This window comes from Balneola sp., assembly GCA_003712055.1.
Taxonomy (GTDB): domain Bacteria; phylum Bacteroidota; class Rhodothermia; order Balneolales; family Balneolaceae; genus RHLJ01.
Window position 1 is genome coordinate 346028 of sequence record RHLJ01000002.1, and the last position, 57671, is coordinate 403698.

At 40.2% G+C, this 57671-nt stretch carries 52 protein-coding genes and 1 tRNA gene (2 of these 53 running past the window's edge); 31 read left to right on the top strand and 22 right to left on the bottom strand.

What is annotated here, in order from left to right; translation table 11 throughout:
• The 10 genes from tsaD to ED557_06480 form a co-directional block, all read left to right on the top strand.
• Positions 1-958, top strand: partial view of a tRNA (adenosine(37)-N6)-threonylcarbamoyltransferase complex transferase subunit TsaD gene (gene tsaD / locus ED557_06435; GenBank protein RNC84612.1) — the 3' portion only. 26 nt of this gene lie to the left of the window's left edge; the window shows 958 of its 984 coding nt (coding positions 27-984); the start codon falls outside the window, past its left edge; its stop codon occupies positions 956-958.
• Positions 959-988: 30 nt separating this feature from the next.
• Positions 989-1915, top strand: coding sequence for a bile acid:sodium symporter family protein (locus ED557_06440; protein ID RNC84613.1), 927 nt, complete (start codon positions 989-991; stop codon positions 1913-1915).
• A complete protein-coding gene (locus ED557_06445; GenBank protein RNC84614.1) occupies positions 1908-3194 on the top strand; it encodes a hypothetical protein in 1287 nt (428 codons plus the stop codon). Before ED557_06440 ends, ED557_06445 begins: the two co-directional genes overlap by 8 nt.
• Before the next feature lie 9 nt (positions 3195-3203).
• Positions 3204-3734, top strand: coding sequence for a superoxide dismutase family protein (locus ED557_06450; GenBank protein RNC84615.1), 531 nt, complete (start codon positions 3204-3206; stop codon positions 3732-3734).
• 71 nt (positions 3735-3805) lie between these two features.
• Positions 3806-5338, top strand: a complete 1533-nt coding sequence (locus ED557_06455) for a hypothetical protein (protein ID RNC84616.1) — start codon at positions 3806-3808, stop codon at positions 5336-5338.
• A 12-nt stretch (positions 5339-5350) separates the two neighbouring features.
• Positions 5351-5737 (top strand): DUF2721 domain-containing protein, encoded by a 387-nt coding sequence (locus ED557_06460; GenBank protein RNC84617.1) that lies wholly within the window; start codon positions 5351-5353, stop codon positions 5735-5737.
• Positions 5738-5797: 60 nt separating this feature from the next.
• Positions 5798-6058 (top strand): ArsR family transcriptional regulator, encoded by a 261-nt coding sequence (locus ED557_06465; protein RNC84618.1) that lies wholly within the window; start codon positions 5798-5800, stop codon positions 6056-6058.
• 1 nt (position 6059) lies between these two features.
• Entirely contained in the window at positions 6060-6719 is a 660-nt protein-coding gene (locus ED557_06470; protein RNC84619.1) for a DUF1648 domain-containing protein, read from the top strand.
• 10 nt (positions 6720-6729) lie between these two features.
• On the top strand, positions 6730-7791 hold the full coding sequence (locus ED557_06475) for an alpha/beta hydrolase (GenBank protein RNC84620.1): 1062 nt from the start codon (positions 6730-6732) through the stop codon (positions 7789-7791).
• A 108-nt stretch (positions 7792-7899) separates the two neighbouring features.
• Positions 7900-8619, top strand: coding sequence for an SDR family oxidoreductase (locus ED557_06480; protein RNC84621.1), 720 nt, complete (start codon positions 7900-7902; stop codon positions 8617-8619).
• Here ED557_06480 and ED557_06485 read toward each other — a convergent pair whose 3' ends face one another.
• On the bottom strand, positions 8620-9969 hold the full coding sequence (locus ED557_06485) for an L-lysine 6-transaminase (protein ID RNC84622.1): 1350 nt from the start codon (positions 9967-9969) through the stop codon (positions 8620-8622).
• A gap of 197 nt (positions 9970-10166) precedes the next feature.
• Between ED557_06485 and ED557_06490 the strand changes: the two genes are divergently transcribed.
• On the top strand, positions 10167-11417 hold the full coding sequence (locus tag ED557_06490) for a hypothetical protein (GenBank protein RNC84623.1): 1251 nt from the start codon (positions 10167-10169) through the stop codon (positions 11415-11417).
• Here ED557_06490 and rocD read toward each other — a convergent pair.
• Positions 11403-12665 carry an ornithine--oxo-acid transaminase gene (gene rocD / locus ED557_06495; protein RNC84624.1) on the bottom strand — a complete coding sequence of 421 codons (1263 nt, stop codon included), beginning with the start codon at positions 12663-12665 and terminating at the stop codon, positions 11403-11405. The two genes, ED557_06490 and rocD, sit on opposite strands and share 15 nt — an antisense overlap.
• Positions 12666-12763: 98 nt before the next feature.
• Between rocD and ED557_06500 the strand changes: the two genes are divergently transcribed.
• From ED557_06500 to ED557_06520, 5 genes are all read left to right on the top strand, one after another.
• Positions 12764-12839 (top strand) — tRNA-Met (locus ED557_06500).
• A gap of 242 nt (positions 12840-13081) precedes the next feature.
• Complete coding sequence (locus ED557_06505) at positions 13082-16168, top strand: TonB-dependent receptor (protein ID RNC84625.1); 3087 nt, start codon at positions 13082-13084, stop codon at positions 16166-16168.
• A gap of 28 nt (positions 16169-16196) precedes the next feature.
• Positions 16197-17663 (top strand): RagB/SusD family nutrient uptake outer membrane protein, encoded by a 1467-nt coding sequence (locus tag ED557_06510; protein ID RNC84626.1) that lies wholly within the window; start codon positions 16197-16199, stop codon positions 17661-17663.
• Positions 17664-17694: 31 nt separating this feature from the next.
• The gene (locus ED557_06515) at positions 17695-18414 is read left to right on the top strand and encodes a hypothetical protein (GenBank protein RNC84627.1); all 720 of its coding nucleotides are present in this window, start codon (positions 17695-17697) and stop codon (positions 18412-18414) included.
• Positions 18415-18603: 189 nt separating this feature from the next.
• Positions 18604-19185 carry a hypothetical protein gene (locus tag ED557_06520; protein RNC84628.1) on the top strand — a complete coding sequence of 194 codons (582 nt, stop codon included), beginning with the start codon at positions 18604-18606 and terminating at the stop codon, positions 19183-19185.
• Here the strand turns inward: ED557_06520 and ED557_06525 are convergent.
• Positions 19182-20603 carry a GWxTD domain-containing protein gene (locus tag ED557_06525; protein ID RNC84629.1) on the bottom strand — a complete coding sequence of 474 codons (1422 nt, stop codon included), beginning with the start codon at positions 20601-20603 and terminating at the stop codon, positions 19182-19184. The genes ED557_06520 and ED557_06525 overlap by 4 nt on opposite strands.
• A gap of 146 nt (positions 20604-20749) precedes the next feature.
• Between ED557_06525 and pyk the strand changes: the two genes are divergently transcribed.
• Positions 20750-22183: a pyruvate kinase gene (gene pyk, locus ED557_06530; GenBank protein ID RNC84630.1), complete on the top strand. Its 1434-nt coding sequence runs from the start codon at positions 20750-20752 to the stop codon at positions 22181-22183.
• Positions 22184-22221: 38 nt separating this feature from the next.
• Positions 22222-24951, top strand: a complete 2730-nt coding sequence (locus ED557_06535) for a hypothetical protein (GenBank protein RNC84631.1) — start codon at positions 22222-22224, stop codon at positions 24949-24951.
• Positions 24952-24954: 3 nt separating this feature from the next.
• Here the strand turns inward: ED557_06535 and ED557_06540 are convergent, their stop codons facing one another.
• Positions 24955-25986, bottom strand: a complete 1032-nt coding sequence (locus ED557_06540; protein ID RNC84632.1) for a quinone-dependent dihydroorotate dehydrogenase — start codon at positions 25984-25986, stop codon at positions 24955-24957.
• A gap of 73 nt (positions 25987-26059) precedes the next feature.
• On the opposite strand from ED557_06540, the gene ED557_06545 reads away from it, so the two are divergent.
• The 4 genes from ED557_06545 to ED557_06560 all read left to right on the top strand — a co-directional run bounded on the left by ED557_06545 (position 26060) and on the right by ED557_06560 (position 29829).
• Positions 26060-27295 (top strand): anthranilate synthase component I family protein, encoded by a 1236-nt coding sequence (locus ED557_06545; protein RNC84633.1) that lies wholly within the window; start codon positions 26060-26062, stop codon positions 27293-27295.
• Positions 27296-27340: 45 nt separating this feature from the next.
• Positions 27341-28846, top strand: coding sequence for a magnesium chelatase (locus ED557_06550; protein ID RNC84634.1), 1506 nt, complete (start codon positions 27341-27343; stop codon positions 28844-28846).
• 74 nt (positions 28847-28920) lie between these two features.
• Positions 28921-29133 (top strand): 50S ribosomal protein L31, encoded by a 213-nt coding sequence (gene rpmE, locus ED557_06555; protein RNC84635.1) that lies wholly within the window; start codon positions 28921-28923, stop codon positions 29131-29133.
• Positions 29134-29193: 60 nt separating this feature from the next.
• Complete coding sequence (locus ED557_06560) at positions 29194-29829, top strand: MBL fold metallo-hydrolase (GenBank protein ID RNC84636.1); 636 nt, start codon at positions 29194-29196, stop codon at positions 29827-29829.
• Here the strand turns inward: ED557_06560 and ED557_06565 are convergent.
• The 4 genes from ED557_06565 to ED557_06580 form a co-directional block, all read right to left on the bottom strand.
• Positions 29826-30434, bottom strand: coding sequence for a tetratricopeptide repeat-containing protein (locus ED557_06565; protein ID RNC84637.1), 609 nt, complete (start codon positions 30432-30434; stop codon positions 29826-29828). The genes ED557_06560 and ED557_06565 overlap by 4 nt on opposite strands.
• Before the next feature lie 44 nt (positions 30435-30478).
• The gene (locus ED557_06570) at positions 30479-31000 is read right to left on the bottom strand and encodes a hypothetical protein (GenBank protein RNC84638.1); all 522 of its coding nucleotides are present in this window, start codon (positions 30998-31000) and stop codon (positions 30479-30481) included.
• Entirely contained in the window at positions 30987-32282 is a 1296-nt protein-coding gene (locus tag ED557_06575) for a sigma-54-dependent Fis family transcriptional regulator (protein ID RNC84639.1), read from the bottom strand. The genes ED557_06570 and ED557_06575 overlap by 14 nt, the downstream gene beginning before the upstream one ends.
• Positions 32283-32357: 75 nt before the next feature.
• The gene (locus tag ED557_06580; protein RNC84640.1) at positions 32358-32840 is read right to left on the bottom strand and encodes an Lrp/AsnC family transcriptional regulator; all 483 of its coding nucleotides are present in this window, start codon (positions 32838-32840) and stop codon (positions 32358-32360) included.
• Between the two features lie 189 nt (positions 32841-33029).
• On the opposite strand from ED557_06580, the gene ED557_06585 reads away from it, so the two are divergent.
• Positions 33030-34298: a serine--tRNA ligase gene (locus tag ED557_06585; GenBank protein RNC84641.1), complete on the top strand. Its 1269-nt coding sequence runs from the start codon at positions 33030-33032 to the stop codon at positions 34296-34298.
• A 106-nt stretch (positions 34299-34404) separates the two neighbouring features.
• Here ED557_06585 and ED557_06590 read toward each other — a convergent pair whose 3' ends face one another.
• Both ED557_06590 and dusB read right to left on the bottom strand, forming a co-directional pair.
• On the bottom strand, positions 34405-34605 hold the full coding sequence (locus tag ED557_06590) for a hypothetical protein (protein RNC84642.1): 201 nt from the start codon (positions 34603-34605) through the stop codon (positions 34405-34407).
• 71 nt (positions 34606-34676) lie between these two features.
• The gene (gene dusB, locus ED557_06595; protein RNC84643.1) at positions 34677-35666 is read right to left on the bottom strand and encodes a tRNA dihydrouridine synthase DusB; all 990 of its coding nucleotides are present in this window, start codon (positions 35664-35666) and stop codon (positions 34677-34679) included.
• Between the two features lie 142 nt (positions 35667-35808).
• Between dusB and ED557_06600 the strand changes: the two genes are divergently transcribed.
• From ED557_06600 to radA, 3 genes are all read left to right on the top strand, one after another.
• Entirely contained in the window at positions 35809-36885 is a 1077-nt protein-coding gene (locus ED557_06600) for a class I fructose-bisphosphate aldolase (protein RNC84644.1), read from the top strand.
• A gap of 164 nt (positions 36886-37049) precedes the next feature.
• On the top strand, positions 37050-38003 hold the full coding sequence (locus tag ED557_06605; protein RNC84807.1) for a UPF0104 family protein: 954 nt from the start codon (positions 37050-37052) through the stop codon (positions 38001-38003).
• A gap of 2 nt (positions 38004-38005) precedes the next feature.
• Complete coding sequence (gene radA / locus ED557_06610) at positions 38006-39343, top strand: DNA repair protein RadA (GenBank protein RNC84645.1); 1338 nt, start codon at positions 38006-38008, stop codon at positions 39341-39343.
• 9 nt (positions 39344-39352) lie between these two features.
• Here radA and ED557_06615 read toward each other — a convergent pair whose 3' ends face one another.
• Both ED557_06615 and rpsU read right to left on the bottom strand, forming a co-directional pair.
• Positions 39353-40378 (bottom strand): alpha/beta fold hydrolase, encoded by a 1026-nt coding sequence (locus ED557_06615; protein RNC84646.1) that lies wholly within the window; start codon positions 40376-40378, stop codon positions 39353-39355.
• Positions 40379-40533: 155 nt separating this feature from the next.
• The gene (gene rpsU, locus ED557_06620; GenBank protein ID RNC84647.1) at positions 40534-40728 is read right to left on the bottom strand and encodes a 30S ribosomal protein S21; all 195 of its coding nucleotides are present in this window, start codon (positions 40726-40728) and stop codon (positions 40534-40536) included.
• Positions 40729-40835: 107 nt separating this feature from the next.
• Here rpsU and ED557_06625 point away from each other — a divergent pair, with 107 nt between their 5' ends.
• The gene (locus ED557_06625) at positions 40836-41603 is read left to right on the top strand and encodes a DUF3667 domain-containing protein (GenBank protein ID RNC84648.1); all 768 of its coding nucleotides are present in this window, start codon (positions 40836-40838) and stop codon (positions 41601-41603) included.
• Here ED557_06625 and ED557_06630 read toward each other — a convergent pair.
• Positions 41600-42379 (bottom strand): TIGR02757 family protein, encoded by a 780-nt coding sequence (locus ED557_06630; GenBank protein RNC84649.1) that lies wholly within the window; start codon positions 42377-42379, stop codon positions 41600-41602. The genes ED557_06625 and ED557_06630 overlap by 4 nt on opposite strands.
• 111 nt (positions 42380-42490) lie before the next feature.
• On the opposite strand from ED557_06630, the gene ED557_06635 reads away from it, so the two are divergent.
• Genes ED557_06635 through ED557_06645 form a run of 3 tightly spaced genes read left to right on the top strand, consistent with a single transcriptional unit; the run spans position 42491 to position 46389 of the window.
• On the top strand, positions 42491-43852 hold the full coding sequence (locus ED557_06635; GenBank protein ID RNC84650.1) for a DUF1080 domain-containing protein: 1362 nt from the start codon (positions 42491-42493) through the stop codon (positions 43850-43852).
• Positions 43853-43872: 20 nt separating this feature from the next.
• Positions 43873-45195 carry a gfo/Idh/MocA family oxidoreductase gene (locus tag ED557_06640; GenBank protein RNC84808.1) on the top strand — a complete coding sequence of 441 codons (1323 nt, stop codon included), beginning with the start codon at positions 43873-43875 and terminating at the stop codon, positions 45193-45195.
• 3 nt (positions 45196-45198) lie between these two features.
• Positions 45199-46389: a twin-arginine translocation signal domain-containing protein gene (locus ED557_06645; protein RNC84651.1), complete on the top strand. Its 1191-nt coding sequence runs from the start codon at positions 45199-45201 to the stop codon at positions 46387-46389.
• A 115-nt stretch (positions 46390-46504) separates the two neighbouring features.
• On the opposite strand, the gene ED557_06650 is transcribed toward ED557_06645, so the two are convergent.
• The 9 genes from ED557_06650 to ED557_06690 all read right to left on the bottom strand — a co-directional run bounded on the left by ED557_06650 (position 46505) and on the right by ED557_06690 (position 55343).
• Positions 46505-47212, bottom strand: a complete 708-nt coding sequence (locus ED557_06650) for a sulfite exporter TauE/SafE family protein (GenBank protein ID RNC84652.1) — start codon at positions 47210-47212, stop codon at positions 46505-46507.
• A 1-nt stretch (position 47213) separates the two neighbouring features.
• Positions 47214-47663 carry a hypothetical protein gene (locus ED557_06655; protein RNC84653.1) on the bottom strand — a complete coding sequence of 150 codons (450 nt, stop codon included), beginning with the start codon at positions 47661-47663 and terminating at the stop codon, positions 47214-47216.
• Between the two features lie 8 nt (positions 47664-47671).
• A complete protein-coding gene (gene ccoG / locus ED557_06660; protein RNC84654.1) occupies positions 47672-49126 on the bottom strand; it encodes a cytochrome c oxidase accessory protein CcoG in 1455 nt (484 codons plus the stop codon).
• 154 nt (positions 49127-49280) lie between these two features.
• Positions 49281-49886 carry a hypothetical protein gene (locus ED557_06665; protein ID RNC84655.1) on the bottom strand — a complete coding sequence of 202 codons (606 nt, stop codon included), beginning with the start codon at positions 49884-49886 and terminating at the stop codon, positions 49281-49283.
• A gap of 2 nt (positions 49887-49888) precedes the next feature.
• Positions 49889-50074: a CcoQ/FixQ family Cbb3-type cytochrome c oxidase assembly chaperone gene (locus tag ED557_06670; protein ID RNC84656.1), complete on the bottom strand. Its 186-nt coding sequence runs from the start codon at positions 50072-50074 to the stop codon at positions 49889-49891.
• Between the two features lie 2 nt (positions 50075-50076).
• Positions 50077-52257 carry a cytochrome-c oxidase, cbb3-type subunit I gene (gene ccoN, locus ED557_06675; protein ID RNC84657.1) on the bottom strand — a complete coding sequence of 727 codons (2181 nt, stop codon included), beginning with the start codon at positions 52255-52257 and terminating at the stop codon, positions 50077-50079.
• Positions 52258-52266: 9 nt separating this feature from the next.
• Entirely contained in the window at positions 52267-52449 is a 183-nt protein-coding gene (ccoS, locus tag ED557_06680) for a cbb3-type cytochrome oxidase assembly protein CcoS (GenBank protein RNC84658.1), read from the bottom strand.
• Positions 52440-54887 (bottom strand): HAD family hydrolase, encoded by a 2448-nt coding sequence (locus ED557_06685; protein RNC84659.1) that lies wholly within the window; start codon positions 54885-54887, stop codon positions 52440-52442. The genes ccoS and ED557_06685 overlap by 10 nt, the downstream gene beginning before the upstream one ends.
• A 3-nt stretch (positions 54888-54890) precedes the next feature.
• The gene (locus ED557_06690) at positions 54891-55343 is read right to left on the bottom strand and encodes an Rrf2 family transcriptional regulator (protein RNC84660.1); all 453 of its coding nucleotides are present in this window, start codon (positions 55341-55343) and stop codon (positions 54891-54893) included.
• Between the two features lie 299 nt (positions 55344-55642).
• Here ED557_06690 and purL point away from each other — a divergent pair, with 299 nt between their 5' ends.
• Positions 55643-57671 carry the 5' portion of a phosphoribosylformylglycinamidine synthase subunit PurL gene (gene purL, locus ED557_06695; GenBank protein ID RNC84661.1) on the top strand. It continues 209 nt past the right edge of the window, so only the first 2029 of its 2238 coding nucleotides appear in the window; it begins with the start codon at positions 55643-55645; its stop codon lies off the right edge, out of view.

Here is a 57671-nt window from a genome sequence, read left to right on the forward strand (position 1 = left end):
TTGTGATGATACTTCGGCGGCGGTTTTAGATGGGATAAACGTTCTGTCCAATGTGATTGCCTCACAATCAATTCATATTAAATTTGGAGGAGTAGTACCAGAATTGGCCTCAAGAGCTCATCAAACTACAATTTCATTCACGGTCAAGCAGGCTTTAGAAGAAGCGGACACTTCTTTATCGAATATAGATGCTATTGCTGTGACTCAAGGCCCGGGGTTGATGGGCTCGTTATTAGTAGGGCTATGTTTTGCAAAGGGACTCGCACTTTCGAGAGGAATCCCGCTTATAGGAATCAACCATATGGACGCTCATATTTATGCCAATTTTATTGATGGCACACCTTCCTTTCCTTTCATTTGTCTCACGGTATCGGGAGGTCATACCCAATTGGTCCATGTTAAGGCTCCATTCGATCACGAGATTTTGGGGCAAACCAGAGATGATGCAGCGGGGGAGGCTTTTGACAAAATTGGAAAGATTTTTGGGTTACCCTATCCGGCAGGCCCAGTGATGGACAAGCTGGCTCAATCCGGAAATGTAGCTTTCCATAAATTTCCCCAGGCTCTGGTAAATGAAGGTTTGGACTTTAGTTTTTCGGGTTTGAAAACCAGCGCACTTTATTTCATTCAGAACAAAGAAGAGGGGTGGGTGAAAGAAAATATCAATGATTTAAGTGCCAGTGTTTCAGAAGCGATCACAGAAGTGCTAATCAAAAAGCTTAAAAGAGCAGTTCAGGAAACTGGAGTAAAGACTGTAGCATTGGCAGGTGGAGTATCAGCAAATTCTATGCTGCGGTCGAAGGCGCAGAAATTAGCGTCTGATCTGGATCTGGACCTTCATATTCCAAAGCTTAGTTACTGCACCGATAATGCTGCAATGATTGCAATCACTGGAAAGATGAAAGCAGAGTTGGGGCTTTTTGATGATGTAGGGATTAAGCCTTTTGCTTCTGTGTAATCCTACTTCAAATTCCCTACTTTCACAGCCATGAGTGAATCTATAGACGCGTTGCAGCTTAATTTGGGGGGTGGGGGATTATTGATAATGAATATCTCCCTCTGCTTTATCATGTTTGGGGTGGCATTAGAGCTTACTATTCAGGACTTCAAGGATTTGGCTAAGAATCCGAGGTCAACACTCGGAGGAGTATTCTCACAGTTTCTTTTCTTACCCGCCATTACTTTTTTGGTTGTTTATTTGCTTGAACCCGCACCAAGTTTGGCTTTGGGGATGATGATGGTAGCTGCGTGCCCAGGAGGGAATATTTCGAATTTCTTCTCACAATTAGCAGGTGGCAATACAGCACTTTCTGTAAGTATGACCGCCATAGCTACGTTACTTGCCATTATTGCTACTCCGCTAAATTTTACTTTGTGGGCAAGCTTGTATGCACCAACTAACGCTATTCTTCAGGAAGTCAGTTTAGATATCTATGAGGTATTCAAAATTGTAGTACTGATCCTGGGACTTCCCTTAATTGCCGGGATGATTGTAAGACATAAGAAACCCGAATTAGCTGCTAGGCTTACAAAGGGAATTAAAATATTTGGCATTGTTTTCTTTGGGGCATTTGTTGTGATCACCTTCGCATTAAACTTTGAGAATTTCCTCAACTACGTACAGTATGTAATCGGGTATGTATTTTTACATAACCTGATGGCTCTTTCCGGAGGATATTTCATAGGCTTTATGCTTAAGCTTTCAAAAGAAGACAAAAAATCCATTTCTATTGAGACGGGGATACAAAACTCAGGACTGGGCTTATTACTAATATTCAACTTCTTTGACGGGTTGGGAGGAATGGCACTTATAGCAGCCTGGTGGGGTATTTGGCATATAATTATGGGCTTTACCATTGGCTGGTATTGGTCGGTTGGGAAAAAGAAGCTCCAAAAAATGTTTAACTATGCGTAAGAATTGGTTGTGGTACCAAACGTTCAGGTACCCTATCGTAAAATTTGGCTTACATCTCTTCTATAAACGTATCATTATTGAGGGAAAGGAAAGGCTCCCTAAAAAAGCACCCATTCTTTTTGTTCCCAATCATCAGAACTCCTTTATGGATGCTCTGCTGGTAGTAACCCATGTAAACCCTTTTATCTACTTTCTTACAAGAGCACAGGCCTTTAACCCTCCTTTGATGGGTAAATTTCTCAGGAGCCTGAATATGCTTCCTGTATACCGTGTCAGAGATGGATTGAGTTCAGTAACAAAAAATAATGCCATTTTTGACCAGTGCATTGAATACATGAAGCGCGATGATGCCATACTGGTTTTCCCGGAAGCAAATCACGATTTAAGAAGAAGAGTCCGGCCGTTGAGTAAAGGTTTTACCCGGATTGCTTTCGATGCAGAAGTGAGGGAAGGCTGGAACATGAACTTACATGTAATTCCGGTTGGACTGAATTATGAGGAACATCGGAGATCCAGAAACTCGGTAAGGGTAGTATTCGGAGAGCCAATTCTGATGAAGAAATACAAAGAGCTTTTTGAGAAAGATGAACGGGAAGCAACGGCTAAGCTGAAAGAAGAAGTAAGCGAGGGCATAAAGAAAACAATCATGCATGTCCCTAACCTGGATCATTACCCGGCGCATAAAATTCTACTCGACGATCTGGAGAAAGAATCAGAAGCGGTTATAAATCCCAAAATAGTAAACAAGAGAGTAGAGGAATTAGAGTCCCATTTAAACCCTGAAATCGTGGAAACAGCAACAACTGTATATGAAATCGCTGAAAAGAACGATTTTAGTATCAAGTCGATAGCCGGAAGAAAAAAACCTGTGTTATCCATGGTATTATTTTTTCCATTCTACCTGTTTAGCTGGTTTAATAATTTAATTCCCTATCAACCTGTGCGCAGAATAACTACGAAACTAATTAAGGATCATGCTTTTGATGCATCCATAAAGTTTATATTAGGGATGATTCTTTTCCCGGTGTTTTGGCTACTCATTAGCTTGATACTGTGGATTGCTGGTGTTCCGGATGGGTATATCCAGGTTTACATTGGCTTAAGCCTTATGACATCCATTCTTTTTAAAGATGCTAACCTTATGGTCAGAGAGGCTAAAGAGAGGAAGAGGGTTAAGGAGTTTGCCCAATCTCACCCTGAAAAGCATAAACAATTTGAAGAAGGCCTAAAAAAGCTGAACGAATTTAGATCAAAAGTGTTTGCTTACACTGAAATCTAATTATTGTTTATGAAACGACTTTCTATTGTTCTTCTGGGGTTATTCATTTTTGCAGCCTGCGAATCAGAAGAAAAAGAGCCCTATGAATCTAAAACGTCCGATATCTCAAAACTGGTCGCGGTAATACATCCTTTAGGCGATAGTGGTGTCATGGGTATAGTAGAATTCACCCAAATCGAATCTGGAGTACAGGTTTCTGCAATAATAACAGGTTTGAATAGTGATAAGCACGGTTTTCATATACATCAATTTGGGAATTGTACAGCTTCAGATGGTACCTCTGCTGGGGGTCATTTTGATCCTTTCTCTATTGGAATTCATGGTCAAAATAGAATGAAGAAACGACATATGGGTGATATGGGTAACCTAGAGGCTCTAAATGGAAAAGCAGAACAAATCTACACTGATCCCACTATCCTGATGGAAGAAATTATTGGAAGGGGTATAATTATTCATGCTGGTGAAGACGATTTAACCTCCCAACCATCCGGTGCATCAGGACCTCGGGTTGCTTGTGGAGTAATTGGGGTAGCTGAGTAAACCTATTTAGTCTTTTGATGCTAATCGACTTAACTTTGGTTGCTTAAAACAATCCACAGTTTTCATTTCGGTTGAATTCATCATCTACTTTTAATCACCTTTTAGCGAACCTGGAAAAAGCGCCTATTCTATCTGTTTTCCTCACCGCTTTGGCACTAAGATGGTTGCTTTTACTAATCGGCTTTGAGGATTTTTGGGGTGATGCTCATCATAATCTGATTATGAGCAAACTCACACTAGACAATGGCTTTGTCTACTCTGATTTCAAAGACCGGCATTTGGCCTGGCTTCCTTTGTACAGATACTGGGGTAGCTTTATCATGCTGATTACTGGTTCGTACTCATTGCTTGCTATGAACATAGTGAACTCGGTATTGGGGGCTTTTACAGCCTCACTTTCAGCTTGGCTTGGGATAAAGTTATTAGATAGGAAAAGTGCAGTACTTATTGGATTAGCCGTGGCTCTGATGCCCTATCTGATTGTGTTTAGTGTTGCAAATATGGCCGAGATGATGGGGGGACTCTTGCTGCTCGCATGGTTCGCATCAATCTACAGAGAAAAGTATGTGCTTGTTGTTCTCTTTAGCGGGCTGGCTGTTCTAACAAGGGAAGAACTAACCGTTTTAATAGGCCTTTCTGTATTACCTCTGTTTTATTTTAAAAACTACAAGGGTGTAATTTATTCTATATCGGGAATAATGATTGGGCTTGGGATTTGGAGCTGGATGGCATATATCAATTCAGGGAATCCATTAAACTGGCTGTTGGAACGCTTTGAGAGTACAACAAGAAGTACCAGCTATTATGCAGATGAAGGAAATTTTTGGGTTGATAATATTCTGGTCCCGATAACTACCTTAGTACAAGCTTTTCCTCTTGTGATCTTTTTTGTCTGGCTAAAAAAACCAGCGAAATCAGAAACTCTTTCAGAGAGGAAATGGCATCTGCTTTTAGGATATATCACCATAAGTTTTTGGCTATTCTTTTTTATTGCTCAGTTTAAAGTTATAGCCAATCCCGACCCTCGCTTCTTTGTACTTACTCTGCCCATCAGTATAGTTTGGTTTATCTCTTTATGGAAAAGAGGATATTTCAAAGCCTTTGTTTCTGAACGTTTAGTATTCGGCTTTTTGGCTCTTACACTGCTTCAATTAATAGTTCCATACTATCGCCAATACAACCTTGAACCAAGGAAAGCTGCGGGAGAGTGGCTTCAGGTACATACCTCTGAGGAAGTAATTTGGAGTGATATGGCAGTTTCCATTGTAGAAAGTAAAAGAGATCCCGGTGACTTTCTTTCCACAGATAAATTATTAATTGCCGAATATGGAAGTTTTGATGTGGAAGCTAGCCTGATAAAGTCTGCAATCGTTGAACATGATATCGAGTATATCACTTCATATAAAGCACCATTTAATCATACCCATATGATTTGGCCTCAACTAGAATCTATGCAGCCTTTTGAATGGGAAGGAATCACATTTATCCCGGTATTTGAATACACTCCTTTCCGAATGGAAACATTCAGTATTAATGGTTTTTTACGGCAGCAGTTTGAAGCGCCTTTATATTCATCAAGTGTTTGGAAAATCTATTCCAACTAAATCCCATTAACTATGGAAATCACACTCACTACTCCAGGACTTTTATTCTCGGCAATCTCACTATTGTTGCTTGCATATACTAACCGGTTTTTGGCATTGGCCAACCTGATCAGAACACTCCATGGTCAATACGAACAGACCGGCGATAAAAGAAAGAGAGCCCAAATTCATACCCTGCAAAAACGTGTTTCTCTTGTCAAAAATATGCAGCTATTAGGTATTGGTTCTTTATTTATTTCTGTGTTTTGTATGGTAGCTCTATTTGCGGGATTGATCATTATTGGGAAAATCCTGTTCGGGATAAGCCTGATTATGCTACTCATTTCTTTAGGCCTTTCAATCATAGAAATTATAATTAGTGTAGATGCACTAAACATTCAGTTACACGATCTAGAGTAAAACGTATTCTTTTTTGTTAGTGATTTTATATTATATTTAGACAGTTGTCTAAATATCTAAATGAATAATCTATTTAAAGCTCTTAACGATTCTACTCGAAGAGATATCCTAAATCTTCTAAAAGAGAAGGATATGACTGCAGGTGAGATCGCTGAAGCTTTTGAGATTTCAAAACCAAGTATATCTCATCATTTAGATTTGTTGAAACAAGCGGGATTGGTATCAACCGAAAGGAATGGTCAATTCATTACTTATTCGCTAGATACAACCGCGTTAGAGGAGGCAACACAATGGCTTTTTAATCTTTTAAAATCAGAATAAGATGAGTGTTACAGAAACAATAAAGAAAGAGTGGTTTGTATGGCTAATTCTTTTAGCGCCATTTGTCACCTCCATATACTTATGGGATCAACTGCCGGATGAAGTGCCAACTCACTTTAATGCACGTGGGGAAGCAGATGACTGGGGCCCTAAATGGATGAATGCATTTATGCTTCCGGGGATCTCGGTTGCAGTATATATACTCCTTTTGGTTCTTCCATTAATCGATCCAAAAAAGAAAATTTCAAATACCCAAAAACCAATAGCGGCAATACGAATATTCACGGCCATTTTCTTTGTTGGTATCTATGCCTTTGTAATGGCGGCATCGCTTGGTAATGAAACGAATTTTACTCCTTATATATACCTGGCAGTTGGCGCTCTTTTTCTGATACTTGGAAACTATATGAATTCAATAAAGCCCAATTACTTCATTGGCATTAGAACTCCCTGGACGTTGGAGAGTCCGGAGGTTTGGAAAAAGACCCATAGACTAGCCAGTAAAATTTGGATCGTAGGGGGATTAGTTATGATGGCCATACCATTCATTACTCCTTTGAGCTGGATGGCAGTTTCCACTACGATAATGGTATCAATACTAGCCGGAATCCCATTGTTTTACTCCTTCATCATTTTTAAAAAATTAGAATCAGATTCTTAACCCTATTACCATGATAAAGCACACACTTTTATTTCTACTGTTACTACTTGTATCGACTAATTCTGTAGCCCAAGATCAGGAAGTAATTATTGATAACTGCGAGATAGATATAGCAGGATCCTATTTAGCAGGTGACCACGAAAACGGATATCCGCTTGTCATAATGATTTCCGGAAGCGGAGCACAAGACCGGGATGAGACGGTGGTAGGGTTCAAGCCCTTTAAAGATATAGCAGATCATTTAGCTTCTCAGGGCATATCAAGCTTTAGATTTGATGACAGGCAGGTTGGAAAATCAACGGGAGTCTTTAACGATGCTACACTGGAAACCCTGGTATCTGACGTGGCCGCAATTATTCGGTTTTTCCAAAATGATGCTGATACTAAATATGATGAGTTTATTCTGCTTGGGCATAGTCAGGGAGGTATGGTAGGAGCCCGAACGGCTGCTCAAATGGAAGAGGTTAAGGGACTCATTTTAATGGCCGCTCCAACGGTACCTTTAAAGGATGTGATTGATGATCAGATTACAATTATCCAAACAATGATGGGTAAAACAGAAGCCGATATTGCTCCTACACTTAAGTTTCAAAAAATAGCTTATGAGGCATCCCGAACGAATGAAGGTTGGGAAGAAGTGAAGGAAGCGTTCAGGGAATTATTGAGAACAGAAATTGATAAACTTCCAGAAGCACAACGGGCTTTTATCACTGATTTTGATGCCTTTGCTGACGCCCAGTATGCCCAGCAGATCGGAGCCATACAAACTCCCCAAATGCGAACCTTACTTCATTATGATGCAGGTGAGGACATAGCCAAGCTTGATATTCCAATTTTTGGAATATTTGGGGAATTAGATACTCAGGTAACTCCAAGTCTAAATGCTACTACCTTGGAATCTATTTGTGAAGGCAATGATCTAAATTGCACAATGGAAACAATTTCAGAAGCAAATCATCTATTCCAAAAGGCGAAAAACGGGATGGTTCAGGAATATGCATATCTGGAGAAAAAATTTATCGATGGGTTTTTGGAAAGCCTAAGTAATTGGGTGGGGGAGCATTACCAATAAACTGATACATCAAAAACATATTGAGCTATCCTTAAAGTAATTTTCCCGGAACGAAAATAGTTCTACTTGTCATTTCAGTGTGTGACTATTCATAAAGAAAGACGCATAGTGAAAGGAAAGAATGTACTTATTGTTGGCGGAACAGGTGGCATTGGTTCAGCTGTCGCTCGTGAATTCGCAGGATCAGGTGCTAAGGTAGTAATAGCAGGTCGAAATAAATCAACTGCAGAGGAAATAGCTAAGTCAATCAATGAAAAAGGGGGAGATGCCTACGCGATTGATGTAGATGTAACTAATGAATCTTCCGTTACCCGAATGGTAGAGGAAGTTATAAGTGGACTTGGTGTAATTGATGTGTTAGTAAATGCATTCGGGCGGGGTTTAATACTTCCTTTTAGAGAGATTAATTCATCGGATGCTAAAGAGCTTATCGACGTTAATGTTTTTGGTACTTTCTTAGTAACTCAAACCGTACTTAAACATTCGTCTAAAGACAGTCCCACGAATGTGATCATGTTTCCTGGAAGTATGGGGAAATATGTGATGAAAAATGCTTCTGTATATTGTGCTTCTAAATTCGCAATCCAGGGATTTACCAAAGCACTTATTGAAGAGTTAAGAAGAGACAACGTAAAATTTACACTCTTCTATTTAGGAGGAGTCGATACGCCATTCTGGGACGATGACCGGGTAAGCATGAGGGTTAAAAAGGAGATGATGCTCAATCCTAAAGATGTAGCTCGGTCGGTGCTATCCGCGGTAATGGCTCCCGGCGCATCAGTAGTTAATGAACTAGTGATTCAACCCGAGAGCCATCAATTAGTTTAGCTAACCGGTAACCGGGCATTTTTCCAGAGCGTTTTTGTAAGCTGCTTCCAGAATAGCCAGTCCTTCATCAATTTGTTCAGTAGTAATTGTTAACGGTGGACGGAAGCGAACTGTGTTGGTACCGCATGAAAGGATCATTAATCCATTCTTAATACATTCACTAATTACTGAATCTCTTGAATGAGTATCAGGTAAATCTATCGCACAGAAAAGGCCTAAACCACGGGGGTTGCTCATGTATTCATATTGATCAGCAAAAGCCTCGAGTCGGGTCTGAAGGTAATTCCCAACTTTGGCAGCATGTGTCACAAGATTCTCTTCTTCAATTACTTCCAGAATTCTTCCAAACCGAACCATGTCTACAAGATTACCTCCCCAGGTAGAGTTAATTCGTGATGACACCTTAAAGCAATTGGTTTCCACCTCATCAATTCTGGGTCCTGCTAATATCCCGCATACCTGGGCCTTCTTCCCAAACGAAATAATATCAGGCTCAACAAAATGCTCATGTGCCCAAAATTTGCCAGTCATACCTACTCCTGTTTGTACTTCATCATAGATTAGGAGTGCTTCATGTTTATCGGCTAATTGCCGAAGAGCTTCATGGAATTGAGGTCTGAAATGTCTGTCACCACCTTCTCCCTGGATAGGTTCAATCAGGATACAAGCGATATCATCTTTATGAGTTTTAAAGAAGCGTTCGGCTTGAGCAATGGACAGGTGTTCCTGTTTCTTTACCTCCGAGATATTATCAGGAGAGGTTGGATAACTCATGGCCGGGCTAATTACTCGAGGCCAATTGAATTTTGGGAAGTACTTTACTTTATCAGGTATAGTATTGGTCACAGATAGGGTATACCCGGAACGTCCATGAAACGCTTTTTCAAAGTGAAGCACCATATGTCCTTTTTCTTCCCGGTATCCTTTTTGAAAGTTTTTCTGAACTTTCCAGTCAAAGGCAACTTTCATGGCATTTTCAACTGCTAACGCACCTCCGGATATAAAAAAAGAATGGGGCAGATGGTTAGGTACAGCTACTCTGCTAAATACCTCCATAAACTCAGCCATTTCTTCGGTATATATATCAGAGTTTGATGGTTTATTAATAGCAACTCTGCCAAGTTTTGCAACAAACTCATCATCTCCGGCTATTTTGGGATGATTCATTCCCAATGGATTTGAGGCAAAAAAAGTAAAGAAATCCAGATATCTTCGTTCGTGCTTCGAATCGTATAAGTAAGCGCCCTCGCTTTTTTCAAGATCCAGTACAATATCATATCCATCAGTGAGTAAATGTCTCCCAAGAATAGCTCGTACATTTTCAGGAGATACCGCCTTGGTTTGTTGCATACAGTTTAGTTTTTTCAGTTACCAATTTGCTAAAAATTTAAGCTACCAAATACCTGAAGTTGCCTCAATACCCTTTAAACTTTATAGGGCATGATTGTACATATTTAATTCTCTTTATTGTGCGGGAAAGGGGGATAAAAATATTTATGGAAGGGCTTTTTTAAACGTTATAATTCTTTTTTGGAGACATTCACATTATGAACCAATACAGATTTAAATTCCTGGTTATAGTCTTTCTTTTTTCTGGTACTGCAGTTGCTCAAACTGTAAGTGAATTATACCAGTCGAGTATCCAGGCTTATGAAGAAAAAAGATTTGAGGATTTTTTAGAGTACGCTCTGAAAGCCGATTCGCTCCGACCTAATCACAGGATACTATTATATAATGTAGTTGCCGGTTATGCCCTTACTGGAAATTCTGAGAAAGCATATGAAGTGTTAAAGTCCAGAGCACAATTTTACGCAGTAAATGATTTCGAAGAAGATGAAGACTTTGCATCCTTGTCGGAAGAGTATTTTGAGGAATTGCGGAGTACTGTGAACCTATTAAATGAACCAATAGAAACCAGCGAGTTTGTATTTGAAATAAAAGCTGATGAATTTCACGCGGAAGACATTGTTTATCATGAAAAACTTGAACGATTCTTCTTGTCAGATGTCAGGAATGGCTATATATATAGTGTAGGAAGGGAGGGGGAGGATTTAAGGAAAGAGTTTGATCTCAAAGCGATGGGGTATTGGTCGGCATTAGGTATAGCCTTCGATCCAAATGAAGAAAATACCCTGTGGGTAAGCAGTTCAATGATGAATGTGTTTTCAGGTTACATAGACTCTCTGGATGGAAAGTCTGTTGTGATGAGTTTGGATATAAGAAAGAATAAGGTCCTTGAAGTATTTGAATTACCGGGAAGGCATGTTTTAGGAGAAATAATATTTTCAGACTCAGGAGACCTTTATATATCCGATAGTATTGAGCCCTATATATATGGTATAAAAAATGGAGGGGATGAGATTGAATCTCTTTATACAAATCCAGGATGGATGAATCTCCAGGGTTTGGCGATTGACGAAGCACAAAATCGAATATTCGTTTCAGACTATATCACCGGAACATTTATTGTAGATATTGAAAGCGGATTGATTAGCAGGTTAGATATTGAAGGTGGTTTAATTTCCGGTACAGATGGGTTAACCATTTATAAGGACAAATTGATCTACCTCCAAAATGGGACTACCCCAAAGCGAATAGCAATTAGTAAGCTAGATGGGAGTAGATTTGAGTTTCTTGATAGGGCCCTTCCATTTTTAAATGAACCAACAATGGGAGTAATAGTAGGTGATGAGTTTTATTTTATTGCCAACAGTCCGTGGCCATATTATAGCAGAGAATCAGAACCTCTTTTGGAAGAGTGGAGTCCTATACAAATCCGAAAATTAGTTACCGAATGAGATTAGGGTTTCTCGAATGATATCAACACACTCCAATAGTTGTTCTTCAGTTATTATCAAAGGGGGAGCAAAACGAATGATGTTCCCATGAGTAGGTTTGGCGAGTAGTCCGTTATTCTTGAGTTCTACACAAAATCTCCAGGCCGTATCACTTTCTTCTTTATCATTAATAACTACGGCATTTAACAGCCCTTTTCCTCGAACCTTAACAAAGAGATTAAACTTGGTAACCAGGTCATTCATTTTTTCCCTGAATAGCATGCCAAGTCTACGGGCATTTTGTGCAAGCTTCTCATCATTCACTACCTCCAAAGCAGCGATAGCTACTTTGCATGCCAAAGGGTTTCCTCCATAGGTAGATCCATGTTGTCCTGGTTTAATAACATCCATGACTTCACTATCTGCAAGAACCGCAGATACCGGATAAGACCCACCTGAAAGAGCTTTACCAAGAATTAAGATGTCAGGCTTAGTATAAGATGGCTGTTGTTCACAGTGACCAGAACATGTGCAGTTACCGCAAACGGCTAACAACGATCCCGTTCGTGCAATACCAGTTTGAATTTCGTCAGCAATAAACAGGGCGTTTTTTTCTTTTGCGAGTCTGGCTATTTCAGGAATAAAATTTTCATCGGGGACCATAACCCCTGCTTCACCTTGAATAGGTTCAACCAGAATGCCGGCAATGTTTGGTTGATCAAGGGCTTTTGATAAAGCATCAATATTATTGTAAGGCACCTTTAAGAACCCTGGGGTATAAGGTCCGAAGTTATTCCTGGCATCGGGATCATTTGAAAAAGAAATAACTGTAGTGGTTCTGCCGTGGAAATTATTTTCGAACACTATGATTTGAGCCTTGTCTTCAGGAATCCCTTTTTTTTCATAGGCCCATTTGCGGCAAATTTTGATCGCCGTTTCTACTCCTTCAGCTCCCGTATTCATAGGTAGAATTTTCTCAAAACCGAAATACTGAGAAAGAAATTTTTCATACTCACCCAATACATTATTATAGAACGCCCGTGATGTAAGTGTGAGGGTCTTAGCCTGTTCGATGAGTACATCGGTAATCTTAGGATTACAGTGCCCTTGATTAACTGCAGAGTAGGCAGATAAAAAATCGAAATATCTTTTTCCTTCAGGATCCCAAACATATACTCCATCACCTTTTGAAAGAACTACTGGTAAAGGATGATAATTATGTGCCCCGAATTTATTCTCTAACTCGATTGCTTGTTTGGATGATGTCATAATTATTAAGCAACAATATTAATTGACGAGAGTGATTTTCTGGCAAAAAAGGTATTGAAGTTAATAGACTAAAACTCATATATTTGTCGTCCTGAAATCGCGGGGTGGAGCAGCTGGTAGCTCGTCGGGCTCATAACCCGAAGGTCGCAGGTTCGAATCCTGTCCCCGCCACTAAAAGCCTTGATTGCATCAAGGCTTTTTTTATTTGCCCAATCTGCATGCGTTTATATATATAGTATAAGCTGACTGTTTTAAGTAGGTATAGCTTCCATCAGAAAAAGATATTTTATGCTTCAACAATCATTTGCTTTATAATTTTTTATTGTTCAATTTACGAATCGTTAAATTTTAGGTTGTTCAACCTAGGGTTTAAGGTCACTTTTGTGAACATCATTTATTAATTAAACAAAAAGCATATGAGGTCATCTATGTTAAAGAAGTTACTAACTTTGTTAGTTTGTGCTTTTTCGCTGTCTGCAGGTATCTATGCTCAGGGTTCCATTTACGGTACCGTGACTGATACTGATGGTGAAATAGTAGCAGGTGCAAACGTTGTAATCGTTGATCTAAATCGTGGTAATGCAACTGATCCTGATGGGAATTATCGAATCGATAATGTTCCTGCTGGTTCATATACCATTTCCGCTACTTTTATCGGCTATACAACCTTTACACAATTAGTTCAGGTTCAATCAGGTCAAGATCTTGAGCTAAATATCGTTTTAGAATTTGGAGCTGTAGGCTTAGATGAACTTGTTGTCTCTGGGTATGCCGTAACACCCAAAAGAGAGCTAACAGGTTCAATTTCAAGTATCGCTGCTGCAGATATTGAAAACGTATCTCTGCAAAACGCACAATCAATTCTTCAAGGACGTGCCGCTGGTGTAACTATTTCCACTACTTCAGGAAACCCAGGTGGTGCATTTAATGTACAGATTAGAGGTGTGAATTCTATTAACGCGAATTCTCAACCACTTTATATCATCGATGGTGTACAGATTGAATTATCTAATACTTCTGGTGTAACCAGTACAACTCCATTGAATGCTCTTAACCCAAGCGACATCGAGTCTATCGAGGTTCTTAAAGATGCTGCTGCTTCCGCTATTTACGGAGCTCAGGCTGCTGCTGGTGTAGTTATCATTACTACTAAGCGTGGTAAGAAAGGAACTTCTCAGATCAACGCTAGTTACGAGCGTGGAGTAAGAAGTTTAGCAAGAAACGTAGACTATGTTTCTTCTGACGATTATCTACAATATATGGGAGAAGCTCTTGCACTTAATAGCGGTGTTTCTTTGGATCAAGACATTTCTTCCTTCGTTCAAACCTATTATGATTTCTTCGAGGGGTACTACTTTACTTCTGAGGCACCAGGTTTTGATGCTGATAATCCAGCACTAGTTAACACTGACTGGCAAGATTTCATCTTCTCTGACGGTGTTACTGAAAAGTATAATATGTCTGTTTCTGGTGGTACAGAGTCTACTAGCTATTACCTTTCTGGTGGATTTGAAAGTACTGAAGGTACTGCGTTTGATTCTGATTTTACTCGTTTAAACTTAAGAACAAACATCGACCACAGAATTAATAGCAAACTTTCTACCTCTGTAACTGCAAATATCTCTCGTAGCACTCAATTTGGTGTTTGTCAGGATGGTAACTTTGTAAATTGCCCTGTTTCTCAGGCAATGTTTACCCCTCCAATGTCATTCCCGTTCTTTGCTGATGGTAGCTACAACCCAGCTGGTGGTCTTTTCAGACGTATTGACTGGAACCCTGCTGTAATTCGTGATGAAGTAGACCGTAACGCTACTTTCAATCAAATTATCGCTGATGCAAGCTTAACTTATCTTGTAACTGACTGGTTAAATGTTAGAGGTTCTCTATCTGTTGACTATAGAAATACTCAAGATGAGCAAATTAGAACTGCTGTATCAGCTCCTGTTCAAGGCGGTTGGATTTCTTACGATAATAGAAATGTTGAAAACGTTCAGGCTCGTTTAGTTGCAAACGGACGATACACTTTTGACCGTGTACACAATGTTTCTGGTTTAGTTGGAACTGAGTACAAGAATGTATATTCAGAAACCTACGCTACTCGTGGTGATGGTATCTCTAGTTCTTTCTTCAATGTACTAAACGCAACTTCTACTCCTGTAGAAGCTTCAGGTTCTAACACTGAGTATGTTGTGAGCAGTTATTTCACAAATTTGAAGTACAACTTTGATGAAAAGTATTTCATTTCTTTCACTGGTCGTTATGATGGACACTCCCGATTTGGTGAAGATGTACGTTGGGCATTTTTCCCATCTGTTTCTGGTGCTTGGAATATTGCAGAAGAAGATTTCTTTACAGTTGACGTAATCGATGATCTTAAATTAAGAGTTGGTTATGGACAAACTGGTAACTCTGCGATTGGAAACTTCGAATCTCAAGCTCTTTATAGCTTAGCTGGTACTTACAGCGGTAGTACAGGTATCAGTCCAAGTCAGTTAGCAAACGCTAACCTAACTTGGGAAGAGGCAAACGAAATCAACGTAGGTCTTGATTATGCACTTCTAGATAACAGAATTTCTGGTTCTATTGACGTGTACAGAAAAGATAACGAAGGTCTTCTTTTCAACCGTCCGCTTTCTGGAGATAGTGGATTCACTGGAATTAGAGAAAACATCGGAGCTCTTCGAAATGAAGGTATCGAGTTTGAAATTAACTCTGTAAATGTTGACAACAACGATTTCGTTTGGTCTTCAAGATTCAACATCGCATTCCAGAGTAATGAAATTCTAGAACTTCCTGATGACACCGATATCAGCCCGGATGATATCTTTGCTTCCAGAATCATTGGTGAGACTCTTGGTCTAATTCAGGTAGTAAGATGGGCAGGTGTTAACCCAGCTGATGGTCGTCCAATGTGGTACGATGCTAACGGTAACATTACATACACTCCTGAAGCTTCTGACCGAGTTAAGTATAAAGATGGTGTTGCTGATGCAGTTGGTGGATTTGGAAATACACTTAGTTACAAAGGTATTACTCTTGATGCATTCTTCCAGTTCAGCTTTGGTCAGTGGGCATTCCCACAAACTGACTACTACTTCACAAGAACTCCTGACTTCTTGATGAACCTTGCTGAAGAAGTTAATGACAGATGGACTACTCCTGGTGATGTAACTTACTACCCACGTGCAATTGAAGGTGGTACTGACTACCCTGAGACTGATAACTACCGTACTCAATTAAGTACTCAGTCTATCTATAATACTAGTTACATTCGATTGAAAAACGTTTCTCTAAGTTACAACCTACCTAGCACTATGCTTGATGGTTTAGGTATTAGAAGCGTTAAACTATATGCTTCTGCTGTTAACCTTCTTACATGGACTGCATGGCCATGGTACGATCCAGAAGTTGCTGCGACTACTACTGACGTAAACGGAAACGTTACTGCCGCTTCTTACCCAACAGAGCGTCAAGTATACGGTGGTATTGATATAGGCTTCTAATCGAAATCAGTAAAAAGGATATAAGACAATGAATAAACTAAGATTTATTAAAATCGCTGCGCTTTCCCTTCTTCTTGTAGGAGGAATCGCTTGTGATGACATTTTTGACGTAGAGCCATCTACTGCTATTTCTACTTCTGATGCATTAGGATCAGCAGCTGGTATTGATGGCTTGAGAACCAATATGTACAGCAAAATTCTTACTAGTTTTGATATGACTACTGAGCATTTTGTTGGCGCGAGTGCACTTGCTGATGAAACTTGTAACCGACAAGGTTCTACAAGGTTTCAAGCACAATGTACAGCAATAGGTACCAGTGGTACTACTCATCTTGGAAGTTTTGGCGCTTATGAAGTAATTCAGGAAGCCAACTTATTGATCAATGAAATCCCTGATGGGTTAATTGATGATGCTACAAGAGATCAGTACAGAGGAGAAGCACTTGCAATCCGAGCTCTAGCTTATCATTTGTTAGTTCGTGCATATGCATACGAGCCAGGTCAGTTCAGTAATGGGCCTACAGCAAACTGGGATGCAGGTGTTATGCTAAGAACTGATGCCACTACTGATTTAACCGATGCCGAGCCTGTTGCTCGTAGCACTGTAAATCAAGTGTACACTCAAATTCTTGCTGACCTTACAGAAGCAGAGTCTTTGCTTTCTGCTAATGCAGATCTTCTCTCTGCTAATGGTTTTGCAACTTATGAATTTGTACTAGGACTAAGAGCGCGTGTTCTACTTTATCAAGGAGAATGGGCTGCTGCAGCTACTGCTGCTCAAACTGCAATTACAGCTAGTGGACTTTCACTAGTAAGTGATTCAGCAGGAGTAGGAAGTATGTGGTTCCAGGCAAATCCTGAAGCACTCTTTGAAATCAAAGTAAATGCTAGTACTGAAAATATTGCTGGTAGTAATGCTAACAGCGGTCTTGCAGTATACACTTCAGTTCAGTGGGTATCTCAAGTACCAACTAACTACACAATGGATACATACTCAGCAGACGACTGGAGACTTTCAGGATGGTACGCTACTTGTATTCAGGAAGGTTGTACTGCAACAAATGATGAAGGCGTAGCTGTTATGAAGTGGAATGGATACAAAGGAAACTTTGTGGATGATATTCCTTTCATGAGAGTTGCTGAGCTTTACCTAATTCAAGCTGAAGCTGCAGCAAAAGCTAGTGGCGTTGCTTCTGGTATCGCACCTTTAAATACTCTTAGAACTGCTAGAGGTCTTGCAACAGTAGCAGCAGGCGACTTCGCCGATGTAACTGCATTCGAGGATGAAATACTTCTGGAAAGAACTCGTGAGCTTATTGTAGAAGGTCACAGATTCTGGGATTTAAAGCGACTAGGACGAGCTATTCCTGATGGAGATGGCGGTACTAAAATGAGAGCTGATTCTTACAGATTATTAGCTCCATTTGGAACTGCTTATCAGGCGGTAAATCCTCTCGCTGTTGAGAATCCTGACTACGCAGTACTTGAAGACTAATCATCTACTAACTCGAAAATTTTATAAGACTATGAAATTCAAAAAACTAGCATATATCCTTCTTTTTCCAGCATTGCTGGTAGGGTGTGATTCACTCTTTGATAAAGGGGATGTAGAAAATACTTATGACGGACCAGATCAGGTTGGCTTTTTCCCTCTACAGGATAGCAATAACCTTGGATGTAATGTTACTTCCACAACTATCCAGGTTCAGTTAATTTCTAGCGATGGTACAGCATCTTCTGATGTTTCTGTAAACTTCAGTGCAGCCGGTGGATCTACTGCAAGCGCTGGTACCGACTATAGCTTCGGAACTACTTCACCTGTAACTATCTCTGCTGGAGAAACTACTGCTGATATTGATATCGACTTTGTAGTTACTACAGTAGGAAGTATTACTCAGCCAAGCTATGATGGTACAACAACTGATACACTTAGAACGGCAGGTACCTATTCAGGTGTTACTGCTGGTGGTTCCGGTACTGGGGCTACATTTGATGTAGTTGTTGATACTACTGGTGCTGCTGCAGTTACTATCGCTTCAGGTGGTACTGGTTATGCTTGTACTGACTCTTTCACTATTACAGATGCAAATCTTGGTGGTGGCGGAGCTCCAGATCTTACTTTTGATGTAGCGGATCTTACTGGTAGCTTTGCTGCTAGTGAAGTTCTTCTTCTACTTCAATTAGACGGATCAAGTGCAACCGTTGCAGCGAATTTAGATTCTACTAATGTGTTTATGGCACAATAAGTATCTTACTAAATTGTTAACTTTGAGCTACACCTACTAGTTAGGTGTAGCTTTTTTTATTCAATTAATTCAATATCAGCTTTATCAATGTCAAGATATACGTTACTTCTAGGTCTAATAACTTTTTATCTATCGAACTGTCTCGATTCAAGCTCAAATATCGGTAAACGAGTCGAGTTTCGTTTCTTTGTGGATAATCTAGGTGATGAAATAGCCTTCGGGAATGATACAGTAAGAGTGAGGGAACTGAAGTTTACTTCTACCGCATTCATAATTACCAATGAGGATTCTGCAGAATTAGTCAACTCTGAAGATTTTGATATATTCTTATATGCCTATGTTGATATTGGGGATACGGATGTAATCGTCTTATCCACTGATTTGGGTTTTGAGTTAAATGGTTTTGTAGATTATGAACTTGATATAGGCCCCATTAGCACAAGAGATCCTTTTTTTGATAATGATTTTTATGGTGATGACAACATAACCTACTCATTAGTTATAGAAGGAACAGTAAACGGAAGTGATTTTTTCCTACGAACTACTCCAAGTTTTACTAAACGATTTGCAATGGATGGACCGGTAAATATTAGTGATAGCGAGGAAACTCTTTTTGTTAGAACAACAATAGATATTCAAGCTCTATTTCAGAACGGAGATGGAGAGTTTTTAAATCCTAATCTGGCCAACAATATTTCTGAAATTAATGGCAATTTCAGAAATCTGCTAGAAGGTGAAATGTTTGCTGGCTCAATAGTTAATGTAAATTAGAGGTTGTCTTTAAGGATTAACCCATTAAGCCACAACTCTCTTTGCCTATATTCTACCTGATGATATTGAGGGGTTCTTAACAATAAGTAGTTGTAGAATGGATATTCACTATTCTTAACCCGAGGCGATCGGAAAAAGAAATTTCTACCAAACTCATCAAGGTTGTAAGAATAAGCCCATGAAATTTGATCAAGAGTGGGGGTAACATACCATGGTGGTCCAAAAAGTATGTAGATCATCCCCATATCTGTTTTCCATCCTTCTTTATAACTGGCGAATTGCTTATTAGCTTGCTCAACTCTTTCATAGTATAGTGAAATTACATCCTGAGCTTTTTTGGAGTTCTTTATATTCTTTAACCAAAAACGATCGAGCGCTTTTTTTAGATCGACATCATTTTCAATAGCCATTAAACGGTTGTATTCCTTCTTATCCATTAAGTAAGCAAGCGGGGCGGCTAGCTCTCGTGGAGTTTTTAAGGAAGGGTAATTAAGGCTCTTAACACTGAAATCCCTTGCCTTAAACAGTGGTTCTTCTCTTTCTCCGGCAGAGCGAACCTCAAATCGGTAGTTACCTCTAGGTAGATTTGGAAATATAAACTCAATGGAAACACTACCAGGTTGATTAATGATCCGTCTGGAGGACGTTATCGTTTCAAATTTGTCGTATTGGATACCTTTGTAAACAATATGCGATGAATTATAGTTAGTAAAACTCATGGGGCGGGCTATAGTAGTATCACTTCGGAATTTTAAGAGACGACTATCGATAGTTATAGGTTCATCTGGGTTATTATTGGTAACCTGGAATACAAACCGAACAGAATCAATCTGATTGGAAATATCATAAGTAGTTACAGGGTCAAACTGATTTGTAAGCGACTCATCTTTGGAAAAAATTTGGATATTTGTGATATGGGAGATAGGGTCTACAGGATTAGGTATATATGCTTTTGATGTTCTTACCGTTTGCTTATTGGTATTTACATCGGTAACTGTAAAATTAATCGTATAGTCTCCTGGTTCTAAGTCATATACTTTGCTAAATAGGTACTCTTTTTGACTATTCGTAGTACGTGCATCTTTTTCAGTAACAGTAATAGGGTAAGTTTTTAAGTCGATAATATTTGCAGGGTTGATGTTGTCTATTATTTGAACGTCGATAGTAATTTCGGCTTCAAATTGATCATCCACCTTTTTAAAAATTAGACTTGCATAAATAATCTCTCCAATAACTGTTATTCTTGTACTATCCGTATATTCATCAATAATTCCAGCCGTAACCAGGCGAACTTCAGGATAACCAGGTATAAACTGATAACCCTCATTTCTGTCAATATTATCGACATAAGAGTTTGAACAGTTCAAAACCAAAATCCCTACAAATAATAATAAAAGCTTTGATGTAATTACCTTCATACAGCTAAACTCTTTTGGGTACAAGAAAAAATAGTGCTTATTTGATCCAAAAATTTATAAAATCATATCAAACTGATAACCACATTTAGGCTATCTTTAGTATCCATATATTTAAATAACCTCACTCTTAAGATCAACCACAAAATATGATTACTCCACTTCGAAGAACTAAGATAGTATGTACTATCGGACCGAGTTGTTATACCCAGGAAGGTATCACAAATCTTTTCTTACACGGAATGAATGTTGCCAGAATTAATTTTTCTCACGGTAGTCACGAAGTTCATGAACGTTCAATTAAATACATTAGAAAAACAGCTCGAGAGAATGACTACAGTATCGCAGTTCTAATGGATTTGCAAGGGCCAAAAATTAGGGTTGGTCAGATGAAGGATGATGGTCAGGTTTTGACAGAAGGAGAAATCGTTTCTATTACAGGTGAAGAAGTAGAAGGGACATCCACATTGATTCCAATTGATTATAAAAACCTTGTCAAAGAGGCTGAGGTTGGAAATAGAATACTATTGGATGATGGGCTTCTCGAACTTGAAGTTACAGGTAAAAAGGGTAGTGTATTAGAAGCAAAAGTAATTGTGGGCGGATTACTAAAGCCCAGAAAAGGAGTTAACCTGCCTAACGTTAAGGTTTCAATTCCAGCTTTGACTGAAAAGGACATAAAAGATCTTGAATTTGGCCTCACGCAGAATGTAGATTTTGTAGCATTATCGTTTGTTAGATCCGCTAAAGAAGTATTGGATCTTAAAAGGAGAATCAGTGAGTCGGAGTGTGAGGCAGGAGTAATTGCAAAAATCGAAAAGCCAGAAGCGATAGATGCTATTGATGAAATAATAGAAGCGGCTGACGGTATCATGGTTGCGAGAGGAGATTTAGGAATCGAAGTTCCCACTGAAGATGTACCCTTCATCCAAAAAATGATTATTGAAAAATGTAGGAAGCATGGCAAGCCGGTAATTACTGCTACTCAAATGCTTGATTCAATGATTACAAATCCAAGGCCTACAAGAGCAGAGAGTTCAGATGTTGCTAATGCTGTTCTAGATGGTACTGATGCGGTAATGTTATCGGGAGAAACCGCAGCGGGGAAATACCCAATGGAAGCAGTGAATGTTATGAATCGAATTTGTAGGAAAACGGAAGAGAGGCTTCTTAATCTTTATAATAGCCTTAAGTATAGAAAGCCGGACTTAAAGGAAAAGCAAATTATTGAATCTATCGCTTTTTCATGTATAGCAATGGCAGATAATGTGGATGCTAAGGTAATTAGCACTATCACACATTCCGGAAATACAGCCAGGAGGATTGCAAAATTTCGACCAAAGGTTCCGATTTTTGCCTTCACTGAATCACAAAAAGTAAGAAGACAATTGAATTTGGTTTGGGGAGTCCATTCTGTTCGATTGGATGAGCTCTTTAATACTGATAAGAGTGTAAAGAAAATGGAGTACTATTTAGAAGATCGTGGTATGGTTAAAAAAGGAGATCGAATTGTAATTGCTACTGGAATGCCTATTGCAGAGAGAGGAAAAACTAATATGATTAAAGTAAGCACGATTGAGTAACCAGCAACGTTTGTTATCAGATGACAAATTCTTAATTGATGAGAAAGCTTTTTAGTGTAATACTGATTCTGACTCTTACAGCAGGATGTAAGACTTCTTTTAAATCTGGATTCCGGGATTTCAATGCCTACTACAACACTTATTACAACGCAAAGAAAAGCTTTAACTCTGGAGAAGAAAAGTCAGAAGAACAGCAACGTAATTATAATACTCTTCAAGCTATACGAATCCACGAGACCCCAATGGGAGCAGGAAGCGGAGAATTCCAAAATGCGATCGATAAAGGTGCAGATATACTTAGAAAACATGACGATACTAAGTGGGTTGATAACGCTTTAGAGATTATTGGAAAGTCATATTTCTACAGACAAGAGTACTTTTCAGCCGATCAAAAATTTGATGAGCTTTTTATTTCATCCGAAGACCCTGAAATGAAACAGAAAGCCGTTTTTTGGAAAGGAAGGGTTCTACTTGAGTTAGAAGCTCACAATCAAGGAGTTCAATACTTGACAGAGCACCTGGCTTTGTTTGATGGTGAATGGAAAGGTAGTTTAGAAGCTCAAGTACGGGCTGTATTAGGACAACACTATGTGGAGCGAGAAAATTGGGTAAATGCACTTGATCAGCTTACGATTTCTGTAAGATATCTCCCAAAAAGATCCTATAAAGAACGAGGTTATTTCTTAATCGGGCAGCTCTATGAAAACTTAGGCAACAATGAAGAAGCCTACGATGCTTATGATCAAGTGGGGAAAAACTATACTAATTATGATCTTCAGTTTGAGGCAAAAAAGAAAAAAGCTGAAGTAGCACGAGCACTGGGCAGATCTGATGATGCATACAGGGTGTTTTCTTCGATGGTAAGGGATGACAAAAATACAGAGTTTGTATCAGAGCTTAATTTTGAACTTGGAAAAACCGAACAAGATCGGGGTAATTATGCCAAGGCTAGGGAAATATATACTTCTATTTTAAGAGACCGTAGAAATAGGCCTGATGAGATTACTAAAGCTAAGGCTTATAATGGTCTTGCCGAGATTTATCGATTTCATTTCAATGATTTCGAAAGAGCAGCTGCTTACTATGATTCCGCTTCCTCATCCAATGCAAAAAGAGAGGAATTGCCAGAAGATTTTAATGCGGAAGAATTTGCGCAGTCATTTGGTGATTATGCCCGTTTAAAAGATGAGATCCATTTACAAGATAGTTTAATATGGATGGGTAGTTTATCAGAAGTAGAGTTTGATTCTGTATTAGCCGAACTGGAAAGGAAAAAGAGGGAAGAGATTGCTCGGTTGCAAAGAGAACAGGAAGCTCGAAGGAATACGCTGATTAATGTGAACGCACCTTCAGCTCAAAATAATTCAGGGGAAAACCAGGAGAGAAATGGGTTTCTAAATTATAAAAACCCAGTTATGCTTACTGATGCCGCACAACAATTTAATGCTGTTTGGGGGGGTAGACCTTTGGCCGATAATTGGAGAGTATCTTCGATATTGGTAAATCAAATAGTTGAAAATGAAGAAGGAGAAGGGACCAATACTCAGGCTGGAGTCACACAAGCTAATGAAGTATTTGTAAGTATCGATTTAAGCAGGATTCCTTTTACACCAGAAGATCAGGATTCGGTAAGGGAGGAAATTTCAAAACTCAATTATGAATTGGGAAATTTGTTTTTCCTATCACTAAATCTCCCAGATAGTGCAGAATATTATTTCAAAAAGGTGATAGAGGAACGGCCGAATAGCAATGTTGTTCCTGTATCTCTTTACTCACTTTCCGAATTATATATTTTAAACGGTGATACATTAAAGGCTACTGAGAAAGGGGAAGAGTTACTGGAAAACTATCCATCCTCAATCTATGCTGATAGAGTTGTGGAAAAGTATAATCTGAGCCCCCCCGAAGTAACTGATAAAGTAGAATTAAGCCCAACTGAAGTTTTTATTTCTATATCTAATGATGAGACACTAAATGAAAAACAAAGGGCGGACTCCCTATTAGTTCTGGAAAAGTCAATCAGGGGGAGTTCAATAGGAGCTAAATCATTGCAATTCGCAATAGATTCTTACATCACGCTTGCAAAAGAGGATTCCCTGTTTTCTAGCAATATTTCCAAGTGGAATGAAGTAAATCAAGATTGGGTAAGTACACAAAAAGACTTTAAAGCAAAGCAAGATTCGGCTAAGTATATTTTATCTGATTCAACTAGTGCGGCAACTGATAGCCTTTTTGCAATATCTATACTCGATTCTACTCTAACTACCCCTGATCTTTCTCCTTATTTCCCTTATCAGGGAGTATATTGGGATTCGACACGGTCGAAAGTTCAGTTATATCTTGCAGAGTATTCATCCTTCGAAAATGTAGTTCTTATAAGGCGTTTAAATGCGGAATTTGAGCCACCAAAATCCCAAGTAGCTGATACAGTTGTTTCTCAGATAGAAGATCCAGGAGTAGCATTAAGAGAAGGCTATCTAAGTTGTGAGGATATTGATCAGGAGGTGTTTATAAGAGGAGGGATGCAACAGTTTTTATCCCTAATCGAGCTCCCTAAGAATGTTACTGAAGATCAGATATCATTCCTGTTCTTCTTCAACACAAGAGGGGTAATTGAAGAGTTTAAGCTATCCTCAGATACTCAGAATAAGGAGCTTATTGATGAATTTGTCACAAAGATAGATGCCAATATTACATTTGATCCCGTTCTTGTAGATGGGTCGGCTTCAAACATTCAGTGCGAAATTAGCTTTCCAATTTCACAATAGTTGTTATTGGGTAATTAGTGATTTTTTAATCCCTTTAAGCAGTCCAGGACCTTCGTATACAAGACCTGTATAGATTTGTAGCAAGCTAGCTCCGGCGTCTATTTTCTCCAGTGCACTTTCTACACTATCTATCCCACCTACACCTACTATCGGTTTTTTATCCCCTATCATTTCATAAATCCAGCGGATCATAGTGGTACTTTTTTCCGCAATCGCTCTACCACTTAATCCGCCTCCCCCAATTTCTGACAATGTTTTTTCGTCGGTTGACAAGTTATCTCTTAAGGAAGATGTATTAGTGGCTACATACCCTGCTACAGAATGCTTTTCACAAATCTCAATAAGCTCTTCAAGAGTTGCTTTATCTGTATCAACAGAAAATTTCACTAAGGAAGGCACTCTGTTCTTCTTTGATAACTCAAGAACACTTAAGAGCTCTTCCAGTGCAATTGGGTCTTCAAAGGTTTTCCCCTCACCTGTATTCGGGCAAGAAATATTGATAGTTATGTAATCGGCTACCTGGTTTGCCAGATCATAACTAAACAAATAATCCTGAACAGCTGCGTCCCCATGAATAGAGCTATCATTTGTTTTAGCAATATTAACTCCTAAAGGGATATTGAGTTTAATCTTGGAAAGGACATCAACCACTTGTTTAGCTCCAACATTATTAAGCCCCATTCGATTAATTAATGAGCGGTCCTGAGGTAGTCGAAAAGCCCGGGGTTTGGGGTTGCCAGTTGAAGGTTTTGCTGTAATACTACCTATTTCAACAAACCCAAAACCTAAAGCCTGCATTGCCAACGGGGTGTCTCCATTCTTATCGAACCCTGCTGCTAATCCAATAGGGTTAGAGAATTCAAGATCCCAATACTGTCTCTTAAGTGAAGAGTGATTGAAACCATAGGCAAGCTTTGCCGCTGATCTTAAAAAAGCTGATTCACTCGTAGTTTTAGAAAGCGAGATAGCCATTTCATGAGCAGTTTCTGCATCTTTCTTAAATAAAAATGGCTTGAGAAAGGATTTGTAGAACATCAAAAAGAATTTGAAATAATGATACGGAAAACAACCCAATAATGGAGCATAAACCGTATCATATGCAGCTTAAATGAATGACAAGGAAGGAAATATTAACGCTTTGATAGAGGCTCTTTCCAGAGAAGGAGATGTGATACTTTTAGAGTCTCAGAAGGAAGATCATCCCGAAAGCAAGACTTCATTTTTGGCAGGCAGGCCAAAAGCCTGGATAAAGGCAGATGGGGGTAAAACGTATGTTTTTGAAAATGGAAACAAAACGGAGCGGGAAGGAAATATCTGGGAACAGCTTTTAGCCTTCAGGAAAAGAAATGAAGGATGGCTGTTTGGGTATTTAGGATATGATTTAAAAAATTCATTAGAAGATCTTCAGTCGGAAAATTCTGAGCTTATATCGGCTCCCGATATGTATTTCATGGTACCAGATTACCTGGAAGAATTTTCATTCAACAAATCGTCAGAGATGGAAAACCGATCGGGATTCGAACTACAGGAAAAGAATCGGATTGATAAGGAAGACTATATTTCCAGAGTTGTAGAGGCAAAGAAATTAATAGGAGAAGGAGATTTTTATGAGATAAATCTGTCGCATGCCCTCGAGTTCGATTTTTCAGGAAATCCACTGGAACTTTATGGCGCTATGAAAGGGAAGGGATCGGTTCCGTTTGGCGCATATCTATCAATTGGTGATTTGTCGATTTGTTGTTCTTCCCCAGAGCGTTTTTTAAGAAGAAAGGCAAACAAAGTAATCTCCCAACCTATAAAAGGGACAATCTCTCGAAATGGAATCGCCGGGGATGAAAAGTTAAGACTTCTACATTCGGAAAAGAACAGAGCAGAAAACCTGATGATCGTAGATTTGGTTCGAAATGACTTAAGCAGAGTAGCAAAAAACGGGTCTGTTAATGTTCAAAAACTTTTTGAGATTCAAAGCTTTGAGACCCTTCATCAAATGGTTTCAACTGTTGAATGTGAAGTGTCTTCAGAAACAGATTCTCTTGAAATCATAAAATCTTGTTTTCCAATGGGGTCTATGACTGGAGCTCCTAAGATAGCTGCAATGCAGAGTATAGAGGAATTCGAAGATTATAAAAGAGGTATTTATTCAGGAGCAATAGGATACATAGCTCCAAACGGAGACTTTGATTTCAATGTAGTAATTCGAACAGCAATTATTCAGAATCAGCGTCTAGTTTATCCTGTTGGTGGAGCTATTACTGCCGATTCGGTTCCTGAAGAGGAATGGCAAGAAACATTAGTGAAAGCGAAGGCTCTGACCACTCTTATTCCTAATTATAAGAATGAATGAAATGCTTTCGTTAGAAGTTATGGAAGAAATTTAGAGTAATTATTCATGAACGATTTACATCAAAAAGTAAATACACTTAAAGAGCTCAGAGAAAATGGATGGCAATCAATTTCGGTAAAGGAAGAAATTCGAAAGAATTTGATTAAAGCAATGCAAGAAGGGAGTCCCTTCTTTGAGGGGATTCACGGTTACGAGAAAACAGTACTCCCTCAAATTCAACATGCATTGCTTTCGAAGCATGATATGATTCTTTTGGGCCTTAGAGGACAGGCAAAAACTAAGATGCTCCGTATGCTTGTTAACTTTTTGGATGAGTATATGCCAATTGTTGCTGGCTCTGAAATTAATGATGACCCATTTCGGCCATTATCGATCTATGCAAAAAAACTTATTGGCGAAAAGGGGGATGATACCCCAATCGATTGGGTTCACCGTTCAAAAAGGTATGGGGAAAAATTAGCTACACCAGATACTACGGTAGCAGATTTAATAGGCGATATCGATCCGATAAAAGCCGCCACTAAAAAGATAAGCCTTTCCGATGAGAATGCCATTAATTTTGGCCTGATACCCAGGACAAACAGAGGGATTTTTGTAATAAATGAACTCCCTGATTTACAACCCCGAATCCAGGTAGCACTACTCAATATAATGCAGGAAAGAGATATCCAGATTAGAGGTTTTCATGTACGGATTCCATTAGATGTGTCGTTGGCATTTTCAGCAAATCCTGAAGATTATACGAATCGGGGGAATATAATAACTCCGCTTAAAGATAGAATTGATGCCCAAATCATCACCCATTACCCCAAAGAGATGGAGACAGGCATTAACATCACTCGGCAAGAAGCCTGGGATGAAAGAGGAAATCAGATTTCAGTTCATATCCCCGAAGTATATCGGGAGATCATTGAGCAAGCTGCTTTTGAAGCAAGGAATTCGGAATATGTTGATCAGAAGAGTGGGGTTTCAACAAGAATGACAATTACTGCTATGGAACAAGCCATTTCATCAGCAGAGCGAAGGGCTGTATTAAATGGTGAGCAGGAAACAGTACTCAGGATTTCTGATATCTATCATATGGTACCAGCATTGACAGGGAAGTTGGAGTTGGTATATGAAGGTGAGCAGGAAGGAGTTATTAGCGTTGCAAAGCACATCATTGGCAAAGCAATTAGTACGATATTCAAAAAGTATTTTATAGACCCACAATCGCGAGCTGAAAAAGAACGAAGTACTTATAAACCAATTACCGAATGGTTTTCCAATGGAAATGAAGTAAATCTTCCTGATGTCTCTTCTGATAAAGAGTATCAAAAAGAGCTCGCTAAAGTCTCCGGACTAAAACAACTGGCAGTAAATGGTAGGGCTAAGAATAGTAAACTTGAGGAATTTGCCTGGATGGATTTCATGCTGGATGCTCTTCATCAACATTCTATGCTCAGTAAAGAGGATTTAGATGACCATACCTCATACTCCGATATGGTTGGAACTATGTTCTCGTCATTCAGTGATTTAAGTGATGAAGATTTTAGTAATTACGATATATAAAATCATTGATATCGCTTATATATAGTCTTATATTTATAGCCTTTCCAAAAAACTGAAGGAAGTTCGAAGCAATTATGAAAAAAGGAATTCACCCAGAATACAAAGAAATTACCGTAGTGCTTAGTGATGGTTCTGAGATTCAAACCAGAAGTACACTAAAAACTAAAGACGGGGTGTACAAGAGTGAGATTGATTCAAAAAACCACCCTTTTTACACTAAGAAGTCGTTTACTGCGAAAGCTGGTCGAGTTGATCGATTCAAGCGTATGTACGACAAAAAGAATTAACAGGATTTTTTCCGACAAAAGGATGCATTTTCCCAATGCATCCTTTTTTTATATGTGCTCATGGAGATCATTACATTTCAAGTCGGTCCTTTTCTAGAAAATACCTATCTCATTCGAGCAGGTAATGAATCCATTGTAATAGACCCCGGGTTTTCGTCAGAACCTGAATTCCAGCAGTTTAAACGATATCTATCTGAGCAGAACAATGATCTCAAAGCAGTAGTATTGACCCACGCACATGTAGATCACATGCTAGGTCTTCAGCGTTTACTAAAAGATTTTGAGATCCCTGTTTACCTAAATACTGAGGATCTTTTTTTGTGGGAAAATTTTGGAAGCCAGGCTACGATGTTTGGGTTACGTCAGGTTGGATTTAGTTTTATCCCAGAGCCTTTACCTGAGCAAGCCCTATTTAATATTGGGAAGTTTAGTTTCGAATGTTTGTATACACCAGGTCATTCCCCCGATCATACCTCATTATACTTCAAAGAAGAAGGAGTACTGATAGTAGGTGACGCATTATTTCGAGAAAGTATAGGGAGAACAGATCTGTACAAAGGGGATTTTGAACTTCTCGAACAATCTATCAAAGAGAAGTTATATGTTCTTCCTGACGATACAATAGTGTATCCTGGTCACGGTCCGGACACTACCATCGGGCATGAGAAGAAAAAAAATCCGTTCGTTAAGGCTTAGTCTTCTTGCAGCTTAGAAATCTGAGAGCTGTAAATTTCAGCTTTATCCTCATTAAGAGTGATTAAACGCTCATACATTTTGATAGCTTCACTCCTGTTTCCTTGCTTCTCATGGATTTTAGCAAGGGTTTCCGAAACAATATCACCTACATCCGAAGAATCTTCACTGAGGTCTTCATCATTTGCGTCTTCATTACCCAAAGGAATTTGTATCCGCTGCGACTCAACTTCTTCCAATAGTTCTATAAGCCTATCGAGATCCAGTATAGGTGAGGTTCGTGAGGCTTGCTGTAGCTTCCGTTGAGAAGAATAATTAGTTGAGGGCACCCTGGCTTCAAACAACTCTGGGTGTATAAGGAAATAGTGGAGATGCTCCATAAGCGGACTGCCCGGTGCATAAGTCTTTGCGATCAATGCTTCTTTAATTGCTAACTGATTTTGCCCTTGGAGGTGGTAAAACCAGGCAAGTAAAAAGTGTCCCACTGCATCCGGATCTCTTTTGTGAATTAACTTCGCAAGTTTTTTAGTACTTCCTTCCGGATCAGTTTCAAACTTCTCTACATAAGAGGAAAGAGATTTTGGTATGTTAAATGGGAGCGTCTGCATGTAGGAGTAAGTATAAAGCGAAGGCTAAATACATTCAATCGTATTTACCAGCTACTTACAGCGTCATTAAACATATTATTCGCAATTTGCTCCAACACTTCTTCGGTCGCATCCGTCTCTCCTCCAATAGGGTCTTCGGTTGGATCAAAAGTGAAAGTGCTGGAAAAATTTTTATCACTCCATAAAGGTTGAGGGTCACCCTTATATTGAAAGGTGGCCCGCACAGCGATCTGTATTTGGTTTTGATCAGCTTCTTCATCCCCACCAATACTAAAAGGTCTATTGCTGTAACTCACTATTGAACCATCAATTACCGCATCAGCATCGTTTTCATTACTAGCCAGTTGAAGTTTGCTTGAATTTATAAACCGGTCAATGAGAGCTTCATTAAGGCGATCACTTAAATCGCTGAAGCCGCTGTTAGATTGATCCGGAAAAAAGGGGATGTAGATCGTATTCACACCTTCCGGAATAGAAGTACCAGTAAAGCTATACCTTAGGCACGAAGTGTTGGCGACACAAAAAAGAACTACTAATAAAAATGATATTCTATTACGCCAGTCCATACTGATCTAATTTTCGGTAAAGTGTGCGCTCGCTAATCCCCAGGGTCTCCGAAGCCTTTCTTCTGTTTCCATCAAATTTCTCCAGGGCCTTTTTGATAAGGAATTGTTCGGTTTCTTCAATTGAGGGAATCTGACCATCACCGAAGAAGTCCAACACATCCGTGTCTTCATCTTCAAAAAGTGGAGTGGTATCGTCATTACTTGAGAAGGGAATGGAGGTCATTCCTAAAGGTTTATCACCAACATCTATTCCCAGGTGCGGTGTAATCTCTGTATTAATTGTACTTCCTGAAGCAGGGGGTAGAGCTTTAATATCCTTATCGGTAATTGATGAATACAGAAAGTTCCCCAGCATTCGCTTTACATCACTTATGTCGTTGCGAAGCTCAACCAAAGCTCTAAATACAAGTTCCCTGTCTCTTCGCTCAAAACCTGAATCAGATGTTTGTGCTCCATCAAAGTCTGAAATCATAGGCAGGTTATCTGCAGAGCCTTCGTGCTGCCTTCCTTTTAAGTACTTCTGTAACCTTTCTACATCAATAAATTGAGATTTTTCAAGCACTACGAGCTGCTCAGCCACATTTCTAAGCTCTCTGATGTTTCCGGGCCACCTATATGAGGTGAGTAACTCTCGAGCTTCATCTGAGAATCCCTTAAATACAGAATCGTAACGAGCAGAGAATTCCTGAACGAACTTCCTAAAAATGGGTATGATATCTTCCTGTCGTTCACGGAGGGGTGGGAGGTGGATTTGAACGGTATCTAACCTGTAGTATAGATCTTCCCGAAAACTTCCATCTTGTACCATTTGCCACAAATCTCTGTTTGTAGCTGCAATAAGTCGAACATCTACCTTTTTAACTTTGCTAGAACCAACCCTGAAAAACTCACCATTTTCGAGGACGCGTAAGAGTTTTACCTGAATGTTTTTCGGAGTGTCTCCTATTTCGTCAAGGAAAATTGTTCCTCCATCAGCTTTTTCGAAATAACCCTCGCGTGCTTCATTAGCTCCTGTAAATGCTCCTTTTTCGTGCCCAAAGAGCTCACTTTCAATGATTCCTTCTGGAATAGCTCCACAGTTCACTATTACAATATCGTTAGATTTACGTGCACTGGTGCCATGAATAGCCCGTGCGGTTACATCTTTTCCTACACCACTCTCTCCCTGAAGCAACACCGTAATGTCGGTTCTGGAAACTTGCATAATTTTGTCCACTACCTGCTTAATAGCGGGTGAACTACCTAATAATCCGAATTGCTCCTGAAATACTTCGCGATCCATTGAATGCTTTTACGTCTGACAATATGACGTAAGTTAAGCAATCAAAAGTTGTTTACTAACTCTTTTCTGGACTTTCTACGACTTTATTAACTCAGTGGCTTGTTCTATTGGAAGAGCTCTTGTTTCCTTAAAACTGGAAAGCACAATATTCGAACGTGTCTTGTCAACACCGTTCCAGGATTGAATGGTTGAGAGAAGACGCTCAAAGGAAGCGGTATTTTTAGTTCTCACTTTTAGTAAGTGCGAGCCATCTCCGGTTATAGAGTGGCATTCGAGTACCTCTGGCTCATTAGATACCTTGCGAACAAATTCGGGATAGTTTTCTGACCCATCAACCTGAACAAAGAGAAAAGCAGTAATATCAAAATTGAAGTCCTTACTGTTAAGAATAGCATGATATCCCTGAATAAGTCCTCGTTCTTCGAGCTTCTTCATTCTTTCGGAAACGGAAGGCACCGATAAGTTAACAAGCTCAGCAATTTTGTTTCTTTGTGCTCGCCCGTTTTCCTGAAGGTGGTTTAGAATGGCGATGTCAATTTCATCGAGCAATTGAGTCATGTAAAAAATCCCTATTTCCTAAAATTTCTATGATTAGATTTTAATTACCTAATTTATTTAGGCGATAAGTTAGAAAAGCACTATCAAAAATAAAAGATAAAAGTAATAAGCCTCTTAAAAAAAAGTGAAGTAATAGATTTAATAGGCCTTATCTTTAGTGCGATTTTAAACTCCCAATAAAAGCAAAGAATGTTAGATATAGGCTTCATCAAAGCGAATAAAGAGCTGGTTGAACAAGCAATAGTGAATAAAGGTGAAAAGGACATTTCCATAGTTGAGGAAGTGTTAGCTAAAGATGAAGAATGGAGATCTTTAGTTCATAAGGCAGATTCTTTGAGAAGTGAAAGCAATACTAAGGCCAAACAAATTGGGGCGTTAATGGGGCAGGGTAAAAAAGATGAGGCACAAGCTATAATTGCTGAAACTTCTTCAATTAAGGAAGAAATCAAGAAGCTTGAAGAGCAAGAGAAGGTACTTACAACAGAAAGAGAACAGATGCTTCTTAGAATTCCTAATGTTCCACATCCTACCGTTCCTGTAGGTGCGACCGAGGAAGAAAATGAAGTTTTCTCAACATGGGGAGCTCCTAATCAGGATGAATGGCGAAAACCGCATTGGGAAATCACTGAACGCTATGGCTGGGTAGATTTTGAAAGAGGAGTAAAGGTAACTGGCGCTGGGTTTCCGTTTTATGTAGGTCCTGTTGCTCAATTACAACGCGCTCTCATCAATTATTTTATTACTGAAGCGGGAAAAGCAGGATATACCGAATTGCAGGCTCCTTTCTTCATTAATGAGGATTCGGCCAGAGGAACAGGTCAAATTCCTGATAAAGAAGATATGATGTATGTAATCCCCAGAGATGAATTCTTTGCAATACCTACGGCAGAAGTACCGGTCACTAACTTCCATAGAGATGAGATTCTAAAAGAAGATGAGCTTCCGGTACAGTATGTATGTTACACTCCTTGCTGGAGGAGAGAAGCTGGTTCATATGGAAAGGATGTAAGGGGCCTGAATCGCCTACATCAGTTTGATAAAGTAGAGATTGTTAAGATTGTACATCCTGAAACTTCCTATGAAGAGCTTGAAAATTTACGAGAACACTCCGAAATGCTATTAAAAGCATTGGAACTACCTTTCCGCACTTTACTGATGTGTACCGGGGATATGGGTTTTACGCAAAGCAAAAAATATGATTTAGAGGTATGGAGTCCTGGTCAAAAGCGATGGTTGGAGGTGAGTTCTTGTTCAAATTTTGAGAGTTTCCAGGCAAGAAGAATGCAGCTCAGGTATCGAAAAGGAGAAAAGCAGACTGAGATGGTACACACGTTAAATGGATCTGCATTGGCTCTTCCAAGAGTAGTCGCTTCTATTTTAGAAACTTACCAAGAGGAAAATGCTAAGGTTCGAGTACCTGAAGTCTTGAAGCCTTATATCGGTAGGGAATATCTTTAGAGGTGAGAGGTGAGAGGTGAGAGGTGAGAGGTGAGAGGTGAGAGGTGAGAGGTGAGAGGTGAGAGGTGAGAGGTGAGGCTGCTCATCACTTATCTCCTCTCACTTATCATTTCTTCTTATTGGCGAAGTACCAAATCGCCCAGCCAATACCTACAATTGCTAATGCAAGGCCTATTCCTCCAAGGAATGCATACAGTAAATAAGGTACGATTATACTCACTACCAGACCGGTTATGGCTTTAACGGGAACAGCAGCACTTGCTGCTCCAAAGATAGACTGAAAAACTCGTGCTAAACGCGCTAACATAGTTGCTCCATTTTGTTCGAACCGCAGCGGGTACGGGAGGCAGAATAAAAAGATTCGTTTAGGACAGTTAGTTAAGCTACCACAAAAAACTCGTCTTCCTTAAAATTGAGCAATCGTTCTAGAATGGGCTCCATCGTATCGAATTGCATGAGTTCGAGACGAAGTTTCTTGCCATTCCTGATTCCCTTCAGGTACTGACCATAATGCTTTTTCATTATGATAACACCGTAACGTTCCCCTTGATGTTCCACTGATTTTCGAAGCTGTTCTGCCGTTAGTTCCAGGCGTTCCTGTAAAGTAGGTTCGGGAAGTAATTCACCTGTTTCTAAATAATGGCGGGATCGCTCAAAAATCCAGGGATTACCGATCGCTCCGCGTCCAATCATTACACCATCAACACCGGTTTCATCAAACATTTTTTTTGCTAACTCAGGAGAAGTTACATCTCCATTACCGATGATAGGAATCTCAAGACCCGGAGTGTCTTTCAATTTCTTGAGCCATTCCCACCTGGCATCCCCTTTGTATTTCTGAGCTCTTGTTCTAGCGTGAACGGTTAATGCTTTTACTCCAATGCGTTGAAGCATAAGTGCCACTTCCTGGATTTTTATGGTGGTATCATCCCAGCCAAGCCTGGTTTTTACGGTAACAGGTTTATTTTGTACGGCATCTACAACGGTACCAGCCATTCGTTCCATCATTCCAAGATCTCTTAAGCAAGCAGCTCCGGCGCCTTTATTAACGACTTTATAAACAGGGCACCCAAAATTAATATCCACCAGGTCGGGATTGTTGTTCTCGGCTACCTTGGCAGCTCCTTCCATAGCCTCTTCCCGTCCACCGAAAATTTGAATCCCAAAAGGGCGCTCACTCTCGGAATAGCTCATCTTGTGAATGGCGATATCCGAGTCCCTTATTAGAGCTTCAGAACTAATGAACTCGGTAAATACAATATCTGCTCCTTTCTCTCTGCAAATCTGCCGAAATGGAGAATCCGTCACATCCTCCATGGGAGCAAGGAAAAGCGGTTTTTCTGGAAGCTGGATATTATCGATGTTCATAAGGCTCAAAAAAGAAACAAAGATAAGGATTTTGAATGGATTGGGATAATCGGATTGAATTCTAGGGCTAAGTTATGCTAGTCATTTCTTTGATTAACCCATATATTTTTAGTCCTCAAAATTAACTACTAATACTTTAGACATGTCGATTGATTTAGGTAAAATTGAAGAACTATTAGGGGACGATGCTTCCTACTTGTTGGATCACAAATGCGAAACTATAAGTGTTGACAGAATAGCACTACCTTCATCAACTTTTGTGGATGATATTTGGTCGCTTTCAGATAGAAATAACCGTGTATTAGGAAACCTGCAATGGATGTTTGAAGCAGGTCGCTTAGGAAATACTGGTTTCCTTTCCATCCTTCCTGTTGATCAGGGAATTGAGCACTCAGCCGGTGCTTCTTTTGCAAAAAATCCTGATTACTTTGATCCGGAGAATATTGTAAACCTTGCTATTGAAGCAGGATGTAATGCGGTTGCATCGACTTTTGGTGCACTTAGAGTGGTTGCCAGAAAGTATGCTCACAAAATCCCTTTCGTTGTCAAGATCAACCACAACGAATTACTGACCTACCCAAATACTTTCGATCAGATTATGTACGGTACCATTGAGCAGGCTTACGATATGGGAGCTGCTGCTGTTGGTGCTACGATCTATTTTGGTTCAGATGAGTCAAATCGACAAATACAGGAAGTAGCTCAGGCTTTTGCTTATGCTCACGAACTTGGAATGGCAACCATACTTTGGTGCTACACAAGAAATAATGCTTTCAAAGTAGACGGAGTAGATTATCATACTTCAGCTGACTTAACCGGTCAGGCAAATCATATTGGTACAACTATCGGAGCTGATATCATCAAGCAGAAGCAGCCAACTAATAATGGCGGATATAAGGCTCTTAATGCTGGTGATTCAAGCTATGGTAAGTTAGATGAGCGCATTTATTCTGAACTAACTACAGACCACCCAATCGATCTTACCAGATATCAGGTTGCTAACTGCTTCATGGGAAGAGCTGGTTTGATTAATTCTGGCGGTGCTTCTGGCTCTAACGATTTTGCTGATGCAGTTAAAACAGCCATTATTAACAAGCGAGCTGGTGGAATGGGTCTAATTAGTGGCCGTAAAGCATTCCAGCGACCAATTGGAGAAGGCGTAAAGCTTCTTAATATGATCCAGGATGTTTATTTAAATGAAGAGATTACCGTAGCGTAACTTTTTCTTAAATTGTTGGTAGCCACGCATATCTTATGCGTGGCTTTTTTTATACTTAGTGAAATCAACTACAGTTGAGTACAGACCAGAATCAAATAACGCAGCCCCAAAATATTATCTCAAAGAGGTATCTGATTATTTCTATCTCTTTGAGTGTGCTTACTATGGCTGGTGTTATTTATTACACCTATACCCCAGGAATACTTGAGCATCTCCTTCCCAAAAGGATGCCCGGTCTGTTAATAGCGCTTGTTGTCTCATTTTTAAGAGTCTGGTTTACTGCTGCTAAGTTTCGGGTTCTCTCGGAAGGGGTAATAAGCTGGATGGGTTCATTTAGAATTGTACTTACCTGGGATTTTACTTCTGCCGTAACCCCTTCTACAATAGGTGGTGCTCCTATGGCGACCTATGCAATGACTAAAGAAGGTCTCAAACTTGGCGAAGCTACCGCAATCATTCTATACAGTGTATTGCTAGACCAGATTTGGTTTGCTATTGCTATCCCAATTCTGCTAATAGCAGGCATTTTTTATGAAGTTGTACCTCCGGAAGTTGGACTTGTGGGAGAAGCTTCCATGTTATTGCTTTATGTGATTTTGCTAAGCTACGCCAGTATTTTGGCTTATGGAGTGTTGGTAAACCCTGCTGCTATAAAGAAGGTCATTAAAGCAGTATTCAAGCTTCCAATTTTGCGTAGATATCACGATAAGATAAGTGCTGAAGCTGAAAACCTTGAAAGTTATGCGCATCAGCTACGCAAAAAGCCGATAAGCTTTTTGTTAAAGGCATTCTTTTTTTCAACTATGACGTGGATGGCTAGAATTGCTCTACCAACCATTGTTATTCTGAGTTTACTTCCAGCCCCAGAGATTCTTTCCGCACTCCGTAGTCTTGCGATGAACCTGACCTTCTTGGTTGTTCCCACACCTGGTGGTAGCGGAGGTGTTGAGGGATTATTTGTGGTATTCCAGGGGCCGCTAATTTCCAGAGAATCCTTTATTGGGCTCGCTCTCTTCTTGTGGAGGCTCATTAGTTATTATATAACCATTGCAATAGGAATGGCAGCCACTACCTGGTACATAAATCGGCAGGTAGTTGAGAGCACACAAAAAGACTGATTGTGGCTAAAACGAAAGTTCAGTTCGAATGTAGCTCTTGCGGCCATATCTCTCCAAAATGGTTGGGTAGCTGTCCTACTTGTGGTGAATGGAATACCTTTGTTGAAGTTAAAACTACAGCCAAATCTAATGTTGAGCATAAAGCGAAGATTTCAGGGGTTGAAAGTTCAACAAGCCCTCAACGATTAGATGAAATTGAAACTTCTGAGAAGTCCAGGTTTCATTCAAGAATCAGCGAGTTCGATAGAGTTTTGGGAGGAGGGTTTCTACCGGGAGCCTATATTTTATTGGGAGGGGAGCCCGGAGTAGGAAAGAGTACCTTAACCCTTCAAATTGCAAAGTCTAATCCCGAGTTAAAGATTCTGTATTGTGCAGGTGAGGAATCATCAGGACAAATAAAGCAAAGAGCAGAACGAATAGGAGTTAATTCCTCGAACCTGTCGATATTTAATGAAACACAGGTTGACGTTATCATTGAAGAAGTCAATAAAAGTACACCCGATTTATTAATTATTGACTCCATCCAAACGGTATACCGAACGGAGTTATCCAGTATGCCAGGGAGTATTCAACAAGTGAAAGAATGTGCTGCTTTATTCCAACAGGTAGCTAAAAAGAAGAACGTGACTACCATTGTGATTGGTCACGTTACTAAAGAAGGGGATATAGCTGGTCCCAGGGTACTTGAGCATATGGTAGATACTGTGCTTCAGTTTGAAGGGGATAAGAACTATACCTACCGCTTGCTCAGAACGCTAAAAAATCGTTTTGGTCCGGCACAGGAAGTAGGAGTATTTGAAATGTTCGCACATGGTTTGCGTGAAGTGGATAATCCATCTGAACTTTTTATTTCAGATACAAACACCGAAGTAAGTGGGAATGCGATTGTATGTACTATGGAAGGATCAAGGCCTCTTTTGATCGAGGTGCAGGCATTGGTTACGGCATCTACTTATGGAACCCCACAACGCACATCAAATGGATTTGATAGAAACAGGCTTACACTCTTACTAGCCGTTCTAGAAAAAAGAGCTGGATATAGCTTTGCCAATCAGGATGTATACCTTAATGTAGCGGGTGGATTCAAATTAACTGATCCTGGAGGAGATGTTGGTATATGCTGTGCGCTCGTTTCTAGTCTAATGGATAAGCCGATTAAGGAAAAATCGGTATTTATAGGAGAGGTAGGTTTAGGTGGAGAAGTTCGGTCGGTGCCCAATGTAGATCAGCGATTGAAAGAATCTAAGAAGTTGGGCTTTGATGGATTTATCGTTCCAGGAAAAGTTTCCAATGCAGGGGTAAATTCAATTAGTCAGGCTATAAAAAAAGCCTTGGATTAGTTTGGAAGGTCAGCTTTCCTGAATGACCATCAATACCCATTCAAAAATCTTCTTTTCAAATGGAATTTGCTCTTGGGTGCCTGGATTTAACAGTGAGTGGTTCACCCCAGGTATTAGTTCTATGGTAAAGTTCTCATTTTTAGCTAATTCCATAGCTTCTTTGATATTCTCAATACTCTGCTTGGCAGGAACTATTCTATCTTCTTCTCCATAAATACTATACCATGGTATGGATAGATTTTTGAGTTCGCTTAGTAAATCTAGTCCCATTGAATTGTATATGGGATTTTGGTCACGATCAGCATGATATGGTGGTAATAAACTCCGGTATATATTTGTCGAAGCTTCTCTTATTTCATCATCAAGAGCGAGAGAACGTTCATGATCTCTAGCCTCAAGAGCATTAAAGTGTTCTTCCCAATAAGGAAGGATCAGGCTCTTAACAGAATCACTTAGTTGTGTTCGATCCAATGAGTTTTTAAATGCATAATATCGATTGGGCCCTACTCTGTTAATTGGCCCTGAGACCCCTGCTATAAAAGAAACACTATTATTTCTTACCGCTAGATTAGCAATTAGCCTTCCTCCCTGGCTAAATCCACTGGCACCTATTTGTTTATTGTTTACTTCCTTATGACTGGCTAAAAAATCTACGGCTGCTTCAGCATCTGAAATTAGGTCATTAAAGTCCGTTTCTGAGTATTCTCCTGAGGAATTACCAGTTCCTCTTTTATCATAAAACAAAGCAATGATGCCGCACGCCGCAGCTCTTTTTGCAAGGTAAATGGGTACATTCCTTAAGTTGTTGACATTATTGCCTCCTCCAGGGAGTAACAAAAGAGCTGGATAAAGCCCTTCTGATTTAGGTAAATATAATTCAGCAGATAAGCTCACATCTCCATTTCGAATGGTAATTTCTTCTAGTCGAAATAGCTCTTCAGATTCAACATATTCGTCAAAACAGCTAACATCCTGAGCATGTATCATGGTGCTTGAGAAAGCAATGAGTAAAAGAAAAAGTGGCAGTCTAAACATTGAACTATATAATTAATACTAATAAGATAGTATAAAATAATTTAGGAATGAATCCTAGGCTAAGAATGCAGGGCAACTGGTCCCTTTAATGATGGGCAAAAAAAAGCCCTTGGTGAATACCAAAGGCTTTAAATCTGTGATACAACGACTACCATTTAGTAGTTATCACGTTGACGACGACGCTGCTCGCGAACGGCTTTTTTCATAGCCTCGCGACGTTCAATAGAAGGTTTGATAAACTGTTGACGATCTTTGTACTCATTAAGAATACGAGATCGAGTTACCATCTTCTTGAAACGATTGATCGCTCGTTCAACACTTTCGTTGTCTTTAACTTCAACGCCTAGCATTGAGTCTCACTTCCTTTCATTTGTTTTATTCCCATAATTGGGGTTGCAAATATACTAAAAAAGTTAGTTAATGTAGCATTTTAGATTCTAGGAGCAAGTAACTGACTATGGAAGAGAAGATCGATCATAATAAACCATCTGAAAAGAAGGAAGCAGGTCTATTCGAAGAACTCCTCGGAGATGCCTTTAATCTGGATAGAGGTTTACCCGCTACGATTTACAATATGTTCGTAAACCCTGGACTGGTAATAGAAAGCTATTTTACTGACAAGGGTAGGTTCGTAAACCCAATCAGGTACACCATTTTTATTTTAGCAGTTACTACTGCAATTACTATTTATCTGATTGATTATGAGCAGTTTTTAGAACAAGTAGCAAACGCCAGTACTCAAGGTGATTTTGAGGCCAATCTTGAAGAACTAAAAGAGCAGACGGGCATTGATTGGCCTGGTTATATGGACACGGTGGGAGAGGTAACGATTTTAATGACTACTAAACTCAACCAGCTACTTTATATAGTAGTTTTAGCTCCGGTTTTGGCCTTTTTCAGCAAGCTTTTTTTTAAAAAGAAGAAGCCTTATTTCAAACATCACTATGTAATGTATCTGTATTTATTAGCTAGTTTTGCAATAGTGAGCCTGTTATTAACTCCTTTGTCGATGCTTGAAGGGGGTGGGGGGATATTTCTTTTTGCACTTACTTTTTTAATGCTAGTTTATTCAATGTTTGTTCAAAGCCGATACCTGGGTCTTAAAGGCTTTGATCAGCATGCAATGAGTTTTCTCAGTTTCATTTTTGGGTATATCGTCTATTCGATTGGTTCCGCAATTCTTATGTATGGAGCAGCCGCTATACTTTTTATTTCAAGGAACTAATCATTGCTCTTAAGAACTCCTGATCCAAACAAAGCAAAATCATACTTCGCAGGGTCCATAGGATCTAGTAGTACTAACCTTTCATTTAGTTCTAGTACCGCTTTCCAGTCATTCTGCTTTCTATTAAGAAGTCCCATCTTTCTAGCTTGATTACCTACATGAACATCCAGAGGGATTTTCAATTCAGCTGGAGACATAAAAGTCATGATACCCAAGTCAACGTCACTTTTTCTTATGCACCATCTGAGATACATATAAAGACGTTTGCACGAGCTATTTTTGTCGGGATTTGAAATGTGCTTTCGAGTTCGTTGTGGTATTTCAGGATGAATAGAAAAAAATTGCTCATGGAAAATGGCAATAAGCTCTCTTTCTTGTTCTTTGCTAATATCATAGCATAGCTTCCAGAACCCTTCAAAAGAAGAGAATTCAATAAGAATGTTTTTCAGTGTCTTAATCAACCAGTAAATATCTATTGGTTTAAATGTCCGGTGTTTAAAATCTGAGAAGTATTCAGCATCTGATTCGGAGAAGTTTAGTATGAATTCATAGGGGCGGTAATTCATTCTATTAAGCAAGTCATCCACCTTTGCAATAACTATGTCTCTGCGCCCCCAGGCCATGATTGCGGCAAAGAAACCGGCCAGCTCCTGGTCTCTTTTATCTGAAAATGCATGCATAAACTGAATCGGATCATGATCTATAAATTCATTTCGATCAAACCTTCTTACCAGTTCTTCCAGATCATCTTTCAAAGCGAAAATTTCATTTGGCATCAATGAAGATATCGTTTTAAAAAGTTCGCCAGGGTATTTTTCTGATAAAATTTATCACGATTTCTCCTCTTAAGAGCATTACCTATATTCGGGAGAATAAAACCGCTTTCAATGAAAACACTCTTCGTTTTTTTTATCCTATTAACCTCATGTTCTGCATATGATCAAAATATTCCCTGGGTGCCTCTTTTTGATGGAGATACAACCGATGGATGGGAACAAATAGGTGGTGTTGCTACCTATGAAGTGAAAGAAGGAGCTATAGTAGGTACTACAGTGGCCGATACCCCAAACTCTTTTCTCAGAACAGAGGTGCTGTATAGTGATTTTATTCTGGAATATGAGGTAAAACTTTCAGATGCGACAAACTCAGGAGTACAGATTAGGAGTAATAGTTTTCCTGAATTTCAGGATGGTAGAGTGCATGGTTATCAGGTTGAAATCGATCCTTCAGATCGATCATGGACAGGTGGAATTTACGATGAAGCACGCAGAGGATGGCTTCATCCACTTAGAGATATGCCTGAAGCACAAGCAGCTTATAAACATCTGGAATGGAATAAATTTAGAGTTGAAGCAATTGGCGATACTATCAAAACCTGGGTAAATGGGATTCCTGTTTCGCATTTAGTTGACAACAGAACGTCAGAAGGATTTATAGCTCTTCAGGTACATAGTATTGGAAATCCGGATGAAGCCGGCATTGAAATAAGCTGGAGGGATATTCGGATTATAACGGATAATCCACGAAAATATGCCCAAAGCACAAGTGCTCCAGCTATTGACAAGTATAACGTATTAACGCACAGTCAAGAGGATTGGGGTTGGGAATTATTGTATGATGGAACCAGCATGGATAAATGGCGTGGTGCTCGTTCTGATGAGTTCCCTTATTCAGAGAAAGGAAAAGGTTGGGATGTTGAAGACGGAGTGATTGTAATTCATGAATCTGGTGGTGCAGAATCAGAAGACGCCGGAGATATTGTTACGAGGGAGTTATTTAGCAATTTTGAGCTTTGGGTCGATTTTAAAGTTACTCCTGGGGCTAATAGTGGTATAAAGTATTTTGTTGATGCAAATCTCAATAAGGGGACAGGATCTTCGATAGGGCTAGAGTATCAGGTTCTTGATGATGATCTTCATCCGGATGCTAAATTGGGGGCACAGCCTGGAAGCAGGACAGTGGCTTCTTTATATGATCTCATCAAGGCAGAAGACAAGCCCATAAATCCGGTTGGAGAATGGAATCATGCCAGAATAATTTCAAACGGTAACCATGTTGAGCATTGGTTAAATGGTCGGAAGGTGCTTGAATACGATCGAAATACCCCGGAATTCCAAAAACTGGTTGATGAAAGTAAATATGAAGTGTGGCCAGGTTTCGGAACCTGGACAGAAGGAAATATCCTGCTTCAGGATCATGGAAATGAGGTACACTACCGAAATATTTTCATCAAAAGATTAAACCCATAAAACAAGCTACTATGAAAAGTATGGATCGAAAAACCTTCCTTAAAAAGAGCACCGCTACCGGGTTAGGAAGTGCAATGGCATTGAGCTTTCCAAATATCCTGATAGGAAAACCAAATAATAGACTGAATGTAGCTGTAGTTGGGGTAAGAAGTCGGGGTAAAGCTCATGTTGAAGCTGTTGATAAAGTAGATAATGCAACTGTAACCTGGTTCTGTGATGTAGATGACAACATCATTGATGAGCACAAAAAGTGGCAGGAGGAAACCGTTGGTTATGTGCCTCAAGTAGAAAAGGATTTTCGAAGGTTACTCGAAAAGGATGATATTGACATCATTACCATTGCTACGCCAGAACATTGGCACACGCCAATGGCCATCATGGCTATGCAGGCTGGGAAACATGTATTTATTGAAAAACCGTGCAGTCATAATCCCTATGAAAATGAACTATTAGTAGCAGCTCAAAAGAAATATGGAAAGTATTGCCAGATGGGGAATCAGCAACGCTCTTCTATTACTTCTAATAAAGCCGTACAGGAGATTAGAGAGGGTATTATTGGTGATGTTTACTATGCAAAAGCCTGGTATTCAAATACAAGAGGAAGTATCGGGAAAGGGAATGTAGTACCTGTTCCTGACGCCCTGGACTGGGAACTATTTCAGGGACCTGCTCCAAGAGAAGATTACAGAGACAATGTTCATCCTTATAACTGGCATTGGTTCAGAACATGGGGAACGGGGGAAATCCATAATAATGGAACCCATGAGATTGATATTTGTCGCTGGGCACTCGGTGTTGATTTGCCTGTAAAAGCAACCTCCGCAGGAGGACGGTACCATTTTGATGATGACTGGGAATTTTACGATACCCAGAATGCCAGCTTTGAGTTCGAAGGTGGTAAAATGATTTCCTGGGAAGGCAAAAGCTGTAATGGTTATCCAATAATGGGTAGAGGACGAGGCTCTTTAATACATGGTACTGAGGGGTCTATCTTGTTAGATCGAGATGGATATCTTTTATATGATTTACGAGGAAAATTAATCAAAGAAGAAGTGGAGCCTGAAGGAGGTGGGGCTGCAAACACTGCGGATACTCGTGGATTTGATGCCTTAACTGTAAACCATATGATTAATTTCGCAAATGCTATTAGGGATGGCGAAGCATTAAAGGCACCGATCGATGATGCAAGTATTTCGACAATGCTATGTCATTATGGAAATATTGCTCAGGAAGTAGGAGGGAGTATTCAAATCGATCCAAAGACCGGAAAAATTTTGAATAACCCTGAAGCTATGAAGCACTGGAAGCGTGAATATGAAAATGGCTGGGAACCTAAATTATAGTAGATGAAAAGAAGAGACTTTATCAAAACATCAGCATTAGCCGGAGCAGCCACTTTAACATCTGGGTTTGCTGGAGTGTACCGATCTAAAGAATTTAACGACATAAAAATTGGAGTGATCGGTACTGGTGATCGTGGGACTGGACTTTCTCATATCATAAAAGATATTGATGGAGTTGAGGTGACAGCCTGTAGCGATATCATCCCGTTCCGTTTAAAAGATTGTGTGGAAAAAGCTACCAATGGAGCAACGGCCTATGAAGACTATCGGGCATTAATTGACGACGACAATGTAAATGCCATTTTGATTGCTGTGCCGTATGGCTTACATGATGAGATTCTGGAGGATGCGCTCGAATCGGGAAAGCACATTTATTGTGAAAAGACCATGATTAAAGGCATTGAGCCAGCTAAAGATTTGGTTAAAAGAGTAAGAAGCTATGACAGTATTTTCCAGGTTGGTCACCAATACCATAGCAGTCGTCTGTATCACAAGGCAGTGGAGATTGTTAATGATGGGTATCTAGGCCATATCGAATCTATCGAATGCCAGTGGAATAGAAATGGAGACTGGAGAAGGCCAGTACCGGATCCAAAGTGGGAGCGAATGATCAACTGGAGGATGTACAGAGAATACTCTGGAGGACTAACTGCGGAGCTATGCTCACACCAAATCGATTTCTGTAATTGGGTTGCTGGGGCTACACCAACAAAGGTAAGTGGTTTTGGAGGTATTGATTACTGGAAGGATGGTCGTGAGACTTATGATAATGTTCATATCATGATGCAGTATGCCAATGGGATGAATACCAAGTTCACAAGTCTTACCACCAATGCCTATGAACGGTATCAAATTAAGCTTCAAGGGCAAAAGGGCACCTTAGTAATTAATTTCGGAGGAGCTAAAATCTATCTTGAGAACCTTGATCAGGCTCGGGAACAGGGATTGGTTGATGGAGTCTCCGGCGCAACTTCAGAAGCATGGGATCGAGGAGAAGGAGCTCCAATTACGGTTGCTGATGACATGGATGCCTCAAAACAGGCACTGATCGATTTCAGGGATTCCGTACGAACTGGTAAGGAACCCGATTCAAATGTTGAAACCGGCGCAAATGTATCAATTCTTGTTTCTATGGCTATTGATGCAATGGATAACAATAAGGTTGTCGAATGGAAGCCGGAGTATAATATTTAACTTTCGCTCTCTTTCATTGTCATTCTGAGGCTACTGCCGAAGAATCAACAAAGCCATAAATTTGTTTAGGTTGTTAATTGTGCTGATTCTTCGCAAGTATGCTCAGAATGACGATTTACTTGCTAACAGGAAAGACACAAAAGCTCTCCATGTTTTCGGCCAGTATCCGTGCCAGGTGCAAATCCTGGAAAGCAATCCCTCTGACGATTAGGAAGACTCCCAGGCTAAAGGCAAGGTAAGGTACGAGCTTTCGAATGGAGCTTCTCAGGTTAAGAGAGAGAATAGTAGGTGCGAGATACATCAAAAACATAGCCGGGAAAGTACCCAATCCAAATAATGCCATATACTGCATGCTATGCATGGGAGATTCGGTTAATACAGCTGCTGCAAGGCCTGAATACACAAAAGCACAGGGGAGAAGTCCATTTAACACGCCCATTCCAAAAAGGGCAAAAAAGGAAGGTTTTCGAAGCAATTTGCCATAATACTTCGAAATGGATTTGACAAAATTCTGATAAATCTGTGGCTTTTCTCTTTTCTTAAAGAAACGATTCAGCACTACTCCAAATACTATTCCTACTCCAAGTAGTATAGAAAGTGTGCCTTGAAAACCCGAGAAAGTGATTTGAGTTCCTAACAACCCAAATAGCAATCCAAAAAGGGCATAAACCAGGATTCGCCCAGAATTATATAAGCCGGCGCTTAATGAAAGAGCAACCAGGCTTGAACTTGACCTGGGAATAGACATCGCGATAGGGCCACACATCCCCACACAATGAAAGCTTCCTACAAAGCCTAGAACCGGGGCAGTCCAGAGTTCCATATTATATGATTACTACTTTTTCTTCCTGGTAGTCCAGGTTATCCATTTTCCAGGTTACCGTAAGTACCCATTTCCCTTTGTCCATTCGCTCCATAGGGATCACATGTGTGTTTCCGGCATCAAACTGGATAGCCAGGTTCATGTCCTTACTTGCATCGTTTGGTCTATAGAGGTTAATGGTTCCTTCCTGGGCTTTTTTCACTATTTCTTCAGGGAAAAATACCTTTAAGGCCACACGCTCTTCATCGAATAGAATAACAACTTGTTCCTCCAGTTCTGAAGCTCGTTCCTTGCTATCGATGGTTTCCTGGTATGCCACACCCTCTTCATAATGATTGTTATTCACCAGATAGAAATCGAGGCTGATGAGGTAGCTGACCATACTTAAGGTTCCGATTATAAAGAGCGTAACCGCGATAAAAATTCCTTTTCCCCAATCTAGTTTTTTCATGATCGTACTTAGTTATTAGGCCCTAAAAAGCCGGTTTTTACTGTTTCAATTTGTTCTCCATCAGCCATAACAATAAAGCTAATGTCGGTTTGTAGTCCATCTAAATGCTCTTTAGAAATCTGAACCATAAAGCGGCCTTCTACTAAACTTTGTCCCGGTACAGAATTGATCATCCCAAGAGATACCAGTTGTCCGGGAGGTGAAATTAGGGCAAGCTCATAGTCTATTTCTTCAAAAGTCTTATTGATTACTTTGATGGTATATATATTGCTAATTCGGTTATCAGGAAGTTCCTGGAAAAGGGTGCCTCTCTCTCTTAAGATGGTCGTTTCAAGGTCTGAGCGCATGCTTAACAGTACTACAAAAGTAGTGAGTAGTGCTAAAAGAACGGCGGAGTACCCCATTATTCTTGGGGTAAGGATTTTTCTCTTTTCAGACCGAATAGCATTTTCTGAAGAATAACGAATAAGACCTCTTGGCTTGTCGATTTTGTCCATGATATCATCGCAGGCATCAATACAGGCAGTGCAATGAGTACATTCCAGTTGAGTACCGTTTCTGATATCAATACCCATTGGGCATACCTGCACGCATTGATAGCAATCGATACAATCTCCAAAGGTAGCGCCTTCTTCTAATCCAAGATCTGCAATAGAAAAAGCTCCACTTTCAACTTTCTTTCGATCACCAACTCTTGCCCTGCTTTCACCCCGAACATAATCGTACATCACATTTATCGAGTTATTATCGAGCATTACGGACTGCATTCTACCATAAGGGCACACGAAATGACATACCTGCTCTCTCATAAAAGCAAATACGCCATAAAATACCCCACTGAAAATGATCATAGCCGATAAGCCAGCAAGATGTTCAGAAGGCGGATCAGTAACCAGTTCAATCCAGTCATCTTTTCCCATTACATAGGCTAAAAAGAGGTTGGAAATCAGAAAGGCCATTCCATAGAAGATGGCATGCTTACTTCCTTTCTTTAGAATCTTTTCGGCATTCCATGGAGCTTTTTTTAATCGAATCTGATCGGAAGCGTCACCTTCAATCCAGTACTCTATTCTTCGGAAAACCATTTCCATGAAAATAGTTTGAGGACAGGCCCATCCGCAGAATAGTCGGCCAAAGATCGTTGTAAATAGAACAACACCCAGGATGAATGCTAACATCCCAAAAACCAATAGATGTAGGTCCTGTGGCCAAAAAGCCACGCCGAAGATGACGAATTCCCGTTCAATGACATCAATCATCAACAGAGGTTGACCATTTATTTCGATAAAAGGCCCGGAGAAGAAGAAACCCAGTAATAACAGAGCCACGATATTCCGGGCTCTGTAATACCTTCCACTCGGTTTTTTTGGATAAATCCAGTTTCTGCCACCTTTCTCATTTACGGTGGCCAGATAATCACGAAATTGATCCTGCTCTATTCGACGATCTTTAGTTTTGGACATCTTTTACAACCGATGGTTTAACTGTATCTGGTTTGGTTTTCAGAGTTTCCACACTAATTGATTTTGATTTACAATTAGGGTTTTTGCAGGTGCCGGAGCACCCTTCTTTGATTCTTATTGTATCGTTAGATGTATCCACTCTTAAACACATAACCTACTCCATGTTACATTGAACGGCTCTTGTTTCATCAACAGCCTTTGGGTTAGGAGGGTTGGTGCCCTGGATTGATGCAATGTAACTGATTAGGTCGGTCATGTCTTCATCAGCAATTGGTGCATTACTTCCATAAGGCATCATTCCTTTTTCCATGAATCCATTAGCAATATTTGTAGCTATCTCTTCGGCAGAACATCCACTGATCCAGAATTCATCGGTTAAGTTGGGTCCTACCAATCCTTCGCCAGCATTTCCATGACAGGTGAAACAAAGATTATTGGTGCTCATAAAGATTTCCTTTCCATTGGCAATGGATGCTTCATCTGTTTCAAAAACCCAGGCTACCGTTCCTGTACTTGCCTGTGGGTCATTATCTGATCCCAGTCCATACTGTTCTTCCGCTGCCGCCATCTCCAGGGCATACTGCTCATGTTGGTCCGAACCGAAATTGAACACTTCATAATAGAGCAAATACAGAACGCCCCATCCGATGGTGAAGTAGAACAACCAAAGCCACCAAACCGGCATGTGATTATCTAATTCACGAATACCATCATATTCATGATTAAGTAGTTTGTCTTGTTCATCATCTAAAATGTTCATGGCTATGAGAGTTTCTGGTTAATAGTTTCATCAGATTCTAAAGGAAGGTTTGCGGCATCATCCCAATGATGCTTTCCTGTTTTTATCAGGTATGTGATCAAAAGGACGAAAAAGGCAAAAAAGAGGAGGAGGGAGATGCTTGGAAACAACTCGATCCCTTCCATGCTTCGAAGTACTTGCTTATACATAATTAATCCTCCTGCTCATTTAAGCTTAATGGGTTGGTAGAAGGCAGTCCTTCAAAGGGATCATTATTGCCATTAATATCTGTACCCAGGCGCTGTAGGTAAGCGATTAAGGCAATGATCTGTTTCTCAGAAGTGATTTCAATTCCATCAACTTCTCCGAATCCATTTTCGCGAAGTCCGGTAGCTATTTGCTCAGCCTGAGCTCTTAAGTCTGCAATCGCCTGATCTTCATAACCCTCAGCGTAAGGAACACCTACAGCCCGAAGTGCATTTACTCGCTTAGGAATACTTTCGATATCCATGTCCTTCTCGAGCATCCACGGGTAGGCCGGCATAATAGATCCAGGTGAGGTAGAATTAGGATCATACATATGTCTCAGATGCCATGAATCTGGATATTTTCCTCCGATTCTATGTAGATCAGGACCCGTTCGTTTTGACCCCCACAGGAATGGATGATCATAAACAAACTCACCTGCTTTAGAATATTCGCCATAGCGTTCTGTTTCAGAACGGAAAGGACGGATCATCTGAGAATGACAGTTGTTACATCCTTCAGCTATGTAAATATCTCGCCCCTCGATCTCCAAAGGAGTGTAGGGTTTTACACTTTCTATAGTTGGAATATTGGAATCGATCAGAGCCGTAGGCATGTATTCAACAATACCACCTATTAGTATGGCTACCACTACCAGAAGGGTGAACTTGATAGGTCTTCCTTCCAAATTTCTGTGCCATTTTTCCTTATGACCTTCCATTGGATCGATAAGCGCAGGAGCCTGAGCTTCTTCAGAAGCCTCAAGACTTCCTTTTTGAGCGGTTTTAAGGATGTTATATACACCAACTACAGCTCCAACGATGAACAAGCTACCACCAAGTGCACGTAGTGCATACATTGGCATAATTTGGACAACAGTTTCCAGGAAGTTTGGGTACTGTAAGAAACCTTCAGCTGTGAATTGCTTCCACATTAAACTCTGAGTGATTCCACCCCAGTACATTGGGATCACATAGAAGATTGCACCAAGCGTAGCGAACCAAAAATGGATGTTAGCTAGCTTTACAGAAAACAACTTGGTCTTATAAATCTTAGGAGTGATGTAGTACAGCATGGCAAAGGTCAAACCACCATTCCATAGAAGTGCACCATTGTGAACATGACCGATGATATAGTCAGAGTAATGGGCAATTGCGTTCACATTAGCGATGGAAAGCATAGGCCCTTCAAAGGTTACCATACCATACGCAGTAACACCAACTACCAGGAATTTAAGTACGGGGTCTTCGCGAACCTTATCCCATGCTCCACGAAGGGTTAACAAACCATTCAACATACCTCCCCACGAAGGAGCAATCAGCATTAAACTGAATACAGTTCCCAATGCCTGAGCCCAACCTGGAAGAGCGGTATATAGCAGGTGATGCGGCCCCGCCCAGATATAAATAAAGATCAACGACCAGAAGTGAACAATGGACAATCGATATGAGAAGATCGGACGATTTGCTGCCTTAGGAATGAAGTAATACATGATTCCCAGGAAGGGGGTAGTCAGGAAAAAGGCCACGGCATTGTGGCCATACCACCATTGAACGAGGGCATCCTGAACACCTGCATACAAAGAATAGCTCTTTAGCATAGTAGCAGGTACTTCAAAGGAGTTAACTACGTGGAGTACAGCTACTGTCACGAAAGTAGCGATATAGAACCAAATAGCTACATAGATATGCTTTTCACGGCGCTTCATGATCGTCATGATCATATTCACCCCAAATACCACCCAAATTAGTGTAATGGCGATATCAATAGGCCATTCCAGTTCCGCATATTCCTTACTGGTAGTTATCCCGAAAGGAAGGGTTAGTACTGCTGAAAGAATGATGATCTGCCATCCCCAAAAATGAATTTTACTTAGTAAGGGACTCCACATGGGAGTTTTACAAAGTCGGGGTAGTGAGTAGTAAACCCCGTAGAAGATGGCATTTCCAGCAAATGCAAAGATTACTGCATTTGTATGAAGTGGCCTTAATCGCCCATAAGACAGCTCAGGAATAAATCCAAGGAAGTCTGGGAAAATAAGCTTTAGGGCGACAATTAATCCTACAAGGAAGCCGATGATCCCGAAAATCATCGAGGCGAGCCCGAAATTGCGAACTATTTTATTGTCATAATGAAAAGTGTCCATTGATATGACCTAGTCAGTTTTATTAGTTAGTGTTTTATGTTCTTTTGATGGAGGTTCATCATTGAATAGCATTCTAATGGAGGGAGTTTGAGGGTCGTCGAATTGCCCCGTTTTAACCGCCCAGAAGAATGCTCCCAAAAAGGTGAGAGCGACGAGCAAGCTGAATATGATGAGTACTACTATTACGCCCATGACTTCAGCCCCATTTGCCTTGCTTTTACCCTTGTGGCAATAGTGGTAAATGCCATAATCGTAATTGAACTTAGTGGCATAAGAATAGCTGCTACTAAAGGTGATAAATGTCCCGTAATTGCAAACCCCAGCCCGGTTAGGTTGTATGCCAGGGAAAGGACAAAGCTTGCGATAATGATCTTGAAACAAACCTTTCCAAAATCAACAAATTCACTCAAATCTTTCAATGCACTTGCATCTACAATAGCATCGCAGGCTGGAGAAAAGGAGCTCTTATCGTCAGAGACAGCGATTCCAAAATTGCTAGCTGTTAACGCTCCTGCATCATTTAAACCATCACCAATCATAGTGATATGAGAATCATCGTTCTTTAATGACTGAACAAACTCAAGCTTCTGGATAGGGGATTGATTGAAGTTCATAGAACTCCAGTGTCCGAAATCTTCTAGTAGGGTGGACTTTTCGTACTCATTATCTCCGGATAATAAATGGAGAGGGTATTCTTCTGAATGCAGATCATTAAGTAATTCAGTTAGTCCATTTCTGATGCTATGATGGATTTGATAGAAGCCTTTGTATTCTCCATTGATAGCAATGTGAACCATGGATCCCTTTCTAGGTTCTTGTGCTCTTACTCCTTCCCAATTAGAAAGCTGTTCCTCAAGGAAGGATGCACTTCCTATCAATACAGGAGTACCTTCGATAGATGCGTCAATACCTTTACCCTGAATTTCATAGTAATAGGAAGGCTCAAGTGAAACCAGATTAGTGAGGTTTTTAGCTATAACCTGAGCTAATGGATGAGTGGACGGTTTTGTTGCAGAAGCAACAAGCTGAAGCTCTTTTTCTGAAAGTGGATCCCCTATAAATACAGCAGAAGATTTGCCTGTTTCTGTAATAGTGCCGGTTTTGTCAAATACAAAGACATCGGTATTAGATAGCTCCTCAACAACAGAGGTGTTCTTGAGGTAAAACCCATTTGCTGCAAGGATATTAACTGCTGAACCTAAAGTGAACGGGGTAGATAAAGCCAGGGCACACGGACAGGCGACAATAAGCACTGCTGTAAAAATGGTGAAGGCTTTTGAAGCATCAATGCTCAGCCACACCAATAACGATAAGGCTGCAATCCCTAAAACAGTAAAGGTAAAATATGGGCTGATACGATCAGCAAAAGAAGTTACGGAGCTTTCCTTTTTAGAAGATTGGAAAGACTCATTTTCCCAAAGCTGAGTAAGGTAGCTGTGCTCAACTTTTTTGGATACGATCAGTTCTATGGTTTGTCCAATTACTTTACCACCTGCAAAAACCTGCTGACCTTTTTCTAGTATTACTGGTTCAGATTCTCCAGTGATGAAACTGTAATCTACCTGTAGTTGCCCATCAACTATAATTGAATCAGCGGGGACGAGTTCGTTATTGCGAACAAGAATATGATCTCCAATTTCAATTCGATGAACGGGAATTGATTCTTCGATACCATCCTTAATCCTGAGTATCGAAATCGGAAGGTATGATTTATAATCCCGGTCAAAAGAGAGCTGATCAAAAGTCTTCTTCTGTACCACTTTTCCAATCAATAAAAAGAAGATAAACCCTGTGAATGAATCGAAATACCCAGCTCCGGTTCCACTAAGGATTTCATATAAACTTCTTCCAAATAAAGCGATCATCCCAATGGAAATAGGTACATCCAGGTTAATCCCTTTTTGAGCAAGTGCGGCCCACGCCGATTTTAGGTAATCAATGCCACTATAAAACAGTACAGGTACTGCGAGTGCGATATTTAGCGCTCCAAAAAAGTACCGAAACATCTCAGAAGAGCCGGACTGATCCATGTTAAGGTATTCCGGAAAGCTGAATAGCATGATATTTCCGAAGCAAAAACCCGCAACTCCAAGCTTTAGCCAAAGAGACCGCTCGATAGTGGCTGGTTTCTCTTCCTTGAGTTGCTCCAGTTTCAGGCTAGGTTCATAGCCAATAGTGGTAAGCAGTTCAACAACCTCTCGTAACGAGGTTTTCTCATCATTATATACAATGGTCACAGTACGCTTCAGAAAGTTTACGGTACCACGGAGAACGCCTTCATCAATGTTTTGTAGATTTTCTAGCAACCAAACACAGGAAGTACAATGGATGTTTGGGATGAAAAATGTGACAGAGACAATATGCTCTTTCCTGAAATCAACCAGCTTGTGCTGCACTTCCAGGTCGAGTAAATATTCAAATCGTTTGCGCTCAACTCCGGTTTTTATAGTTCTACCTGGTTGCTCATCCAGGGTATAATATGTGCAAAGGTTGTTTTCGTCCAGGATTTGGAAAACGGTTTTACAACCTTCACAGCAAAATGCTCTTTTCTCAAATAGAATCTTATTCTCCTCACACTGTTCACCACAATGGAAACACCGAGACTGTTCTATGAGAGGGGGGTGGCTCATGCGTCAGAACACTCCATTAGTAAAAGAGAGCCGTTCATTAAACCAGGCCTGACTCATTATGCCTTCAGCTTCGGCAAAACTAGTTTGTTGAAGCCATTCTTTGATCTCACCTCTTTTGGAAGACCAAAAGTTATGAAAAGGGCAGGGTTCAATATGTCCACATCCTTCAATGCCCATAAAGCAGGTAGAGAAAAAAGCTTCTCCATCAATAGCGGCAATCACATCATATACTGAAATATCTTCCAGATTCTTTGCAAGATAGACACCACCATTTAAGCCTCGCTGAGATTTGAGAATGCCGGGAGCTTTAAGCTTTGCAAGAATTTGAGAAAGGTAGGCAGCAGGGCAGTTAAGTGAACGTGATAATTCTGAGGCAGAGATCACATCGTTGGGATGCTTTGAAATAGCGATAATAGCAGAAATCGCGTATTGGGCACCTTGAGAAACTAGCTTCATTTGAAAGTATTTTAATTCTAATATTCATATTCGAATATCGATATTAGATTTTAAGAAGGTTTCAAATTAGATTCAATCTAAAGTTTAAAATTCTTGCTTTGTCATTCTGAGCGAAAGCGAAGAATCAGGGTTAAGATGAATTGTTTAATTTTGTGTTGATCCTTCGGCCGTAACCTCAGGATGACAAGCAAAAAATGTTGATTAGGTTAATTACTTGTGGAAAACATCCCCCTCATTTTTCCGCAAATCCTCGTATTTTCGTGCTCTTCAAAAAAGCTAACACTCAATCAAACGACTACATGGCGCAACCCAACATGCAGGAACCGGAAGTAAATCTGGAACTTGCTATCGACCACGGACTGAATGAAGAAGAATTTGAAATAATAAAGTCCCGGTTGGGGCGCGTACCTACCTTCACCGAACTGGGTGTGTATTCGGTAATGTGGAGCGAGCATTGCTCCTACAAAAACTCCATTGTTGAATTAAAGAAATTACCCAGAGACGGAGAGCATTTATTAGTAGAAGCAGGAGAAGAGAACGCCGGGCTGGTTGATATTGGAGATGGCTTGGGTTGTGCGTTTAAAATTGAAAGTCATAACCACCCATCAGCGGTTGAGCCTTACCAGGGTGCTGCTACTGGTGTTGGAGGGATACATCGCGATATTTTTACGATGGGTGCCCGGCCGATCGCAAGTTTGAATTCTCTTCGATTCGGGAGCATGGAAAATCCCAGAGTTCGCTATTTATTGGATGGAGTTGTTCGTGGAATTGGTGATTATGGCAACTCTTTTGGAATTCCGGTTATTGGGGGGGAAGTCTATTTTGATGAGAGTTATGAAGGCAATCCACTAGTAAATGCAATGAGCATCGGGATTGTAAAAGCAGGCGAGACTGCTTCAGCAATAGCCAAAGGAATTGGAAACCCGGTAATTATTGTAGGTGCAAGTACAGGTCGTGATGGTATTCATGGTGCTACGTTTGCTTCGGAAGAAATCAGCGAAGAAAGTGAAGCAAAGCGACCAAGCGTTCAGGTAGGTGATCCTTTTACTGAGAAGTTATTATTGGAAGCCAGTTTGGAAGCCCTGCAAACAGGAGCAGTTGTTGGTATGCAGGATATGGGAGCAGCTGGAATTGCCTGTTCTACCAGTGAAATGACTGCAAAAGGGGAGCAGGGAATGTTGGTGGATCTGGATAAAGTTCCGGCTCGAGAAGATGGTATGACCGCTTATGAATTGCTTCTTTCTGAAAGCCAGGAGCGAATGCTTATTGTAGCTGAAAAGGGCCGAGAGCAGGAAATCATCGATATTTATGAGAAATGGGATTTACACGGAGTGGTAATTGGTGAGGTAGTAGATACCGACCGAGTAACCTATATGAAGGAAGGGGAAGTTAAAGCTGATATCCCAGCGGAGCATCTTGTACTTGGAGGAGGGGCTCCTCAATATATTCGGGAAACGAAAAAGCCAGGGTACCTGGAAGAAACTCAAAGTTTCGATGCCGAAAGCCTGGATCATCCATCAAATCATGTTGATACGATCAAGAAATTATTGAACTCGCCCAACGTGGCTTCGAAGCGATGGGTTCACGAGCAATACGATACCACCGTTCGAACCAATACAGTTACCGCACCAGGAGCTTCTGATTCAGGGGTAATTCGAATTAAAGGGACTAACCGTGGACTCGTAGCAAAAACTGATTGCAATGGTCGTTATGTGTATTTGAATCCACGAAGGGGAGGACAGATTGCAGTAATCGAGTCTGCTCGTAATGTCGTATGTTCCGGAGGTCAGCCATTGGCAATAACTAACTGCCTGAATTTCGGAAATCCGTACAAACCGGAAGTGTACTGGACATTCAAGGAGGCTCTCGCAGGTATGGGAGATGCTTGCCGTGCTTTGAATACCCCGGTTACCGGAGGGAATGTGAGTTTCTATAACGAAAATCCAAAAGCAGCCATTTTCCCGTCTCCAATTATTGGTATGCTTGGGTTAATTGAAGATGTTGAGAATCATACGACCACTCCCGACTTCAAGGAAGAGGGAGATGTTATTCTATATATCGGTGCTGATCGAAAAGGATTGGGTGGTACTGAATATTTAAAGGTAGTTCACGGACTAACTAAAGGAGATGCTCCTGCCCTGGATATCGATTTTGAAGTAGTGCTTCAGAAATCACTTCTTGAAGCAATAAGAGCTGGTTTCATTACTGCTGCTCATGACATTTCTGATGGAGGACTTTCTATCTCATTAGCTGAAATGGCAATTCATGGAAAGCTTGGAGCAACGGTTGACACTGGCGCTCTTTCAGGCTCAGAACATGAGGTTCTAT

Coding starts and splice junctions, on each gene's coding strand:
- ED557_06685 (RNC84659.1), bottom strand. CDS start 54,887: ATGAGCCACCCCCCTCTCATAGAACAGTCTCGGTGTTTCCATTGTGGT.
- ED557_06440 (RNC84613.1), top strand. CDS start 989: ATGAGTGAATCTATAGACGCGTTGCAGCTTAATTTGGGGGGTGGGGGA.
- ED557_06645 (RNC84651.1), top strand. CDS start 45,199: ATGAAAAGAAGAGACTTTATCAAAACATCAGCATTAGCCGGAGCAGCC.
- ED557_06575 (RNC84639.1), bottom strand. CDS start 32,282: ATGGATCGCGAAGTATTTCAGGAGCAATTCGGATTATTAGGTAGTTCA.
- ccoN (RNC84657.1), bottom strand. CDS start 52,257: ATGGACACTTTTCATTATGACAATAAAATAGTTCGCAATTTCGGGCTC.
- ED557_06525 (RNC84629.1), bottom strand. CDS start 20,603: ATGAAGGTAATTACATCAAAGCTTTTATTATTATTTGTAGGGATTTTG.
- rpsU (RNC84647.1), bottom strand. CDS start 40,728: ATGCTAGGCGTTGAAGTTAAAGACAACGAAAGTGTTGAACGAGCGATC.
- ED557_06590 (RNC84642.1), bottom strand. CDS start 34,605: ATGTTAGCGCGTTTAGCACGAGTTTTTCAGTCTATCTTTGGAGCAGCA.
- ED557_06515 (RNC84627.1), top strand. CDS start 17,695: ATGAAATTCAAAAAACTAGCATATATCCTTCTTTTTCCAGCATTGCTG.
- ED557_06560 (RNC84636.1), top strand. CDS start 29,194: ATGGAGATCATTACATTTCAAGTCGGTCCTTTTCTAGAAAATACCTAT.
- ED557_06600 (RNC84644.1), top strand. CDS start 35,809: ATGTCGATTGATTTAGGTAAAATTGAAGAACTATTAGGGGACGATGCT.
- ccoS (RNC84658.1), bottom strand. CDS start 52,449: ATGGGCGTAATAGTAGTACTCATCATATTCAGCTTGCTCGTCGCTCTC.
- pyk (RNC84630.1), top strand. CDS start 20,750: ATGATTACTCCACTTCGAAGAACTAAGATAGTATGTACTATCGGACCG.
- ED557_06585 (RNC84641.1), top strand. CDS start 33,030: ATGTTAGATATAGGCTTCATCAAAGCGAATAAAGAGCTGGTTGAACAA.
- ED557_06640 (RNC84808.1), top strand. CDS start 43,873: ATGGATCGAAAAACCTTCCTTAAAAAGAGCACCGCTACCGGGTTAGGA.
- ED557_06545 (RNC84633.1), top strand. CDS start 26,060: ATGAATGACAAGGAAGGAAATATTAACGCTTTGATAGAGGCTCTTTCC.
- ED557_06475 (RNC84620.1), top strand. CDS start 6,730: ATGATAAAGCACACACTTTTATTTCTACTGTTACTACTTGTATCGACT.
- ED557_06505 (RNC84625.1), top strand. CDS start 13,082: ATGAGGTCATCTATGTTAAAGAAGTTACTAACTTTGTTAGTTTGTGCT.
- ED557_06490 (RNC84623.1), top strand. CDS start 10,167: ATGAACCAATACAGATTTAAATTCCTGGTTATAGTCTTTCTTTTTTCT.
- ED557_06635 (RNC84650.1), top strand. CDS start 42,491: ATGAAAACACTCTTCGTTTTTTTTATCCTATTAACCTCATGTTCTGCA.
- ED557_06450 (RNC84615.1), top strand. CDS start 3,204: ATGAAACGACTTTCTATTGTTCTTCTGGGGTTATTCATTTTTGCAGCC.
- ED557_06465 (RNC84618.1), top strand. CDS start 5,798: ATGAATAATCTATTTAAAGCTCTTAACGATTCTACTCGAAGAGATATC.
- ED557_06690 (RNC84660.1), bottom strand. CDS start 55,343: ATGAAGCTAGTTTCTCAAGGTGCCCAATACGCGATTTCTGCTATTATC.
- ED557_06605 (RNC84807.1), top strand. CDS start 37,050: ATGGCTGGTGTTATTTATTACACCTATACCCCAGGAATACTTGAGCAT.
- ED557_06565 (RNC84637.1), bottom strand. CDS start 30,434: ATGCAGACGCTCCCATTTAACATACCAAAATCTCTTTCCTCTTATGTA.
- ED557_06670 (RNC84656.1), bottom strand. CDS start 50,074: ATGTATAAGCAAGTACTTCGAAGCATGGAAGGGATCGAGTTGTTTCCA.
- ED557_06625 (RNC84648.1), top strand. CDS start 40,836: ATGGAAGAGAAGATCGATCATAATAAACCATCTGAAAAGAAGGAAGCA.
- ED557_06580 (RNC84640.1), bottom strand. CDS start 32,840: ATGACTCAATTGCTCGATGAAATTGACATCGCCATTCTAAACCACCTT.
- dusB (RNC84643.1), bottom strand. CDS start 35,666: ATGAACATCGATAATATCCAGCTTCCAGAAAAACCGCTTTTCCTTGCT.
- ED557_06540 (RNC84632.1), bottom strand. CDS start 25,986: ATGTTCTACAAATCCTTTCTCAAGCCATTTTTATTTAAGAAAGATGCA.
- rocD (RNC84624.1), bottom strand. CDS start 12,665: ATGACATCATCCAAACAAGCAATCGAGTTAGAGAATAAATTCGGGGCA.
- ED557_06615 (RNC84646.1), bottom strand. CDS start 40,378: ATGTTTAGACTGCCACTTTTTCTTTTACTCATTGCTTTCTCAAGCACC.
- ED557_06630 (RNC84649.1), bottom strand. CDS start 42,379: ATGCCAAATGAAATTTTCGCTTTGAAAGATGATCTGGAAGAACTGGTA.
- ED557_06485 (RNC84622.1), bottom strand. CDS start 9,969: ATGCAACAAACCAAGGCGGTATCTCCTGAAAATGTACGAGCTATTCTT.
- ccoG (RNC84654.1), bottom strand. CDS start 49,126: ATGTCCAAAACTAAAGATCGTCGAATAGAGCAGGATCAATTTCGTGAT.
- ED557_06550 (RNC84634.1), top strand. CDS start 27,341: ATGAACGATTTACATCAAAAAGTAAATACACTTAAAGAGCTCAGAGAA.
- ED557_06535 (RNC84631.1), top strand. CDS start 22,222: ATGAGAAAGCTTTTTAGTGTAATACTGATTCTGACTCTTACAGCAGGA.
- ED557_06510 (RNC84626.1), top strand. CDS start 16,197: ATGAATAAACTAAGATTTATTAAAATCGCTGCGCTTTCCCTTCTTCTT.
- ED557_06460 (RNC84617.1), top strand. CDS start 5,351: ATGGAAATCACACTCACTACTCCAGGACTTTTATTCTCGGCAATCTCA.
- rpmE (RNC84635.1), top strand. CDS start 28,921: ATGAAAAAAGGAATTCACCCAGAATACAAAGAAATTACCGTAGTGCTT.
- ED557_06470 (RNC84619.1), top strand. CDS start 6,060: ATGAGTGTTACAGAAACAATAAAGAAAGAGTGGTTTGTATGGCTAATT.
- ED557_06650 (RNC84652.1), bottom strand. CDS start 47,212: ATGGAACTCTGGACTGCCCCGGTTCTAGGCTTTGTAGGAAGCTTTCAT.
- ED557_06655 (RNC84653.1), bottom strand. CDS start 47,663: ATGAAAAAACTAGATTGGGGAAAAGGAATTTTTATCGCGGTTACGCTC.
- ED557_06665 (RNC84655.1), bottom strand. CDS start 49,886: ATGAACATTTTAGATGATGAACAAGACAAACTACTTAATCATGAATAT.
- ED557_06570 (RNC84638.1), bottom strand. CDS start 31,000: ATGGACTGGCGTAATAGAATATCATTTTTATTAGTAGTTCTTTTTTGT.
- ED557_06445 (RNC84614.1), top strand. CDS start 1,908: ATGCGTAAGAATTGGTTGTGGTACCAAACGTTCAGGTACCCTATCGTA.